General features: G+C 58.9%; 51 protein-coding genes and 1 pseudogene (2 of these 52 only partly in view). 22 read left to right on the top strand and 30 right to left on the bottom strand.

The genetic code is table 11. The features are described 5' to 3' along the window. Positions 1–888, top strand: the 3' portion of a protein-coding gene (locus AC07UI_RS10590) for an ammonium transporter (RefSeq protein ID WP_494992443.1). 321 nt of this gene lie to the left of the window's left edge; the window shows 888 of its 1,209 coding nt (coding positions 322–1,209); the start codon falls outside the window, past its left edge; it ends in the stop codon at positions 886–888. A gap of 145 nt (positions 889–1,033) precedes the next feature. Here the strand turns inward: AC07UI_RS10590 and AC07UI_RS10585 are convergent, their stop codons facing one another. Further along, positions 1,034–2,989, bottom strand: coding sequence for a monovalent cation:proton antiporter family protein (locus tag AC07UI_RS10585; RefSeq protein WP_494992442.1), 1,956 nt, complete (start codon positions 2,987–2,989; stop codon positions 1,034–1,036). 220 nt (positions 2,990–3,209) lie between these two features. Here AC07UI_RS10585 and AC07UI_RS10580 point away from each other — a divergent pair, with 220 nt between their 5' ends. The 3 genes from AC07UI_RS10580 to AC07UI_RS10570 all read left to right on the top strand — a co-directional run bounded on the left by AC07UI_RS10580 (position 3,210) and on the right by AC07UI_RS10570 (position 4,890). Then, on the top strand, positions 3,210–3,446 hold the full coding sequence (locus AC07UI_RS10580; RefSeq protein WP_494992441.1) for a glutaredoxin family protein: 237 nt from the start codon (positions 3,210–3,212) through the stop codon (positions 3,444–3,446). A gap of 141 nt (positions 3,447–3,587) precedes the next feature. After that, a complete protein-coding gene (locus AC07UI_RS10575; protein WP_494992440.1) occupies positions 3,588–3,908 on the top strand; it encodes a transcriptional regulator in 321 nt (106 codons plus the stop codon). A gap of 91 nt (positions 3,909–3,999) precedes the next feature. After that, positions 4,000–4,890, top strand: a complete 891-nt coding sequence (locus AC07UI_RS10570) for a pseudouridine synthase (RefSeq protein ID WP_494992439.1) — start codon at positions 4,000–4,002, stop codon at positions 4,888–4,890. 116 nt (positions 4,891–5,006) lie between these two features. On the opposite strand, the gene AC07UI_RS10565 is transcribed toward AC07UI_RS10570, so the two are convergent. Both AC07UI_RS10565 and mobA read right to left on the bottom strand, forming a co-directional pair. Next, entirely contained in the window at positions 5,007–5,228 is a 222-nt protein-coding gene (locus tag AC07UI_RS10565; protein ID WP_494992438.1) for a YgdI/YgdR family lipoprotein, read from the bottom strand. 75 nt (positions 5,229–5,303) lie between these two features. Continuing rightward, the gene (gene mobA, locus AC07UI_RS10560) at positions 5,304–5,906 is read right to left on the bottom strand and encodes a molybdenum cofactor guanylyltransferase MobA (protein WP_494992437.1); all 603 of its coding nucleotides are present in this window, start codon (positions 5,904–5,906) and stop codon (positions 5,304–5,306) included. 79 nt (positions 5,907–5,985) lie between these two features. Between mobA and moaB the strand changes: the two genes are divergently transcribed. Both moaB and AC07UI_RS10550 read left to right on the top strand, forming a co-directional pair. After that, on the top strand, positions 5,986–6,525 hold the full coding sequence (gene moaB, locus AC07UI_RS10555) for a molybdenum cofactor biosynthesis protein B (protein ID WP_494992436.1): 540 nt from the start codon (positions 5,986–5,988) through the stop codon (positions 6,523–6,525). 22 nt (positions 6,526–6,547) lie between these two features. Next, positions 6,548–7,735 (top strand): molybdopterin molybdotransferase MoeA, encoded by a 1,188-nt coding sequence (locus AC07UI_RS10550; RefSeq protein ID WP_494992435.1) that lies wholly within the window; start codon positions 6,548–6,550, stop codon positions 7,733–7,735. Between the two features lie 63 nt (positions 7,736–7,798). Here the strand turns inward: AC07UI_RS10550 and AC07UI_RS10545 are convergent, their stop codons facing one another. The 3 genes and pseudogenes from AC07UI_RS10545 to AC07UI_RS10535 form a co-directional block, all read right to left on the bottom strand. Further along, on the bottom strand, positions 7,799–8,074 hold the full coding sequence (locus AC07UI_RS10545; protein WP_494992434.1) for a hypothetical protein: 276 nt from the start codon (positions 8,072–8,074) through the stop codon (positions 7,799–7,801). Positions 8,075–8,366: 292 nt separating this feature from the next. Beyond that, positions 8,367–8,486 (bottom strand): annotated as a pseudogene (locus AC07UI_RS10540) (sensor histidine kinase); the annotation flags it as partial. A gap of 113 nt (positions 8,487–8,599) precedes the next feature. Next, the gene (locus tag AC07UI_RS10535; RefSeq protein ID WP_494992433.1) at positions 8,600–10,276 is read right to left on the bottom strand and encodes a multiheme c-type cytochrome; all 1,677 of its coding nucleotides are present in this window, start codon (positions 10,274–10,276) and stop codon (positions 8,600–8,602) included. A gap of 651 nt (positions 10,277–10,927) precedes the next feature. Here AC07UI_RS10535 and AC07UI_RS10530 point away from each other — a divergent pair. Beyond that, the gene (locus tag AC07UI_RS10530; protein ID WP_494992432.1) at positions 10,928–13,087 is read left to right on the top strand and encodes a cytochrome-c peroxidase; all 2,160 of its coding nucleotides are present in this window, start codon (positions 10,928–10,930) and stop codon (positions 13,085–13,087) included. Positions 13,088–13,470: 383 nt separating this feature from the next. Here the strand turns inward: AC07UI_RS10530 and AC07UI_RS10525 are convergent, their stop codons facing one another. Then, positions 13,471–13,941 (bottom strand): hypothetical protein, encoded by a 471-nt coding sequence (locus tag AC07UI_RS10525; RefSeq protein ID WP_494992431.1) that lies wholly within the window; start codon positions 13,939–13,941, stop codon positions 13,471–13,473. Positions 13,942–14,487: 546 nt separating this feature from the next. On the opposite strand from AC07UI_RS10525, the gene AC07UI_RS10520 reads away from it, so the two are divergent. Together AC07UI_RS10520 and AC07UI_RS10515 are read left to right on the top strand one after the other, a co-directional pair. Next, complete coding sequence (locus AC07UI_RS10520) at positions 14,488–15,423, top strand: chemotaxis protein CheV (RefSeq protein WP_494992430.1); 936 nt, start codon at positions 14,488–14,490, stop codon at positions 15,421–15,423. 225 nt (positions 15,424–15,648) lie between these two features. Next, entirely contained in the window at positions 15,649–16,455 is an 807-nt protein-coding gene (locus tag AC07UI_RS10515; RefSeq protein WP_494992429.1) for an MOSC domain-containing protein, read from the top strand. Between the two features lie 86 nt (positions 16,456–16,541). Here the strand turns inward: AC07UI_RS10515 and ppnP are convergent, their stop codons facing one another. From ppnP to AC07UI_RS10475, 8 genes are all read right to left on the bottom strand, one after another. Next, positions 16,542–16,826, bottom strand: coding sequence for a pyrimidine/purine nucleoside phosphorylase (gene ppnP / locus AC07UI_RS10510; protein WP_258699842.1), 285 nt, complete (start codon positions 16,824–16,826; stop codon positions 16,542–16,544). A 293-nt stretch (positions 16,827–17,119) separates the two neighbouring features. Then, positions 17,120–17,662 carry a 3'-5' exonuclease gene (locus AC07UI_RS10505; RefSeq protein ID WP_494992428.1) on the bottom strand — a complete coding sequence of 181 codons (543 nt, stop codon included), beginning with the start codon at positions 17,660–17,662 and terminating at the stop codon, positions 17,120–17,122. A gap of 223 nt (positions 17,663–17,885) precedes the next feature. Continuing rightward, the gene (locus tag AC07UI_RS10500) at positions 17,886–19,847 is read right to left on the bottom strand and encodes an acetyl/propionyl/methylcrotonyl-CoA carboxylase subunit alpha (protein ID WP_494992427.1); all 1,962 of its coding nucleotides are present in this window, start codon (positions 19,845–19,847) and stop codon (positions 17,886–17,888) included. Positions 19,848–19,929: 82 nt separating this feature from the next. Continuing rightward, on the bottom strand, positions 19,930–20,727 hold the full coding sequence (locus AC07UI_RS10495; protein WP_494992426.1) for an enoyl-CoA hydratase/isomerase family protein: 798 nt from the start codon (positions 20,725–20,727) through the stop codon (positions 19,930–19,932). Then, positions 20,724–21,881 carry a citronellyl-CoA dehydrogenase gene (atuD, locus tag AC07UI_RS10490; protein WP_494992425.1) on the bottom strand — a complete coding sequence of 386 codons (1,158 nt, stop codon included), beginning with the start codon at positions 21,879–21,881 and terminating at the stop codon, positions 20,724–20,726. The genes AC07UI_RS10495 and atuD overlap by 4 nt, the downstream gene beginning before the upstream one ends. A 146-nt stretch (positions 21,882–22,027) precedes the next feature. Then, positions 22,028–23,644 carry a geranyl-CoA carboxylase subunit beta gene (atuC, locus tag AC07UI_RS10485; RefSeq protein WP_494992424.1) on the bottom strand — a complete coding sequence of 539 codons (1,617 nt, stop codon included), beginning with the start codon at positions 23,642–23,644 and terminating at the stop codon, positions 22,028–22,030. A gap of 3 nt (positions 23,645–23,647) precedes the next feature. Further along, the gene (locus tag AC07UI_RS10480) at positions 23,648–24,517 is read right to left on the bottom strand and encodes an SDR family oxidoreductase (RefSeq protein WP_494992423.1); all 870 of its coding nucleotides are present in this window, start codon (positions 24,515–24,517) and stop codon (positions 23,648–23,650) included. A 12-nt stretch (positions 24,518–24,529) separates the two neighbouring features. Then, on the bottom strand, positions 24,530–26,320 hold the full coding sequence (locus tag AC07UI_RS10475) for an acyclic terpene utilization AtuA family protein (protein ID WP_494992422.1): 1,791 nt from the start codon (positions 26,318–26,320) through the stop codon (positions 24,530–24,532). Positions 26,321–26,498: 178 nt separating this feature from the next. Here AC07UI_RS10475 and AC07UI_RS10470 point away from each other — a divergent pair, with 178 nt between their 5' ends. Beyond that, entirely contained in the window at positions 26,499–27,131 is a 633-nt protein-coding gene (locus AC07UI_RS10470; RefSeq protein WP_494992421.1) for a TetR/AcrR family transcriptional regulator, read from the top strand. Between the two features lie 96 nt (positions 27,132–27,227). Then, positions 27,228–28,028, top strand: a complete 801-nt coding sequence (locus tag AC07UI_RS10465; protein ID WP_494992420.1) for a substrate-binding periplasmic protein — start codon at positions 27,228–27,230, stop codon at positions 28,026–28,028. 133 nt (positions 28,029–28,161) lie between these two features. Here the strand turns inward: AC07UI_RS10465 and AC07UI_RS10460 are convergent, their stop codons facing one another. The 4 genes from AC07UI_RS10460 to dsbD form a co-directional block, all read right to left on the bottom strand. Next, entirely contained in the window at positions 28,162–28,710 is a 549-nt protein-coding gene (locus AC07UI_RS10460) for an RNA polymerase factor sigma-70 (protein WP_494992419.1), read from the bottom strand. 380 nt (positions 28,711–29,090) lie between these two features. Further along, positions 29,091–29,858: a thiol:disulfide interchange protein DsbG gene (gene dsbG, locus AC07UI_RS10455; RefSeq protein WP_494992418.1), complete on the bottom strand. Its 768-nt coding sequence runs from the start codon at positions 29,856–29,858 to the stop codon at positions 29,091–29,093. Next, the gene (locus tag AC07UI_RS10450; protein WP_494992417.1) at positions 29,834–30,706 is read right to left on the bottom strand and encodes a TlpA family protein disulfide reductase; all 873 of its coding nucleotides are present in this window, start codon (positions 30,704–30,706) and stop codon (positions 29,834–29,836) included. Before AC07UI_RS10450 ends, dsbG begins: the two co-directional genes overlap by 25 nt. Then, on the bottom strand, positions 30,706–32,442 hold the full coding sequence (gene dsbD / locus AC07UI_RS10445) for a protein-disulfide reductase DsbD (protein ID WP_494992416.1): 1,737 nt from the start codon (positions 32,440–32,442) through the stop codon (positions 30,706–30,708). The genes AC07UI_RS10450 and dsbD overlap by 1 nt, the downstream gene beginning before the upstream one ends. A 175-nt stretch (positions 32,443–32,617) precedes the next feature. Here dsbD and AC07UI_RS10440 point away from each other — a divergent pair, with 175 nt between their 5' ends. Both AC07UI_RS10440 and AC07UI_RS10435 read left to right on the top strand, forming a co-directional pair. Further along, entirely contained in the window at positions 32,618–33,292 is a 675-nt protein-coding gene (locus tag AC07UI_RS10440) for a response regulator (RefSeq protein WP_494992415.1), read from the top strand. Between the two features lie 2 nt (positions 33,293–33,294). Further along, positions 33,295–34,620 (top strand): ATP-binding protein, encoded by a 1,326-nt coding sequence (locus AC07UI_RS10435; protein ID WP_494992414.1) that lies wholly within the window; start codon positions 33,295–33,297, stop codon positions 34,618–34,620. A 69-nt stretch (positions 34,621–34,689) separates the two neighbouring features. On the opposite strand, the gene AC07UI_RS10430 is transcribed toward AC07UI_RS10435, so the two are convergent. Beyond that, a complete protein-coding gene (locus AC07UI_RS10430) occupies positions 34,690–35,016 on the bottom strand; it encodes a helix-turn-helix domain-containing protein (protein WP_494992413.1) in 327 nt (108 codons plus the stop codon). Further along, positions 34,997–35,251 (bottom strand): type II toxin-antitoxin system RelE family toxin, encoded by a 255-nt coding sequence (locus AC07UI_RS10425; protein ID WP_494992412.1) that lies wholly within the window; start codon positions 35,249–35,251, stop codon positions 34,997–34,999. The genes AC07UI_RS10430 and AC07UI_RS10425 overlap by 20 nt, the downstream gene beginning before the upstream one ends. 245 nt (positions 35,252–35,496) lie before the next feature. Between AC07UI_RS10425 and AC07UI_RS10420 the strand changes: the two genes are divergently transcribed. Next, the gene (locus tag AC07UI_RS10420; protein WP_494992411.1) at positions 35,497–36,192 is read left to right on the top strand and encodes an HAD-IA family hydrolase; all 696 of its coding nucleotides are present in this window, start codon (positions 35,497–35,499) and stop codon (positions 36,190–36,192) included. A 112-nt stretch (positions 36,193–36,304) separates the two neighbouring features. Here the strand turns inward: AC07UI_RS10420 and AC07UI_RS10415 are convergent, their stop codons facing one another. Continuing rightward, positions 36,305–37,051, bottom strand: a complete 747-nt coding sequence (locus AC07UI_RS10415; protein ID WP_494992410.1) for a 3-oxoacyl-ACP reductase family protein — start codon at positions 37,049–37,051, stop codon at positions 36,305–36,307. Between the two features lie 124 nt (positions 37,052–37,175). Between AC07UI_RS10415 and AC07UI_RS10410 the strand changes: the two genes are divergently transcribed. Beyond that, a complete protein-coding gene (locus AC07UI_RS10410; protein ID WP_494992409.1) occupies positions 37,176–38,099 on the top strand; it encodes a LysR family transcriptional regulator in 924 nt (307 codons plus the stop codon). Between the two features lie 158 nt (positions 38,100–38,257). Here AC07UI_RS10410 and AC07UI_RS10405 read toward each other — a convergent pair whose 3' ends face one another. The 3 genes from AC07UI_RS10405 to AC07UI_RS10395 all read right to left on the bottom strand — a co-directional run bounded on the left by AC07UI_RS10405 (position 38,258) and on the right by AC07UI_RS10395 (position 41,890). Further along, positions 38,258–38,986: an aspartate/glutamate racemase family protein gene (locus tag AC07UI_RS10405; protein WP_494992408.1), complete on the bottom strand. Its 729-nt coding sequence runs from the start codon at positions 38,984–38,986 to the stop codon at positions 38,258–38,260. 57 nt (positions 38,987–39,043) lie between these two features. Beyond that, positions 39,044–40,594, bottom strand: coding sequence for an NCS1 family nucleobase:cation symporter-1 (locus AC07UI_RS10400; protein ID WP_494992407.1), 1,551 nt, complete (start codon positions 40,592–40,594; stop codon positions 39,044–39,046). 561 nt (positions 40,595–41,155) lie between these two features. Then, positions 41,156–41,890, bottom strand: a complete 735-nt coding sequence (locus AC07UI_RS10395; RefSeq protein WP_494992406.1) for a phosphoadenylyl-sulfate reductase — start codon at positions 41,888–41,890, stop codon at positions 41,156–41,158. A 175-nt stretch (positions 41,891–42,065) separates the two neighbouring features. On the opposite strand from AC07UI_RS10395, the gene thrH reads away from it, so the two are divergent. Next, complete coding sequence (gene thrH, locus AC07UI_RS10390; RefSeq protein WP_494992405.1) at positions 42,066–42,683, top strand: bifunctional phosphoserine phosphatase/homoserine phosphotransferase ThrH; 618 nt, start codon at positions 42,066–42,068, stop codon at positions 42,681–42,683. Positions 42,684–42,822: 139 nt separating this feature from the next. Here the strand turns inward: thrH and pabB are convergent, their stop codons facing one another. The 4 genes from pabB to rloA form a co-directional block, all read right to left on the bottom strand. Further along, entirely contained in the window at positions 42,823–44,166 is a 1,344-nt protein-coding gene (pabB, locus tag AC07UI_RS10385; protein WP_494992478.1) for an aminodeoxychorismate synthase component I, read from the bottom strand. Between the two features lie 144 nt (positions 44,167–44,310). Beyond that, complete coding sequence (locus tag AC07UI_RS10380) at positions 44,311–45,339, bottom strand: alpha-L-glutamate ligase-like protein (RefSeq protein ID WP_494992404.1); 1,029 nt, start codon at positions 45,337–45,339, stop codon at positions 44,311–44,313. Further along, positions 45,339–46,871 carry an osmotic stress tolerance membrane protein RloB gene (gene rloB, locus AC07UI_RS10375; RefSeq protein ID WP_494992403.1) on the bottom strand — a complete coding sequence of 511 codons (1,533 nt, stop codon included), beginning with the start codon at positions 46,869–46,871 and terminating at the stop codon, positions 45,339–45,341. Before rloB ends, AC07UI_RS10380 begins: the two co-directional genes overlap by 1 nt. A gap of 5 nt (positions 46,872–46,876) precedes the next feature. Further along, positions 46,877–47,413, bottom strand: a complete 537-nt coding sequence (gene rloA, locus AC07UI_RS10370; RefSeq protein WP_494992402.1) for a retropepsin-like aspartic peptidase RloA — start codon at positions 47,411–47,413, stop codon at positions 46,877–46,879. 278 nt (positions 47,414–47,691) lie between these two features. Here rloA and AC07UI_RS10365 point away from each other — a divergent pair, with 278 nt between their 5' ends. From AC07UI_RS10365 to prpD, 6 genes are all read left to right on the top strand, one after another. Then, positions 47,692–48,414, top strand: coding sequence for a GntR family transcriptional regulator (locus AC07UI_RS10365; protein ID WP_494992401.1), 723 nt, complete (start codon positions 47,692–47,694; stop codon positions 48,412–48,414). Next, positions 48,411–49,301, top strand: coding sequence for a methylisocitrate lyase (gene prpB / locus AC07UI_RS10360; protein WP_494992400.1), 891 nt, complete (start codon positions 48,411–48,413; stop codon positions 49,299–49,301). Before AC07UI_RS10365 ends, prpB begins: the two co-directional genes overlap by 4 nt. 215 nt (positions 49,302–49,516) lie before the next feature. After that, a complete protein-coding gene (prpC, locus tag AC07UI_RS10355; RefSeq protein ID WP_494992399.1) occupies positions 49,517–50,644 on the top strand; it encodes a bifunctional 2-methylcitrate synthase/citrate synthase in 1,128 nt (375 codons plus the stop codon). Between the two features lie 210 nt (positions 50,645–50,854). After that, entirely contained in the window at positions 50,855–53,449 is a 2,595-nt protein-coding gene (acnD, locus tag AC07UI_RS10350) for a Fe/S-dependent 2-methylisocitrate dehydratase AcnD (RefSeq protein ID WP_494992398.1), read from the top strand. 54 nt (positions 53,450–53,503) lie between these two features. After that, the gene (prpF, locus tag AC07UI_RS10345; RefSeq protein ID WP_494992397.1) at positions 53,504–54,694 is read left to right on the top strand and encodes a 2-methylaconitate cis-trans isomerase PrpF; all 1,191 of its coding nucleotides are present in this window, start codon (positions 53,504–53,506) and stop codon (positions 54,692–54,694) included. A 103-nt stretch (positions 54,695–54,797) separates the two neighbouring features. Then, positions 54,798–56,282, top strand: a complete 1,485-nt coding sequence (gene prpD, locus AC07UI_RS10340) for a 2-methylcitrate dehydratase (protein WP_494992396.1) — start codon at positions 54,798–54,800, stop codon at positions 56,280–56,282. A gap of 208 nt (positions 56,283–56,490) precedes the next feature. On the opposite strand, the gene ppsR is transcribed toward prpD, so the two are convergent. Continuing rightward, on the bottom strand, positions 56,491–57,058 hold the 3' portion of the coding sequence (gene ppsR, locus AC07UI_RS10335) for a posphoenolpyruvate synthetase regulatory kinase/phosphorylase PpsR (RefSeq protein WP_494992395.1). It continues 251 nt past the right edge of the window; only the last 568 of its 819 coding nucleotides appear in the window; its start codon lies beyond the right edge, outside the window — the gene reads right to left on this strand; its stop codon occupies positions 56,491–56,493.

Raw genomic sequence — 57,058 nt, 5'->3', positions numbered from 1 at the left:
GCGATCATCTCCGGGGGGATTGCCGAGCGAGCCAGATTTGCCCCGCAGCTCTGTGCGACGGCGCTGATCGTGGCGTTCATTTATCCTTTCTTTGAAGGCTTGGTGTGGAACGGCAATTTTGGTCTGCAAGCCTGGTTGCTGGCGCGCTTTGGCGCGAGTTTCCATGACTTCGCAGGATCGGTGGTGGTGCACGCCATGGGCGGTTGGCTGGCGCTTGCGGCGGTACTGTTGCTGGGGCCGCGGCAGGGCCGTTACCGCGATGGACGATTGGTGGCCTTCGCACCGTCGAGCATTCCGTTTCTGGCGTTGGGGTCGTGGATCCTGATTGTCGGCTGGTTCGGCTTCAACGTGATGAGTGCGCAAACGCTGCAAGGGCTCAGTGGCCTGGTCGCGGTCAACTCGTTGATGGCGATGGTCGGCGGCACCGTGGCGGCTCTGATCGTCGGTCGCAATGACCCGGGCTTCCTGCATAACGGCCCATTGGCTGGGCTGGTGGCGATTTGCGCAGGTTCCGACTTGATGCACCCGGTCGGCGCACTGGTAACCGGCGCCATTGCCGGGGCTTTGTTCGTGTGGTGCTTCACCGCCGCGCAAGGGAAATGGAAGATTGATGATGTGTTGGGTGTCTGGCCGTTGCATGGGCTTTGCGGCGTCTGGGGCGGGATTGCTTGCGGAATTTTCGGTCAGAGCGCTTTGGGAGGTCTGGGCGGAGTCAGTTTGATCAGCCAGTTGATTGGAACCTCTGTGGGTATCGTCATCGCCTTTGCCGGGGGCTTTGCGGTGTATGGCGCGATCAAGTATTTCCATGGTCTGCGGTTGAGCCAGGAAGAGGAGTATTACGGGGCTGATTTGTCCGTGCACAAGATCGGCGCAGTGAGCCTGGATTGATTGTGCGAATCTGAAATTGCTTTACCTGCAGGAGCCGAGCTTGCTCGCGATAAACGATGGCGAGGCTTGCCTGATGCACCGCGCCGCCTGCATCGCGAGCAAGCTCGGCTCCTACAGGCCTTGTGCTTCCCTTCCATCCGCTTTATTACCCGCCCAGCAATCGCGCTTCACAGGCCTCGAGGGCTGACAAGGTGCCGGACATCAGTACTGTGTCACCTGCCTGCAGGTGGGTGACAGCGTCAGTTGCCAGTTCGTTGCCACCGCGCTGCACGGCCTGCACGTCCACGCCCAGCTGCTCCAGCGCCAGATCGTTCAGCGGCAAGCCGCAGGCATGGGCGCCGGTACCGAGATTGACTGCATGCATCAACACCTTGGGCTGCCCCCGGTTGTCCAGCAGGTTGCTCTGCGCACCGTGATAAAAACCATGCAGAAGGCGATAGCGGTTGTGCCGGACTTCGTCGACGTTGGCCTGGACCTGTTGTTCGGGTAATCCGAGCATGATCAGCGCATGAGAGGCCAGCATCAGGCTTGACTCGAGCAACTCCGGGACAACCTCGTTGGCGCCTGCGGCTTTCAACTCAGCCAATTGGCTGTCATCCCGGGTTCGAACCAGAATCGGGACGTCAGCGTTGATTCGGCGGGCTTCCTTGAGCACGATCAAGGCGATGTCAGTCTTGTCCACGGCAATCACCAGCAACCGTGCCCGCTCGAGTCCGACGGCCGCGAGCAACTCGCCGCGACGTGAGTCGCCATAGTGCACGCAACTTTCACCGGCCGCGGCTTCCTGGACTCGCACCGGGTCGTCATCGAGCGCGATGAATCGCTGTTGTTCGCGCCGCAGAAAACGGCCGATGGACTGGCCCACACGACCATAACCGCAGATCACCACATGCCCGTGCAATTCGGCATTCAGCTCGGTGATTTCTTCCAGTTTCGCCTCCTCATTGGGTTTGCGATGCAAGCGGGCGGCGATGCCTGGGGCTGCGCGCAATAGCAGCGGCGTCAACAGCATCGAACAGAAGGTTGCCGCCAGCAGACGGCCGCTCATGTCGGTGGGCATCAAATTGCTCTGTTGCATCTGCGCCATTAGCGCAAAACAGAATTCGCCTCCTTGAGCCAGTGCCAGTCCGCTACGCCAGGCTGTTTCGCCGTCGCTACCACGCCATTTGACCAGAGCCGCCACCGCGGCGCCCTTGATCAGCAACAGCGCCAGCGTCAGACCCAGGATATATACACCGTGGCTGGCGAATAACTGCAGGTCGATCAACATGCCGATACTGACGAAGAACAACCCCAGCAAAATATCGCGGAACGGCCGGATATCGGCTTCGATCTGATGCCGGTAATGGCTTTCCCCCAGCAGCATGCCGGCTAGAAAGGCACCCAGGGCAGGAGAGAGCCCCAGCAGATGAGTCAACCAGGCGGTCAGTAGCACGATGACCAATGCCAGCAGCACGAACAACTCGGCGGAATGGGACGCGGCGACTTCATGGAACAGTCGTGGCAGCAACCAGCGACTGGCCAAAAGCAGGCCGACAAACAGCACGACAGTTTTCCCCAGGGTGGTCGGCAGCGCCCAATACCAGGCCTGATCACTGCTGCCGGCAAACACTGGAACCAGTGTCAGCAAGAGCACCGCGACCACATCCTGGAACAACAGCACGCCGATTGCATTCTGGCCGTGGCTGCTGAAGATCTCGCCCAGACCGGTCAATTCTTTGCTGACGATGGCGGTCGAAGACAGTGCCAGGCCGGCCCCGAGTAACAAGGCTGAGGTAGTCGGCACTCCGGACAGCAACAACACGCCGCCCAGCAGTACACCTGTAACCAGCACCTGCAGGCTGCCCAGACCGAAGACCACGTGACGTAACGCGAGCATTTTAGACAGGGAGAATTCAAGCCCCAGTGAAAAAAGCAGGAAGACCACGCCCAGCTCGGCCAGGTCCGGTAACTCTTCGCTGTCATTCACCCAGCCGAATGCAGTTGGCCCCACCAGCAGGCCGACGCACAGATAGCCCAACACCAGTGGCAGTTGCAGGCGCCGGAACAGTGCAATCACCACCAGTGACGAGGCGAGGATGATCAACAGGTTTGCGAACACAGAAGTCTCCGGTCAGGGGCGTTGACTGGCAGAGCGTAGAGGCAAAGAAGCCGCGAGCATCGCGCAATCGGCTCTGAGGGAGAATGATCTGCGTCATTCTTGTGTGGAGCTACCTGATGTCGGCGGCTGATGGTTATGTCCGGTCAGGTAAATCCCTTGGCTCGACGTGTTTTCCCGTCGGGCCTAGAATGAATGCCTATTCCTTGGTGGTCTGTTTGTCATGCCTTCTGAATGCCAGCTATTCGGCACCCTTGGTTGCCATCTCTGTGAACTTGCCGAAGCCGAAGTGATGCCCTTGGTCGAGCGCGGTTTGTTGGTGGAACTGGTCGACATTGCCGAAAACGAAGCATGGGTCGAAGACTACGGCTTGCGTATCCCGGTCCTGCGACGTATCGATACCGGTGCCGAACTGGATTGGCCGTTCGATGCCGAGCAGGTCGTAGCTTTTTTGCGTTGATCAATACTGGCTCTGCGCTTGTCGATCCTTCTGTAATCCGTTGGCGAGAGACGTAATATTCGGTTACTGTATGTCTATACAGCTATCGAGTGTTCTGCCATGTCTCTCAGCTGGCGAATCAAGAAAACAGAGGGAAATCCCATGGTCAATGTCGAACAATTGAAGAGCAGCGTGAACCGGATGTCCGCTGACGTCGTCCGCGAGGCCGTGCTCGAATTGCGTCTGGATGGTCTGGTCACGGAAGGGAAAACTCCCTTCAACAAGCTGCACTTCAATACTTGCTTCGCTGAAATCGAAGCCTTGTTTCAGCGTGCGGGTTACCACCGGCAGCTGGATGTGGTGGGTTATCAGGGGGTGTTGTATGCGCTTTATGATCCAGGACGCTGGGAGGCTGTTGATGTACTGCGCTGGCTCAAAGAGTTTACCGAAGCCGCGGCGCAGCCCGGGATGACTCATGCCTGAGGCCGTGAGTTGCCTGTGCCCGAAACTCTCCTAGGTTCACTTGCGCCCTTGCTGGATAATGCCTGCCTGCACTAATGCCCAGAGCCCTTGTATGTCTACGCCATCTTTTAACGCTGCACAGAATCAAGCGAGTACGTTGTATCTGCCTCCGGGCTCATGGCCGACCGTGCTCGAGTGCCTGTGTGAACACTTTCGTGCTATCAGCCGCGAGCAATGGCTGGACCGGATCGCTCGTGGGCGCGTTCTGGACGGCAATGGTGTAGCGATTACCGTTGGCTTGCCATACAGGGAAGGTCTGCGGATACATTATTTTCGTGAGGTGCCTGACGAAAAGCCGATCCCGGTGCTGGAGTCGATTCTCTATGCCGATGAGCATCTGGTCGTTGCGGATAAACCGCACTTTCTACCGGTCACCCCGGCGGGTGAGTATGTTGAACAGACCTTGCTGCGACGTCTGATCCGTCGTCTGGATAACCCGCATTTGGTGCCGTTGCATCGAATCGACCGGCATACGGCGGGGCTTGTGTTGTTTTCGGCCAATCCCGAGAGCCGTTCGGCTTATCAGTCGTTGTTTCCTACCCGCAAAATCGAGAAACGCTACGAGGCTATTGCCCGAGCTTTGCCGGAGTTGTCATTCCCATTGGTTCACAAAAGCCGATTGGTCGATGGCGAACCCTTCTTCCGCATGCAGGAAGGCCCTGGGGTCAGCAACACCGAAACGGCTGTCGCGGTCAGCGAGAAAAATGGTGAGCTTTGGCGTTACGCGTTGTCTCCCGTCACAGGTAAAAAACACCAGTTGCGGGTGCACATGAGTGCGTTGGGGGCGGGTATTTGTAATGACCCGTTCTATCCCGATGTTCTCAAGGATGCCGAAGATGACTATGCGAACCCGCTGAAGCTGCTGGCTCAAGGTTTGCGCTTTATCGACCCGCTGACGGGGCAGGGGCGTCATTTTGAAAGCGAAATCACCTTGCAGTGGTGATTCCCGGTAACGGTTGCGTCAGGTTATTGAGGCGCTGATCGGGACTTTTTTCCCCGTAAAAACGATAAAACCCGCACAAGGCGGGTTTTATCTATATCTGACTGTAGCCGTTGGGCTTACAGGTCTTTAACGGTACGAACCTGATTTTTGTTGATGCGGGTGCGTTTGCCGTCAAGCTGTTCGAACTCGTAGAAACCCGAATCCTTATCAAATCTGGGTGTGTCGACAGACTGGATTTCACGGCCGTCATTCAGAGTGATCACAGCGGGCGATGCGCAACCGGCGAGCGTGGCGAGACCCAGTGCAAGCATCAGGGTGGCGAGTGTCCGTTGAATCATTTGGTGTCTCCGAATTGAATATTTTTGATTACTGATTTGAGAGGTATACAACGCGCGCAAGCTCCTTGGCTAGCGTCAATCCGACACGCTGTTGTGCTGGCGTAACAGCTCAGGGGTATTCAAATTGGCCAGGCGGTGATCGTTTTCGGGGCACTGCAAGGCGTTGGCACCCAGCCTGCGCATGAGTCTGCCCGGGCTGCGTTCACCGTCATCCCAAGCGCTTTGGAAAGCAGCCGCGAGCGCCGTCGGGATAATGCACAGCAGTGGTTCCCAGTGCTCCCCATGGCGCAGCATCAGCGGTTTGTCCGGATGCTGACTGGCGGTTTCGCGCATTGCGTTCAGCAGACTGGCATCAATTTGCGGTACGTCGCAGGGCAATACCAGCAGATGAGTATGTCGAGCAACCGCCAGCCCTGCGCGAATACCGGCCAGTGGGCCAGGGAACTCGTCGCTGTCGTCCTGGACCAATTGGTCGGCAAAGGGCGCGTATTTATCCTGGTTGCGGTTGCAGGAGATGATCAGATCATCACTCAACCCGCGCGTCTTGCGGTGCAGATGAGCAATCAATGGCTGGCCCTGCCACTCCAGCAAACCCTTGTCCTGACCGCCCATGCGTTGCCCGCGCCCGCCCGCCAGGAGGAGAATGGAGCAGGGCGGCAGTTGAGTATTCGAATTCATGAAGCGTCTCCGCAGGGGCAGCGAAACAGGACGCTGTGATATAACACCGGGCTGTTTCTCCTACAACTGGATCGAGCCTATGAAAGCCAAGGCTGATGTACCTTTTGCACCGTTGAACATCGCGGTGTTGACTGTCAGCGACACCCGCACCCTGGAAACCGATACTTCCGGACAGGTCTTCGTCGACCGTCTGAGCGCCGCTGGCCATAACCTGGCCGCGCGGGTTCTGCTTAAAGATGATCTCTACAAAATCCGCGCGCAAGTCGCGACCTGGATAGCCGAAGACGTCGTGCAGGTGGTGTTGATTACCGGCGGTACCGGGTTTACTGGCCGCGATAGCACGCCGGAAGCGGTCAGTTGCCTGCTCGATAAACAGGTCGATGGTTTCGGCGAGTTGTTCCGGCAGATTTCGGTCGCGGACATTGGCACTTCAACCGTGCAATCGCGGGCCTTGGCCGGATTGGCCAATGGCACGCTGGTGTGTTGCCTGCCAGGCTCGACCAATGCAGTTCGCACCGGATGGGACGGGATCCTCGCAGAGCAACTGGACTCGCGGCATCGGCCGTGCAACTTTGTCCCGCATCTGAAACAGTCCGCACCCTGTGAATCCCGTGGATAAGCCGGGCAAGACCGGAGCCTTGATGCCGGTCGAAGACGCGTTGGCCCGCTTGCTGGCCATGGCTCAAGCCTCGCCGATTCGCGAGTGCGAGCAGCTGCCATTGGCACAGGTTCAAGGCCGGGTTTTGGCTGACGATTTGATTTCGACCCTGGATCTACCGCCCTGGCCTAACAGCGCGATGGATGGCTATGCGTTGCGCCTTGCCGACTGGAACGGAGACGCGCTGGCGGTCAGCCAGCGGATATTCGCAGGTCAGGCACCAGAGCCGTTGGCACCGGGCACCTGTGCGAGGATCTTCACCGGCGCTCCCGTGCCCGCAGGGGCCGACTGCGTCGAGATGCAGGAAAATGCTGAAGTGTTGGCCGATGGATGTGTGCGCTTCACCGAAACACTGCGCGCGGGACAGAATATTCGTCCACAAGGCCAGGAAACTACTGTCGGTGAACAGGTGTTGTCGGCGGGCACTCGCCTGGGACCGATCGAGCAAGGTTTGGCTGCTTCCCTGGGCTGCGCGCAGCTGAATGTGATTCGCCGGGTGCGGGTGGCCGTGCTGTCTACTGGTGACGAGCTGATCGAACCAGGACAACCGCTTGGGCCAGGGCAGATCTACAACAGTAATCGCGTGCTGCTGTGCAGCTGGTTGCAGCGCCTGGGTTGCGAAGTGGTTGATGCCGGAATCTTGCCTGATGATCTACCGACCACCCGTAATCGACTCGCTGAGTTGGCAGATGTTGACCTGATCCTTTCCACGGGTGGTGTATCGGTGGGAGAAGCGGATTTCCTCGGTGTCGCCCTGCGTGAAGAAGGTGAGCTGGCGCTGTGGAAACTGGCTATCAAACCCGGAAAACCGCTGACTTTTGGACACTTTAGAGGCGTGCCGGTGATCGGTTTGCCGGGCAATCCTGCGTCGACCCTGGTGACGTTTGCGTTGTTGGCCCGGCCTTATCTGTTGCGCCGACAGGGGGTGGTGGAGGTGCAGCCGTTGCAGTTCCAGGTGCCAGCAGGGTTTGTCTGGCCCAAGCCGGGCAACCGTCGAGAGTACCTGCGAGGGCGCCTGGAACATGGGCGAGCAATCATCTATAAAAATCAGAGCTCCGGGGTATTACGCAGTGCGGCCTGGGCCGAGGGATTGGTTGAAGTGCTGGAGGGGCGCACGCTGGCTGAGGACGACTGGGTGAACTTCATTCCGTTGAGTGAAGTGCTGGGGTGAGCCTTGGCGGCTCAACCGGGCCCGGCCTGAACAGGGCCGGGCGCAGTAATAGTCTGGAGTGGGCTAGCGGATCAGCGCTTGCAGAAGTTGACCGAAACGGCTGTTGGAAATCCAGGCCAGAAGAGTAATCAGCATCAGCAGCGCTGCTGCTACAGCCGAGCAGGCGAGCATGCCCTTGATGGATTTAGCGTTGCCAGGCGATTTATCGAGACCGTTGTGCATATATTCCGGGCGAGCAACCATGCGGCGGGCGTTTACATCGCTGGGTAACGCGCTCCTCTGCAGCTGATCGATACTCGGGTTTGAGCCCCTTGAGAGCCTCTCATTGTTCATGTCCATGCACTTCCTTGTGTGAGGCGTCGTTCGCGCGAAAAACAATGGCTCACGAACGTTCTTCGATTACCTCATTCAGGTCAATTAAGCCGATTCGCAGTGTGCTGTCAGAAAATTTACCGGAGGATGGGCGGCTTGATTCGATAGCTGTCGGGATGATCAATAATCGGTTAGTCATCGAGGCTGATGATCGATCCGCTCCGACCTGCCAGCCATTGCGCGCTGCCCTTCCTGGCCTGGATTCAGTGCCGGAGAAAGGCCCCGTCCGTCGTCGCTGATGAACAGTGCCAGGCCCTGAGTTTTCCTTAACTTCCAACAGACGGTCGACCAGTTCCTGGGGCTGAAACTTGATCGATTTCAGCGAGTGACGATGCTGGACCCAGACGCTGGTCAACACGGCCAGATTCAGCGCCACCAGGCGAAGGGTGCTGGCTGCGCAGCAAGCCTTCGTCGAACGTCCCGCGCGCGCCCCGGTAAGGCGTAAATAGACGAAGCACGCGCAGTGATCGGGGCCAGGTCGACACTGCACAGCTAAAAGTGCGCAGTTTCTGGCCCGACGGCTGGCAGGCTTGTCGACAGGGGTACGCTCTGCGTGACTTTGGCCATCTGGGTGATTTCCACCTGCAACTTATCCTTGCCGACCAGGTCGTCGGCCAGCTTCTGCGAAAACGGCCAGTAGTTCAGTTCGGCAGTCAAGGTGAGCGGCCCGACTGCGTCGGTCGGCACCATGAAGGAGAACGCCCGAATATCGTAGCCCTTGGGCAGAATGCGGTTATCCGAGAGAATTTGCGTGGCATTCCAGACATCGACGTCCAATTCTTTGCCGTCCTTGTCGCCCAGGTGCACTTTGAAGTTTCGCGTGTCGTCCTCGGTCTTACCGTCCTTGATCGAACCCAGCCGATAGAGCTCGCGACCACTGGCATCGAGCACCCGGAAATCAATCCACATCTCCCGTCCCTCCGGAAAGCCGGTCGGCAGCTTGTGCCCGGCGCCGACATTGGCAACTTTGACAGCTACCGAGGTGTATTGCCCGGGAATGATGGCTGCCGGCAGTTGCTGGAACTTTATTTCCCCTGCGCGCGCGAGCATGTCGCGCGAGTGTTGCGCGCCCTCTTCCTGACCGAGATGCTTGAGCACCATAGAGTTGGCTCCGCTGAACCAATGCGAGGCGACCTTTTCGCGGTCTGGCCCCATGATCGCGGCCTTACCCGCAAAACTCGACATATGGCAGCTCTGGCAGGTTTTATCGTCAAGGCTGTAGGAGCTCTCCTGCCATTCGTCATAGGTGCGCTCGACCGCCACACTGCTGAACGGGTGCGTGACGTTGTGGCAGGTGGCGCAAAAGTCCGAGCGCGTGTGCAGAGGGGAATACACGGTGTCGTGATAGGGCGAAACGGCGTCTTTACGCGGGCCGAACTTAGTCGGTTTACCGTGCGCTCGAGGGCTCAAGACATAGGCGCCGTTATCGAGGCCCGTGCGGGCACTGATGTTGTGGCAGGTCTCGCAATCGACCCCAGGCATCGGATGATTCTTCGCGCTGTCTTCAATCGAGGAGCGGTTGAGTTCCGAATTGATCTGCCCGGTCGTGAGACCGATCGGGGTATGGCAGCCGGTGCAGAAGTTATCGACCTTGCCCTCGGTGGCCGAGCTCGCACGCTTGAGCAAGGCCCGATAGATGGGTTCATCCCAGGCTTGGGACATCATCGACGAGCGCCACTGCTTGTAGATCTCAGTATGGCAAGCGCCACATATCTGGGCATTGTCGAAGTCCTTCACATTCAAAACCAGGTTGCCGGTGGTATTGGCCCGATGCGGAAAGAACGGCATACCGCCATTCACATGCATGAGCTTGGAGCGTGCCGGCTCCAGCCATTTTTCATTACCTTGATTGTCATTGCCCTGAGGTTCGTCTGCCGCAACCAGCGTTACCGTCAGCAGGCCGGCTAGAAAGCACAAAAAACGGCGAACTAAAGGTCTGTGCCTGGGCGAGTGTTTGCGTATAGGGTTAAAGCGCAAACCTGCACGCACCACAAAAAACGGCATGAACAATACCGTCAGCGAAATATTCAAGTCGATAATGCTTGGCCTGACATTCTCCGGTACCTTGAATAAGGCCGCGAAAGAGCCGGCGCACATCATCCATAGAATAATAAAAGCTAATAACAAGTGCAGCGCTACCTGCAATAACGTGTGTTTATGGTGGTTCATGAAAGTTTCCCCAAGACGATTGCAGAGGGTGACCGCAACACGTCTATTGAGTTGACAGAGGTACTTCATGATTCATGCCGATGGTTATATGTAATCACTCAATGGGGCACTTACAACTCCCCGACTCTCCACCTTTCATGAACGGGACAAACTCACTCAGCAATTACTCTGCCAGCATTCTGACAAAATATGCGTGACAGCCTGAAAGCCCCGTAAACACTGGCTTGAGCCTGAAGTGAAGGGTTCATCAAAACGCGAATACTGCTGGGTAATGGCACCCATTAGTGGGGGGGGTATACCGAAGTTGGGGGAGTGTGTGACCGCTCTTTCTGCCCGTCGCTGCTCATCTCCGCCCGGCAGGCTTTTAAACTAACGAATGACTCGCTCGACACACAAGATTTTAAAAAAATGACTACTAAAATTTTCCATTGCAGCTAGAGTGAATCTAGGTAGCCGCCACACTGTGACAGGAGGGCATTTCAATTCAGCATATAAAATAGCGCTTCGCCTAATTTGACTACGCTTCACGCCAGCCAACTTCGAGTCGACGTGATAACTCGCGCGAACAGAAATATTTCTGGCCAGGAATTCATCTCGCAAAAGGAAAGTCCCCGAACTCGGCAACCCCAAACTGAATCGAGTAATGTCATCATGAAGAAACACTTGAGCATCCTTCGAACTATCAGCTTGACCTGCGCGGTCGCAGGCGGACTGGTTGCAGTCAGTCCGCCCTACAAGATTGCCCTCGCCGCTAAAGCGCCAGCGCCAGTTACAGCGCCACAGCCAGCAACCGAGCTGCAATTAAACAAACTGCAGTCGCTACGCGGCATGACGCCGCCCGACCCGTCGGGAACCGAGGGCGGACGCAAGGTCGATCTGATGACTGACTACGTGCAAAATCGCGCAGCGGCGATCCAATTGGGCAAGGCCCTTTTCTGGGACATGAACATCGGCAGTGATGGCTCCACCGCTTGCGCGACTTGCCACTTTCACGCCGGGGTCGATCACCGGATCACCAACCAGCTCAATCCCGGCCTGAGTAACACCGATGCGAACGTCGCGTCGCTCTTCAACAAGCCGTTCGCAGCGTCCAGCATTCCTGGCGACGTGGCCTCATTCACGACCAAATCCGGTGGCAAGGGCGGCCCGAACTACACGCTCAAGAAAGCCGACTTCCCGACCCATGTGCTGGCTAATCCGCTCGATCACAATTCGACGATCCTCTACTCGACCGACGATGTGACCGGCTCACAAGGTGTGTTCGACGCCAAGTTCATCATGGCGTCTCAATCGCGTTTCGACAATTGCACGCAGCTGCCGGACGGCATTTTCCATGTGGGTGCCATCAATGTCCGTCGTACTACCGGGCGCAACGCACCTACAGTGATCAACGCCGCCTTCAACGTGCGCAATTTCTGGGATGGTCGGGCCAACAACGTCTTCAATGGCTTCTCGCCGTTCGGCAATCGCGATCCTGATGCTGGCATCTTCGTCACCAACGATGCCAGCGGGATTGCGGCCAAGGTGCGGCTAGCACTCAACGATGCCTCTGCCGCCTCGCAGGCCGTAGGACCTCCCGGCAGCGCAGTCGAAATGTCCTGCGGCGGGCGCACCTTCGCGGACATCGGCCGACGCATGCTCGACAGGCAGTTGCTCACCCAACAGAAGATCGCACCAACCGATTCGGTACTGGGCGCTTTCTCCGGCGCAAACCGACCCACCTACCGTGACATGGTCCAGAAGGTCTTCCAGCCAAGGCTGTGGAACGCGACTCAGCAGGTTTCGCTAGGCAGCACGCCGTATAGCCAGATAGAGGCCAATTTCCCACTCTTCTTCGGGCTCGCGATCCAGATGTACGAATCCACCCTGGTCTCTGATCAGGCGCCGCTGGATGACTACTTGAACGGTAATCGTCAGGCATTGAATGCCCAGCAAGTCACTGGCATGGGTATTTTCACTGGCAAGGGCAAGTGCGTTAAATGCCATGCTGGACCGGAATTGACGAACGCAGCCAGCAGTTTGCGGCTCCTGGCCGGTGGGCGCGTCAACCGTATTACGATGGCTGACAACCTGACGACGCTCCTTGACAGAGGCTTCTTCAACACAGGTGTGCGCTCGACTTCGGAGGACCTGGGGGCCGGCGGTACGGACCCATTTGGTAACCCGCTGTCTTTCACCCGCGAATACAACACCATGCTGCAAGGCGGAAAAGTGCCTGACCCTTTTACTGTCAACGTTTGCACATTCGACGTGCCATTGAGCTCGGCGATACCCTGTGACCCGACGCTCACGCCCAAAGTCGGCTTCCGCGATTCTGTCGATGGGACCTTCAAGACACCGACGCTGCGCAACATCGCTTTGACCGGGCCGTATTTCCACAATGGCAGCCGGGCGACCCTGCAACAGGTCGTGGAGTTCTACAACCGAGGCGGCGACCAGCGCGGCCAGGATGCGAACAACACCAGCGGATTCGACCATCCCAGCGTAAATCAGCACAACGCCTCGAACCTCAGTCCGGATATAAAACCCCTGAGCCTGTCCTCCACTGACATTGACGCACTGGTCAAATTCATGGAAGTCGGGTTGACCGACCCGCGGGTCGCATGGGAACGAGCTCCATTCGATCATCCGGAGCTGTTCATTCCGCAAGGCGCAGTGGGTGACGAAAACAGCGTGACCGCACAGGCGGCTGATCTCACGGCAACGACCCAGCGGGCGGCAGATGCGCTAGTGGTGATTAAACCCGTCGGCGCAGAAGGTCGCACACTCAGTCAGGGACCTTTGCAACCGTTCAACAACGACCTTCCTTGATTTGGATGCAGGGTCCGAACGACTGCAACTCCCAAAGCTAGTTATGTCAGCCAACAAAAAAACCCGCCAAGTGGACCTTGAGCGGGTTTGGCCATTAAGTGAGTCAACTAAGGACATGAGTCATCCAAGGGGCGGCATAATACCACCTGAAATACCGTTGGCCGCGTTCTGGATACAGGTCCAAAGCGTCAGGATTTCAAGATTCTTTGGACGTTGGTAGCCGTTCTTGTCGGGCATTCACCAAAGACTCGGCTGAGAAAGTGAGTAGCCAGTCAGTTGTGTTTGTCGGTCATGGATATGAAGTCTTTAATGGCGATATTGCCGGGTAATGCTCAAGTTGCAGGGCGATCCCTTGACACTGAATATCCGGATCTTTTACGCACTCACACTTGGCGCTCTGCGAGAGAAACCAGCGTAAACGGCTTGGGATGATATGACGGGCCAGACTGACTCTGCCCCACCTGGAAGGCAAATGCATTGATCAGAGAGACTTGTTCACTGTCATCCAGACCGAGCTTGCCGGTATTAAGATCGATGAGTTCGAGTTGCCAGGCCATCAAGGTAAAGCAGTCTTTCAAGGCATCCAGAGCCTGATCGTGCAGGTCCATATGGTTTCGCGCGTGGGTTAGCAAACCATGAATATGCCGCGAGAATTCGGAAACTGCCTGGATTGCCAGTGCATCAGCCTTGTTGGCAAGCCTGAGCAGAGTACTCAGCATGCAGTCGATGGCGTCCTTGTCATTGCTGATCAGTTGCAGATGACTCAGGCATTCCTCTGACTTGGCCAATAGCGATTCAGCTTCGAGGAGAAACTCGGGAAGTCTTTGAGGCCACTCTTTTCCGCCGTTCAGCATGCTTTTCTCCACAACATCATGTCAGGTGGGGCGAATGACCATAATCTAATGCAGACTTTTGAGCGGTGTCTGTAGTCTATTTCTGATTGTTGCTGGTCTGAGATAAGCAGTGTGTTTGTTCTCGGCGAATCATTCAACAAGCCTGAAGAGGCAATCTTTAACTGGCTGGAGATAGCCAGCCGTAGGGGCCGAATGGCACAGGCAAGTAAACGGGAAATGGCGCCTGGCCGCGGTCCTGTAATCACTGACAAAAGCCTGACTCCATTCATGCTACGAGAATGACATCACATTAATGGCTATTTGATACTGCGAGTATCAGGTCGGACCTGATTGTCAGTAGGGGATTCCCTTAGATAAGGGGACCTTGTGTAGACACCGAGGTCACGTGATGGGAAATGCAGCTGATTGAATGACGAAGCCAGTAGAGCATGATGTCAGTATGATATCGGTGTTGTTGCATGTCATTTTGTTTGAGGGTCAAGGTCCGGCGCAATCCGCCGATAACTCTCTTTAGTGAATTCATCAGAACACGCCCAGGAGTCATTAATGGCTGGCATTCTCGACACGGTAGATCAACGCACGCAGCTGGTGGGTGAGAATCGCCTGGAAATTCTCATGTTCCGTCTGGCCGGTCGGCAGCTTTTTGCGATCAACGTCTTCAAGGTGCAGGAAGTGTTGCAGTTGCCCAAGTTGACGCTGATGCCTCAGCGCCATCCGTTTGTTTGCGGCGTGGTCAATCTGCGCGGCCAGACACTGCCGGTAATTGATCTGTCCCAGGCGATCGGCATGCGACCTCTGGTGCCAGGACCTGATAGCACGATCATCGTGACCGAGTACAACCGTTCTGTGCAGGCGTTCCTGGTGGGTGGGGTCGATCGCATCGTCAACATGAACTGGGAAGCGATTCTGCCACCGCCGACCAGCGCCGGTCGCCAGCATTACCTGACCGCCATCAGCAAGGTCGACGATCAACTGGTCGAGATCATTGATGTGGAAAAAGTACTGGCCGAAATCGTGCCGTACAACGCCAAGGTGTCTCGCGACAAGCTCGATCACCCAGTGCTGGCGCGTGCCCGCGGTCGCGAAATGTTGTTGGTCGATGATTCCAAGGTGGCCTTGTCGCAATTGCGCGATACCCTGGGCCAGCTTGGGGTGAAGATGCACATCGCCAGCGACGGTCTCAAGGCGCTGAACATGCTCAAGGCCTGGGCCGACACCGGTGTGGTCATGACTGACAAGCTGCTGATGATCTTCACTGATGCGGAAATGCCAGAGATGGATGGCTACCGTCTGACCACTGAAATCCGTAACGACCCGCGCCTGCGCGGTTTGTATGTGGTACTTCACACCTCGTTATCCGGCAGCTTCAACGATTCGATGGTGAAAAAGGTTGGTTGCGACAACTTCTTGTCCAAATTCCAGCCGGACAAACTGGTCGACGTGGTCCGTCAGCGTTTGATGCTGGACGAAGTCCCCGCCTGAGAACCTCTAAAACAGACCTGTAGGAGCCGAGCTTGCTCGCGATGGAAGTTAACGATAACGCGCGCTTGCTGAATAAACGCGCCGCCCTTGAGTCCATCGTCGGAACGCCGCCCGGACCAATCGAGCGTCGATCGGCTGCTCCTACAGGGGCACAGCGCAGTCTGCCTTTGATTCAGCGATCGAGCTCGTATAGGGTGGCGTTTTGGCCCAACAGGGAGCTGGCTCATGCTGCGTCTCAGCGCGCTTTATCGTTACCCACTCAAGTCCGGCAAGGGCGAACCGTTGCAACAGATCACCCTGGATAAACTGGGGCTGGACGGGGATCGACGCTGGATGTTGGTGGATGAGGCCAGTGGACATTTCCTGACCCAGCGTGCGGTACCGCAAATGAGCCAGCTCTCGGCCTTGTGGAATGCGGCTGGCGGCCTGACCCTCAGTGCTCCAGGCCGTTCCCCCATCGACGTCTCTTTACCCGACGACCACGCTGAACTGCGCGGTGTGACCATCTGGCGCGACACCTTGCGGGTTCCGGATGCGGGCGATCAGGCGGGTGCCTGGCTGAGTGAGTTCATTGGCAAACCTACACGGCTGGTGCAGGTGCCGCTCGAGCGCGCGCGCACCACTCAGGCTGGCTATGGTAGAGACGACGATCAAGTCGCGTTTGCCGATGGCTTTCCGCTGTTGCTGATCGGTCAGGCTTCGCTTGACGACTTGTCGAGCCGCGTCGGCCGCCCGCTGGAAATGCTGCGTTTTCGCCCCAACCTGGTGATCGAAGGCAGTGAAGCCTTTGCCGAGGATGGCTGGAAGCGGATTCGCATCGGCGACGTCGAGTTCCGGGTGGTCAAGCCTTGCTCGCGCTGCATCCTGACCACCATCGACCCGCAGACGGGTGCGCGCAGTGAGGATCGTGAACCCTTGGCCACGCTTCAAAAATACCGGGCGCAAGAAGGTGGCGCAATGTTCGGCCAGAACCTGGTCAACGACGGCAATGGCCGGCTTGAAGTCGGTATGCCGGTGACGATTGTCGAATAATGAACGGTCCTGAATGAAAAATGCCCGTATCGCTTGATACGGGCATTTTTGTATTCGCCGCAAAAAAACCGGGTTTCAGATCGGTTTTAGCCGCGGTATTCGCACAGGTAAGCAGTGTCGACTGCGACTTTCAGTTGGAACTTGCTGTTGGCCGGGACATTGAACTGGCTGCCAGCGGCGAAGGTTTCCCAGTCACTGCTCTCAGGCAGTTTGACGGTCAGTGCGCCGGAGACCACGTGCATGATTTCCCGCTGGCTGGTGCCGAATTCGTATTCGCCCGGTGCCATGACGCCGATAGTTGCCGGACCTTCGGCGGTTCCGAAGGCAATCGACTTGACGGTGCCGTCGAAGTACTCGTTGACTTTAAACATGGGAGATTCCTCGAAATGGGCTAAAAAGGCTGGCCAGTATGCACAAGCCTAAATAGCTCGTCACCCCTCTAGACCGGAAGAATCAGCGGTAATAAGCGTGCTGTGTTACGCGCATCGTAGCAACTGCCGAGCCTGCGAGGCTGCGTTCGAGCCGGGGTCGCGCTCGACCGAAGTCCTCGCCAATCCGCTGTACGCGGTTTGCTTGAAAGAACCCATTGCCTGATTTAACGACCGCTTCGCAGTCGAACGCAGCCTCGCAGGCTCGGCAGCTGCTACGGCGCGGTATTTCAGCTTTAGATCGGAAGACTCAGCGGTAACAGGCGTGCGGTATTGCGTGCATCCTCCAGTGCCCGATGCTGTTGACCACTGAACTGCATCCCGGCCAATTGCAGCGCACCATTAAGCCCCAGCGGGCGCTCCAGTCGACGGGCCTTGGCAAAGCGCTGCTTGAGGTTAATGTGGGGCACCTGGCTCAGCGCACTGTGCAACTGCAGTCGCTGCCATTCCTGTTCCAGTTGCTTGCGATCGTAATCCCCCCAACTGGCCCAGCCGTCGAGACGCGATTGATGCTGGCCGAGCCAGCGCTCAAACAGCGGCCAGACCTCGGTCAAGGGCTGGGCGGCGTCGATATTGGCCTGGGTGATATGCGTCAACTCGCGACAGAAGGGCGTCAGCAGTGGCCGACGCAACGGGCGCACGAATCGCTGAAAGCTATCCAGCTCCCGGCCTTCGCGGTTCACCAGTGTGGCGCCGATTTCGATGATTTCCATCTCGGCCACAGGCCAGCCTCCTTCATCTGTTGTCGCTTCAAGGTCTATTACCAGCCAGTGAGGCATCGCAGGCTTCCTGATATCCGCATCCTTATGAGGCTTGAGCGTAGCCAAACCCGACGGATCCGCCTAGTGGCCTGTGTGGTTGGTTCTGTTAGTCAACTTCGGCGCCACAAGCCCCTATCCTGCGTTGCTGTTCCTCGCCATAGCGGGCTATGACTCGTCACAGCGCCTTGGCCAGGGACTTCCGGCATCCGAATTTGAACTGACGAACTAACCGTACAGGCCACTAGATGACCTCGAGTAGTATTTGTCGGTTTTTTACTTGATCGCCCAGGCTGACTTGTATTCGTTTGATCACCCCGTCGATCCCTGCTTTGAGCGGATGCTCCATCTTCATCGCTTCGAGCACCAGCAATAGCTGGCCTTTAGTGACCTGGCTGCCTTCTCTGACCAGGACGTCGACGATGGCGCCATCCATTGGTGCTTTCAGGGTGCCGGAGCTGACGCAGGCCTGACTGCCGACCAGCGCCCGGGTTTGATCGCGCAAGTGCAGGCTGCCGGGACGGGTGAACAACCACAAGTGCCCGGCGTCGAGCCGATAGGCGTAACGGCGGCGGATGCCATTGATTTCAAGATTGACCCAGCGGTCGTCGCCATCGAGCAACTTCAGTTCGAGTGTTTTCCCTGCTTGCTGAACCTGAAACTGTCTGGACGCCAAAGCGGTCAGTTCCAGCGACCACTGCACATCATCCAGGCCGATCCGGTAATGCTGCGCAACACTGGCGCTGTTGCGCCAACCCGCCAGCTCGGTTGAATGGAGACTGGCCGACTGTTGATAGAACAACGCGGCGGCGATGGCCAGTTCCTCAAAGGTTGGTGTGTGCGGGCGCAAGCTGGGGTCGTCGGCGAAGTGCTGGGCAATGAATGCCGTACTGAACTCGCCGGCAATGAACTGCGGGTGTTCAAGCAGATTGGCCAGCAAGCGTTGATTGCTCTGCAGGCCCAGTAACACGCAGTCCTCGACCGCTCGCAGTAACTTGCGTCGCGCCTCTTCCCGAGTGTCGCCATGGGCGATGATCTTGCCCAGCAGCGGGTCATAGAACGGGCTGATAGTCTGGCCCTCGAGCAGGCCATGGTCGAAGCGCACGCGGTCCTGCAGTGCCGGTTCCCAGCGCGCGACCTGACCTGCCTGTGGCAGAAAATCCTCTGCCGGGTCTTCGGCGTACAGCCGCACTTCAATGGCATGGCCCTTGAGTTCGACCTGCTCCTGACGCAATGGCAGCGGCAGTCCGGCGGCGACGTTCAGTTGCCAGGCCACCAGGTCCAGGCCGGTAATCAGTTCAGTCACCGGATGCTCGACCTGCAAGCGGGTGTTCATCTCCAGAAAGTAAAACTGCCCGCGCTGATCCAGCAGAAACTCCACCGTACCGGCACCGACGTAGTTCACCGCGCGACCGGCCTTGAGTGCTGCTTCGCCCATGGCCTGGCGCAACTCGGCGGTCATCACCGGGCAGGGCGCTTCTTCGATGACTTTCTGATGACGGCGCTGGATCGAGCAATCGCGCTCGCCAAGGTAGATCAGGTTGCCGTACTGGTCGCCGAACAGTTGGATTTCCACGTGTCGCGGTTCGATCAGTGCGTGTTCCAGAATCAGCTCGTCGCTGCCAAATGCGTGCAGGGCTTCGGAGCGCGCGGTGCGGATTTGCGCCAGCAATTCGCGGGCCTCATGCACCAGGCGCATGCCGCGCCCGCCACCACCGGCACTGGCCTTGATCATCAATGGATAACCGATGCGTTCGGCTTCGCGACTCAGGGTGGCATCGTCCTGTTCCTTGCCTTGATAACCGCCGATGCACGGCACGCCCGCGGCGAGCATGGCGACTTTGGACAGCCGTTTGCTGCCCATCAGCTCAATGGCTTCGGGGCCGGGACCGATAAAGGTGATCCCGGCACGTTTGCAGGCCGTGGCGAATGCGGCGTTTTCCGATAAAAAACCGTAACCGGGATGGATCGCATCGGCGCCGCTGCGCTGTGCCGCGTCGATGATGGCAGCGATGTTCAAGTAGGACTGCTGCACGGGTGGTGGGCCAATGTTCACCGCTTCGTCGGCCAGGCGAACATGGCGTGCGTCGGCATCGGCGTCACTGAATACCGCGACTGTGCGGTAACCCAGCGCCTGGGCCGTGCTCTGGATGCGACAGGCGATTTCACCGCGATTGGCGATCAGGATTTTGCGCAAGGCGGGCATGGGGCGGTTCCTTGGGATCTGTGTTGTTTGTGCTGCCGTCATCGCTGTAGGAGCAGCCGGTCGACGCTCCTACAAGGCCGTTTTAGGGCGCCCAGACCGGTGGGCGTTTCTGTAGGAAAGCGGTGGTCCCCTCGATACCTTCCGGCCCGGTCACGGCAGCGCTGAACCAATCGGCAGCCTGATCCAGCAATGCCCCCTGAGGTTGTTCGGAACTGGCCAGCAGCAGGGCTTTGGTTGCGGCATTGGCACCCGGTGCGCAACACAAGACATGCGCAAGCACCTCGTCGAGACGTTCGGCCAGGGCTTGCGGATCGTTTTCGACAAAATGCACCAGACCCAGACGCTCAGCTTCGTTGCCGTCAAAGCGTGCCGCGGTCAGGGCCAGCCGGCGAGCCTGGGTCAAACCGATGCGCTTGACCACGAACGGCGCGATTTGCGCCGGCAGCAAACCAAGGCTGGTTTCCGGCATGCCGAATTGCGCTTGATGATCGGCTATCGCGATATCGCTGACACAGGCCAGACCGAAACCACCGCCCAGAACCGCGCCTTGTAACAGGGCGATCACCACTTGCGGCGCTTGTTCAGTCTCTTCCAGCAGGGCGCCGAAGGCGCGGTTCAGCTCACGATAAGCCGTCGGCCCTTGGGCGCGGGCGTTGGCCATGTCTTTCAAATCACCACCGGCCGAGAAGTGGCCGTCGGCGCCGCCAATGACCAGCGCACGGATCTGCCGGTCATCATGCACCGCCGCCAGCACTGCGCGCAGCTCCGCGACCATTTGTAAACTCATGGCGTTGCGGCTTTCAGGTCGGTTCAAGGTGATATGCAACACGCCGCTGTGGGGCTCCAGCAGCAGCGTTTCGCAGGCGGGTAGCGGGCTCATGGTTTTTTCCCGGGCAGGATGCCCATCAGTTTGCAGATGATGCCCAGCATGATTTCGTCGGCGCCTCCGCCAATCGAGACCAGCCGCACATCGCGATAGGCACGGGCTACCGGGTTGTCCCACATGAAGCCCATGCCGCCCCAATATTGCAGGCAGCTGTCGCTGACTTCCCGGCCCAGACGCCCGGCCTTGAGCTTGGCCATGGAGGCGAGGCGCGTGACGTCCTGACCTTTGATGTATTGCTCGGTGGCCTGATAGACCAGCGCGCGCAGGCATTCGATTTCGGTTTGCAACTCGGCCAGACGGAAATGAATCACCTGGTTGTCGATCAGTGCGTTGCCGAACGTCTTGCGCTCCTTGCAGTACTCGATGGTGCTGTCGACGCAGTATTCCAGGCCCTTGAGCATGTTCGCAGCACCGAACAGGCGTTCTTCCTGAAACTGCAGCATCTGCATCATGAACCCTGCGCCTTCATGGCCGATACGGTAACGCTTCGGCACGCGCACGTTGTCGAAAAACACCTGGGCGGTTTCCGAACTGCGCATGCCGAGCTTGTCCAGATGCGGGCCGAGGCTGACGCCGGGGCTGTTCATCGGCACGATGATCAGCGATTTGTTGACGTGGGGTTTGTCGTCCGAGGTGTTGGCCAGCAGGCAGATGAAATCGGCGCTTGGCGAGTTGGTGATCCACATCTTGCTGCCGTTGATCACATAGTCGTCGCCGTCTTTGCGGGCGGTGGTTTTCAGCCCGGCGACGTCGGAGCCGGCGCCGACTTCGGAGACGCCGATGCAGCCGACGTATTCGCCGCTGATGGCAGGGCGCAGAAATTCTTCGCGCAGTTCATCAGAGCCGAAGCGCGCCAGCGCAGGCGTGCACATGTCGGTCTGCACACCGATGGACATCGGTATACCGCCGCAATGAATGGTGCCGAACTCTTCGGCGGCGACGATCGAGTAGCCGTAGTCCAGCCCCATGCCGCCAAATTTTTCCGGCTTGGAAATACCTAACAGCCCCAACTCGCCGGCCTTGCGGAAAATCTCATGAATGGGAAAGCGCCCGGCCTTTTCCCATTCTTCGACGTGAGGATTGATCTGGCGATCGACAAAATTACGTATCGTGCGACGCAGTTCTTCGTGTTCCCGGGTGAAGATCATTTTTATTGTTCTCCTCAAGCTCCGATCGTTCCCACGTCGAGGCGTCGAACCGTCTGCGTGGTAACGCCTCTCTGGACGCTCTGCGTCCGCTTTTGTGACGCAGAGCGTCACGGGCTGCATTCCCACGCGGAGCGTGGGAACGATCATCAAAAGCGCGCGACCCCAAAACTATTGGGTTGTAGATGACGCACTTGCGCTTCGTGGCAAATATCCAACAAGTAACCCAACAAAATTCGTGTATCCCGTGGATCGATAAGGCCGTCGTCCCACAAGTTGGCGCTGCCGTACAGCGCGGTGGACTGGCTGTCGAGTTTCTGCGCGGCGGCCTGTTCGAGCATGTCGAGCATCTTCGGGTCGGTGATCGAGCCATCCTTGACCTGCCTGGCTTCGGTGACGATGCGCAGCACCTTGCCGGCCTGGGCGCCGCCCATCACTGCGGTACGGCTGTTAGGCCAGGCAAAGATGAAGCGCGGGTCCAGGCCGCGGCCACACATCGCGTAATTGCCGGCGCCGTAGGAGCCGCCGACGACGATGGTCAGTTTAGCTACGCGGGCATTGGCCACTGCCTGGATCATCTTCGCGCCGTGTTTGATCACGCCGTGTTGTTCTGACTCGGTGCCGACCATGAATCCTGTGGTGTTGTGGAAGAACAGCAGCGGCGTCTGGCTCTGATCGCAGAGTTGAATAAACTGCGCGGCCTTGCTCGCACCTTTAGGCGTGATTGGGCCGTTGTTGCCGATAAAACCGCAGGGTCGGCCCTGGATCTGCACGTGTCCGCAAATGGTTTGGTGATCGAATTCACCCTTGAACTCCAGAAAGCTCGAACCGTCCGCCACCCGGGCGATGATCTCCCGAACGTCGTAGGGTTTTTTCGGATCGTCGGGGATCAAGCCGAGTAACTCATCGATCGGGTACAGCGGCTCGGCCCAGGTCCTGGCCGACTGCCCAGGCAACTGCGCATTCCACGCCAGCAGGCTGACAATCTCACGGGCGATGCGCAGACCGTCGGCATCGCTCTCGGCCAGGTACTCGGCGGTGCCGGCGATTTGCGCGTGCATCTGGGCGCCACCCAGTTCTTCGTCGGTGGCCACTTCGCCGGTGGCCGCCTTGAGCAGCGGGGGGCCTGCGAGAAACAGCTTGGCCTTGCCGCGCACCACCACCACGTAGTCCGACAGCCCTGGTTGATAAGCGCCGCCAGCTGTCGCCGAGCCGTGCACCACCGTGATCTGTGGCAGGCCCATGGCCGACATCCGCGCCTGGTTGGCAAAGCTGCGGGCGCCCTCGACGAAAATCTCCGCTGCGTAATTAAGGTTGGCACCGCCGCTTTCCGCCAGCGTCACGATCGGCAGTTTGTTTTCCATCGCAACCTGCTGCAGACGCAGGGACTTTTTCAGACCGCTGGGGGAGATGGTCCCGCCCTTGATCGCGCTGTTGTTGACGACCACCAACACCCGCACCCCGGCTACATAACCAATCCCGGCGATCAGTCCGCCACCGGCCTGGCTGCCGTCCTTGTCGTCGTGCAACTTGTAACCGGCCAGGCTCGCCAGTTCGAGAAACGGCGCGCCGGGGTCAAGCAGCAGGTTCAGACGTTCGCGGGGTAACAGTTGCCCGCGTTTGTCGAACTTCGGTTTGGCCTCGGCTGCCTTGGCCAACAGGTTTTGCTCCAGCTGGCGAACCTGGGCGACACCGACCAGCATCGCCTCGCGGTTCTGCGCGAACTGCGCGCTGTGCGGGTCGAGCCGAGATTGAATCACCGGCATGGGTTATTCCTTATCCTTGAGCACTTCCGGCAAATGAGAACGGTGAAATCCATTGAAGGATTCACTGTTTTTCGCCTTGTGTATTGGCCATGCACGTCCGCCGAGGCTGGCCGCACCGTCGATGCGTAATGTGCTGCCGCTGATGAAGGCCGCCGCCGGACTGAGCAGGAAGACAATCGCCGCGCTGACCTCCGACTCTGTGCCGATGCGCTTGAGCGGCACATGTTCGCGCAAGGTCGGAATCACTGCTCTGTATGCGCCTTCATAGGTGTCCATACTGCTTGAGGCGACCCAGCCCGGTGCCACGGCATTGACCCGCACCCCGGCATAACCCCACTCAAAGGCGGCGGTCTTGGTCAGGTTGTCCATGCCTGAACGCGCGGCCCCGGAGTGGCCCATGCCGGGCATGCCGCCCCACATGTCGGCGATCATATTGACGATGGCGCCTCCGTGTTGGCTCATGGACTGATTGAACACTTCCCGGGCCATCAGAAAACCGCCCACCAGATTGGTCCGCAGTATGGTTTCGAAGCCCTTCTGATTGATCGATGCCAGCGGTGACGGGTACTGGCCGCCGGCATTGTTGACCAGCCCGTGAATCGGTCCGTGCTTGCTGATAAGTTGCCTGATCAGAATGGTGACCGCGTCTTCGTCACGGATATCGCAGGTCTGGTAACTGGCTTTACCGCCGTCTTCGAGAATTTCCGCCGCGACGGTTTTCAGCTTGTCTGCCTTGCGTCCGACCAACAGTACAAGAGCGCCAAGGGCTGCCAGTTCGTGGGCGGTGCAACGGCCGATACCGCTACCGCCGCCGGTGACAATGATGGTTTGTCCGGCGAACAAATCGGGTTTGAAAATGGAGTCATAGGCCATGGCGACAGTCCTCTAGTTGACAAGGTCCGCGATGTTCTGCGGCACCGGAATCTGGATTTCCAGCAGTTGCTGGGCGAAGGCCTTGCCTTGCGGATCGATCCGCAAGCTGGCGACACCGCCGCCGCCGAGGGCGTTTTCCAGTAAAAAATTCAGGCTGTGAGTCCCTGGTAAATACCAGCGCTCGACACGTCCGTGTACCGGGTCGAGGACGTGACTCATCCAGTCGACGATCACTTCCGGGGTCAGCGCTTCGGCGATCCAGGGCAGGTATTCCTGCTTGCGCGCCATAACCCCGATATTGCTGTGATTGCCCTTGTCGCCGGAGCGTGCGACCGCCAGCTTGACCAACGCCACGCTGGCGTCGGCGCGACCCTCGGCTTTGGGGGGCTCGAAGGGGACGGGGAGGTCGGCAAAGTCGAGGTGGGCGAGCTCAGGCAGGGCGCCGACATGATGTTGCCCGGATACCTTGATTTTGAGCTCGCAGGCGGATTTGTCGATCAGGAACGAGAACAGCCGGATCAGCGGATACACCGTTGGCCGCCCGCCGACTATCCCGGTCAACCCCGGCGCCATGCCGGTGGCGGCCTGGGCGATCTCTCGCGAGAACAGGATCAGTGCCTGTTTACTCGGATGACGCACCGCCAGTTTGATCACCACTTCTCGACTGTCCTGGCGTTGGCCATGAGGACCGTAGGTTGCCTCGCTGCCTAGCAGTTCGATATTTACTTCACTGTAAGGTGCCCACCCGCGCTGGCTGAACATTTCCGAGGTTTTGTCGATGATCGCCTGGCTGACCCGCCGCGCCTTGGCGACCGCATCGATCCCGGCAATCAGGCAACTGGCGGTACAGCGAAAGCCATCCGGATACGTGGCGCTGACTTTGTACTGGTCGGTGGGCGGCAAGCCTTTTGCGCCGTGAACCTGCACGACGTTTTTGCCTTGTTGCTGGAGTTTGACCTGGGTGAAATCGCAGACCACATCGGGCAACAGATAGGCTCGTGGGTCACCGATTTCGTAGAGCAATTGTTCGCCTACAGTCAGCGGCGTGACCAGCCCGCCGGAGCCTTCGGGTTTGCTGACGATGAACTGGCTGTTGGCGCTGACTTCGACGATAGGGAAGCCGATGTGCTCGTAGTCCGGTACATCGCGCCAGTCGGTGAAGTTGCCGCCGGTGCAGTGGGCGCCGCATTCGATGATATGCCCGGCCAGTGCGGCTTGGGCCAACTTGTCGTAGTCCAGCCAGGACCAGCCGAACTCATGCACCAGCGCAGCGCTGACCACGGCGCTGTCGACCACCCGCCCGGTGATGACGATATCCGCCCCCAGACGTAACGCTTCGACAATACCCGGAGCGCCGAGATAGGCATTGGTCGAGACGCACATCGAAGGCAATGGTGCACCATTGAACATTTCATGAATACCGCGACTGCTCAGCTGTTTGAACTGCGGTTGCAGGTCGTCACCGAGCAGTACGGCAATCTTCAGTTGGACTCCGGCTTTATCGCAGGCCGTTTGCAAGGCTGCGGCGCAGGCGCACGGATTGATCCCGCCGGCATTACTGATGACGCGGATATTTTGCCGGGAAATGTCTGCCAGTAACGGGCTGAGGACTTCGACGAAATCGGTGGCGTAACCGGCCTGGGGATCTTTCATTCGCGCTGCGGCCAATAGCGACATGGTGATTTCAGCCAAATAGTCGAACACCAGATAGTCCAGGCGGCCACCTTCCACCAACTGCCCGGCGGCGCTAGAAGTGTCGCCCCAGAACGCGCTGGCGCAACCGATGCGAACCGTTTTACTCATGGCAGCCTCCGACAGAAGTGAATCGAGACTACCAAGCAAGCGCTTGGTTTGTAAATGCCGAGACTATCTTCTCCCCAAGCGCTTGCTTGGTGTTCCTCGCCAGCTTAAATTGCCCGCGCAACCTCCGATTTACCGGTTTGGCAGCACACTTGATTAAAGCGAATTCAGGAGAGAACGCGTGGACGAGCAAAAAGCCCTGCTGGTAATGCGCGAGCTGGTCGACAGCGGTCAACTGACCGACCCGGACAGTGCCCGCGGCAAACTGCTGCAAATGGCCGCTCACCTGTTTCGCAACAAGGGCTATGAGCGCACCACCGTGCGTGATCTGGCCAGTGCCGTGGGCATTCAGTCCGGAAGTATTTTTCATCACTTCAAGAGCAAGGATGAGATTCTGCGCGCGGTCATGGAGGAAACCATCCGCTACAACACCGCGTTGATGAGCGCGGCGCTGGCTGAGGCGTCCGGCGTGCGCGAGCGGGTGCTGGCGCTGATCCGTTGTGAACTGCAATCGATCATGGGCGGCAGCGGCGAGGCCATGGCGGTGCTGGTGTATGAGTGGCGCTCGTTGTCCGAAGAAGGCCAGGCTCAGGTGCTGGCGCTGCGCGATATCTATGAGCAGATCTGGCTGCAAGTGTTGGGTGAGGCCAAGGATGCCGGCTATATCAGGGGCGATGTCTTTATCACCCGGCGCTTCTTGACCGGAGCTTTGTCCTGGACCACCACCTGGTTTCGCGCCGAGGGCACCATGAGCCTCGATCAATTGGCGGATGAGGCGCTGATTCTGGTGCTTGAAGACCATCAGCGGCTTTAACGCAACTAATTTAATTACGCTGCACAACATTGTCTAAGTGGGCGAAACCGCCTAGCTTGGTTGTATTAATTGTATTTGCAGAGGTGTGTTGCCTTGATGTCCTCGCCAATGCGGAAGGCTTCGCGGATGTTACTGGTGGCGCTCGGTGCGCTTTTCGTTCTGCCGACCTGGGCTGCGGACCCGCTCGAGGTCAAGGTGGGTGCCGCGCATTTTCCACCGTACACCGTCCGCCCGGAGAAGGGCGACGATACAGGCTTGCTGCCGCAATTGGTGGAGGCCCTGAACAAACTGCAAAGTGACTATCGATTCTCTCTGGTGCCCACTTCGGTTCCTCGACGTTTCGCTGACTTCAAAGAAGGCCGGACCGATATGGCGATTTTCGAGAACCCGGACTGGGGCTGGAAGGATATCGCTCATACCAGCGTCGACATGGGCCTGGAAGACGCCGAGGTTTTTGTCGCACAACGCGAACCCGATCGTCAGCAGAACTATTTCACCGATTTGAAGGGCAAGCGCCTGGCACTGTTCAGCGCTTATCACTACGCCTTTGCCAACTTCAATGCCGATCCCAAGTTCCTCGCCGACAACTACAACGCCACGCTGACCTACTCCCATGACAGCAATCTGCTGATGGTGCTTCGCGGCAGGGCGGACATTGCGCTGGTGACTCGTTCATATTTGAGCGACTACCTGCTGCGCAATAAAAAGGTGGCGGATCAGTTGCTGGTCTCCGAGCGTATTGATCAGGTTTATCACCACTACGCGCTGATTCGTCCGACGGCGCCGATTTCCGGTGAGGCGTTCGGCAAGCTGCTTCAGCGTCTGCGGGAAAACGGCGAGATGCTGAAGATTTTCGATCCGTACAAGATCGCCGTCCTGCCAGTGCCGAAAACCTGAAATAGAGTCTCAAACCCGCTTTTTGGCTTGCATCTGTCCCGTCCCGAATAAGGTTCAGGGGGGCGAGAAGTGTTGAAGTGAAGGCGTTCTGTGGCGAGGGCAAGCCTCTTCGCCACAGCTAACCTCTTGGCAATCAATGTCGGGTAAACGTATCGCTACGGCGGCCCGAAACCTTGCGGCAATGCACCAGGGCATCGCGAATCATGAAGTTCACCAGGGTTGGCGAGACGCCAAGATCCTTGGCGATGTCCTTTTGCGGCACGCCGTGCAGGCGATACATTTCAAAGGCATAGCGGGTACGGTCAGGGAGTTCGGTCAGCGCGACAGCGATGTTTTCCAGCGTTGAAAAATTGATGTGCGATGTTTCTGGTGAAGCGCCGTGAATGACCACATTCAAGCCTTCCTCTTCTGTACCCGAGTACCTCTGCTCCAGAGCCTGCTTGCGGTAGTGATCAATCGCCAGGTTGCGCACGATCTGGAACAGATAGCTGAGCCGGGCCTTGAATGACGATGTGATCTGCGGTGCCGACTGCAGTCGGAAAAACGCGTCCTGCACTACGTCTTCAGCGCGCGATCGGCAGCCAGTTATACGGGCCGCGATCTTGACCAGGATCAGACGGTTATCGACGAATGCCTGAAGTAACGGTGAATCGCACTTGCCTGTGGATACTTTTTCCGTCATGGAAATCACCTTGCTGCGAAGAAGTTAATGGGCGGCCAGGGGTCAGAGCTGCCCTACACATCGAGTGACAAACTAAGTTTAATGATAATGATTGTCAAATGACAGGTAGAATTAATAACCGTCTGTGCAGCGTGGGGCGGGGCTTGCTGACGGGCATTGGCCCGAGGCTTTTGTCGGGGGATGAGGACTAATTATTGCCAGCTGGATTCAGGCTGGCTTCAAGGCACGCTATGACGCGCTTCGTGAACGAGGCAAGAGCGCGGAAGTCGCGCTCATCACCTGTATGCGGGTACTGCTGATCAGGTGTGTGGGAGGGGCGGGGCGACGTTCGCTTGCTCACGATAGCGCCCGCTCAGGCGATGACTATTTTGATCTGTATTTCATTTAGGCCCAAGAATCTTCAGCAGCTTGTCCGGCGACGGCGCTCCTTGTTGCTGTTGCAATTCGCCCTTGTCGTCCATGTAAAAAATCGCCGGCGTTGCAGACAGCTCAAGATCTTCCATCAATTGCATGTTGGCGGCGAGCTTGGCCTGGATTGCAGCAGGGACGGTAGTCAGCGGTTTCAGCGCACTCTCTTTGCCGGCTTTCTCGTGGTCTTCCAGGGCTTTGCGCGGGTCTTTACTGGCCAACAGGGCGGCGGATTTTCCCGGGCTGTCTTCGCGGATGATGCCAACCATGATGTGTCGCAGCTGGACCTTGCCGGCTTTCACCCAAGGCCTGGCCTGTTCCCAGAACATGTTGCAGTAAGGGCAGTTCGGGTCGCTGAACAGGTAGACGATGCGCGGTGCATCCTTGCTGCCGTCGGCGATCCAGTTGCTGGCTTCCATCCTGGCCCAGACTTCTTTGGCCATCGGCGCGTAGACCAGCTTTTGCAGCGGCGCCAGGCTCAAGTCTTTGCCGTCGGCGTCGTACAGATTGCCGACCACCACATGCTTGCCATCCGGGGTCAGGTACAACGCCATGCCACGGTTCTGGTATTGCGCGGCATAACCACGCAAGCCATCGGGGGCGTCGAAGCTGCCGATGATCTTTGCGCCTTTTTCTTCGATCTTGCGGATTGCTGCCGGCAGCTCCTCGGCCTGAAGCAGCGGGATTTGCAGCAGGGCTGCGCCCAGCGTCAGGGTCAGCAGGTTGCGGATGCGGGGCATGGCAGTTTCCTTGAGGGGGTGGCCTGCGTGGCCGAGGTCAAATTCGGGGTATCAAAACTTTCCAGCGCGCGAGCCAGGCTGGCTTCCGACAACTCGCCCAAATGGCTAGCGAGCAGGCGACCGTCGGCGCTGTAGAACAGCGTCGTCGGCAACGCCATGGAGCCAACGGCCTGGCCTAGTCGGCCGCCGCCATCGAACAGTACGTTAGTCAGGCTCAGGCCTTGGGTCGCCAGGAAGGTGCTGACGCTTTGTATGCTTTCCGCCTGGTTGACGAACAGAAAGGTCAGGTCCGGGCGTTGCTGCTGTGCGCGCTCCAGCACCGGCATTTCCCGTCGGCAGGGCGGGCACCAGGTGGCCCAAAGGTTGATCACCAATGGCCCACCGTGATAGTCGGTGAGTTGCACGGTTGCCCCAGCGGCATTGCGCAGGGCGACGTCGGGCAACCGGGTGCCTTGCTCGTAGAGGCTCAGGGACAGGCTTGCCAGCAGCCAGAACAGCAGGCCGGTGCCGACACTTGCGCCCAGTGGACGCCGAAGTGCTGGCCGTCGCCAGCACCAAGCCACTGCGCTGAGCAGCAGGACGATAACGCCAGGCCAGGCCAGGAAACCACCGTCGCGAAGATCGATGATCTGCCACGGGTCATCGCGGTAGTGGGTCCAGTAGACGAGAACAAACCCCACCCGGGCCGCCAACATCCCCAACAGAAACAGGCTGAACAGCACTGACTCGGGATTTTCACCACCACGCCTGGCGACTCGCCAACCGACCAGCATGGCCAGTGCCAGGGCACTGATCAGCAGCAGGTGATTGAGCGCGATAGCAAAAGTGCCGATAGTAAAAGTCAGCATCAACGGGTATCCCGGGTGATATTCCAGCGTTGCACAAAGCCAGCGGCATCGACTTCGCCAGTAATGCGCTGGCTGCGGCGTTCTTCGCCATCCGGGCCGATCCATAACAGGCTCGGTGGCCCCGGCACTTTATAACGGCTGAGCAGTTCGCGGCTGGCGGCGGTGTCGGCGGTGACGTCCAGGCGCAGTAGACGGACATCTTTCAGCGCTTGCAACACATGAGTCTTGGCAAATACCTGTTTTTCCATGATTTTGCACGACACACACCAGTCCGCGTAGTAATCGAGCAACACCCATTGGCCTTGCGCCTTGGCGGTGTTCAGTTCGTCTTGCAGGGCTGCGGGATTTTTGACGGTGATAAAGGCCTCATGTGGCGTCAGACCGGCGACACTGACAGAACGCGAAGGGCTATAGACCTGCAACGGTTTCCACAGGTCTTCGCTGCCGCCAGCGGCACCGATCAACAATACGCTGCCCCACAGCCCAAACAGCACCGAACTTGCGCCAAACACATGGGCTGCGCGGCCGTAGCCGCCGGTTTGCCGCCAGCCGGCATAGGCCATGACCAGCAACAACGCGCCCCACAAACCGATCCACAGCGACTCATCGAGCACCGGGCGAATCATCAGGATGGCGGTGCCAAGAAACAGGAAGCCGAAGATGCCCTTGAGCAGGTTCATCCAGGTTCCGGGCTTGGGCAGGAAGCGATTGCCGACGGTGACCAGCAGCAACAGTGGCACACCGATGCCCATGCCCATGGCGAACAGGATCAACCCGCCATGCAGCGCATTGCCGCTCTGGGCGATGTACAGCAAGGCACCGGCCAGTGGCGCGGTCATGCACGGCCCCACCAGCAGCCCGGACAAGGCACCCAGCACCCCGGCACCGACCAGGCTGCCACCGCGGCGCGTGCGCCCGACGTTCTCCAGACGATCACGCACCGCAACAGGCAATTGCAGTTCAAAGAAACCGAACATCGGCAAGGACAGCAGCACGAACACCGCGGCGAAACCGCCCAGCAACCACGGTTGCTGCAACAGCGCCGGCAGGTTTGCGCCAAGCATCGCTGCGAGAACACCCATCGCGGCGTACACCAGCGCCATGCTGACCACGTAACTGCCGGCAAGGGCAAAACCGCGTTTGGGACTGGCGCCACTGCCGACAATCAAACCGGCGAGAATCGGCAACATTGGCAGAGAACACGGGGTGAACGCCAGCAGCAGGCCCAGGCCGACGAACACCAGCAAACTCCAGCCCAGCGCCCGTTGTTGCAGGCCGCTGGCAAGCGCTTGATCCGCTGCTTGCGTAGTGTTTGCCAGCGTCGTGCTGTTACCCAGATCGACGATCCCGGTTTGCGGCGGATAACACAAGCCGGCATCGGCGCAGCCCTGAAAACCGACCTTGATCTGGCCACTGGCTCTGGCCGGGATCCGCAGTTCCAGGCCCTGGCGATAGACCTGTTGTTCGCCGAAGAACTCATCGCTGTGGGCTTCGCCCTCAGGCATCGGCGGCTTTTGCGCGTCGGGTAGACCATCGAACTTCATGCGTTGCCGGTACAGGTAATAGCCGTCGGCAATTTGCCAAAAAAGTTGGGTTTCACCCGAAGCAAGTTTTTCAGAGGTGAATACGAAGGCTTTTCCAACTGGCAGAAAATCGGGTTTGGTCTCGAACGGATTCGGTCCCGCTTGAGCCAGGCCCGAGATAAGCATAAAAAAGAAAACAAACAATCGACGCATGAAATAAAGCCTTGGATCGGTGCAGTTGATGAGCACAATGGATGTTGGCGATTAACCGGTGATTAACCCGTCTATCGTCGGGCTGTAGGACTGTTCCTGATGCTTGCCGGGCTCAGGGCATAATGTCCGCTTAATCCGGTACCGTCTTAATCAGCGCTTTTCTACAGGTCTCACCATGCACGTACTTGTCTGTGAAGATGATGAACTGATCGCCAGCGGTATTGTCGCCGGTCTCACGGCCCAGGGCCTGACGGTAGAACACGTCGCCACGGCGTCAGCTGCCCGGGCAATGCTGAAGGTAGCCGAGTTCGACGTCATGGTGCTTGACCTCGGCTTGCCGGACGAGGACGGCCTGAGGCTGTTGCAGCAGTTGCGCCATCAAGGGCTGGAGCTGCCGGTGCTGATCCTGACCGCACGCGACTCGGTGACTGACCGCGTCGACGGTTTACAGGCTGGCGCCGATGACTACCTGCTCAAACCGTTCGATCTGCGTGAGCTGGCCGCTCGCCTGCACACTCTGCTGCGTCGGGTGGCCGGGCGCAGCGTCAATCTGATCGAACATGGGCGCCTGACTTACAATCCCAGCAGCCGGGAGACCTTTCTGGCCGGCCAGCCGGTGGACCTGTCGCGGCGTGAACAATCGCTGTTGCAGGCGTTATTGCACAATCGTGGTCGGGTACTGTCCAGCGAGCAGTTGAAAGACAGCGTCTACGGCTTCAACGATGAATTGGAAAGCAACGCCCTTAACGTGCATATCCACCACCTGCGGCGCAAACTCGGCAATGGTATCGTCGAAACGGTACGCGGTCTGGGCTATCGCCTTGGGCCGGCGGACGGCGAGGAGCAATAGCCGTGATGAGTTTGCGTTTGCGCTTGAGCCTGACCCTCGGGGTAGCCTTCGCCCTGATCTGGGCCCTGGCTGCCGCCTGGATGCTCAGTGATCTGCGCAATCAGATGATGTTTTCCCTCGATCAGCGTCTGGTGGCCTCGGCACGTATGGTCGCCGGGCTGCTGGAACAACTGCCGGCGTTGCCGAGCAAAGGCGAGGGCACGCATTTCAGTGCTGAACAACTTAATATCCCTGGGGGCATGGCCTGCCAGGTCAGCTCTTTGCGCGGCGAAATTCTCGCCCGCAGCCACAGTACCCCGGACCAAAAGCTGGAAGCCGAGAAGATGGGTTTCCATGACCAGATGATCGACGGCGCACGCTGGCGCAGTTTCACCCTGGCCAGAGGCGACTTGCGTATCACCACTGCGGACCGCCAGGTCGAGCGAGAGGCACTGAACCTCTCGGTGCTGCTGGCGGCGTCGGTACCAGTGGGCGTGGCGTTGATGGGCTGCCTGTGCCTGCTCTGGCTGGGCATCGGTCAGGGCCTGGCGCCGCTGAACCGCATGCGCGATGCCTTGATGCGGCGCAGTGCCGACTCCCTCGAACCCTTGCAGATCCAGCCGTTGCCCAGCGAGCTGCAACCCTTGCTCGATACCCAGAATCAGCTGTTGAAGCGGATCGGCAAAACCATCGAACGCGAGCGTCGCCTGACCGGCGATGCTGCCCACGAACTGCGCAGCCCGCTGACGGCGATCAAGACCCACCTGCAAGTGGCAAGAATGACCGAAGGCGCAGCACGGGAGCAGTCTTTGGTGCGGGCCGAAGAAGGTGCTGACCGTTTGCATCGAACCCTTGAGCAACTGTTGCTGCTGGCTCGGGTCGAAGGCCGCCTGTCGTTCGATGACGGGGTGCAGTGCAACGCCGAGCAGGTGGCGCGTCTGGCCATTCAGGATGCGGCCAGTGGCGATCGCCAGCGCATCCAGTTGCGTTTGCCGGATGATTTTTCTTCGGCACCGGTCCAAATGCCGTCCGTGCTGTCGATTGCCGCTTTGCGCAACCTGTTGGACAACGCTCTGCGGCACACCCCGGGCGATACTTCGGTCGAGCTGACGCTGGAAACCATCGGCAATCGCGTGCGTTTCCAGGTGCGCGACCATGGCCCGGGTATTGCGCAAGGAGACCTGCAACACCTGACCCAAAGGTTCTGGCGCAATAGCAAGAGCACCGGTTGCGGTCTTGGCCTTGCGATTGTTCAGGCGATTGTTCAGCGCTGCGGCTGCGTCCTGCATTTCGACAGCCGACCCGACGGCCTGCGGGTCGAACTGACCATGCCATTGCAGCCTGTTTAAGTGACACTGGCCTGTGTGGCTGATTCTGTTAGTCATTGATCTGTGCAGTACAGGGATCGCCTACCCGGATTACAGCTCCAGCTGATCTGCCTTGATCCCGAATGCCTGGGCAATTTTCTCCCGCGTGGCCCGGCGTGGTTTGTTCACTGCTTCCTGTTGCGCAAACGCCGGCTGTGAAATCCCCATGCGTTTTGCAACTTCTTCCTGGGTGAGGTTCAAGTGTTCACGCCAGGCGCGGATCGGGGTGGCGCCATCGACAATGCGGCTGACCACTTCGTGCGGGATCAGATCGGCTTCGACTTGTTGAGCCTTGTATTGCTCATAGGGAATGACGACAAAGGCCGGTTTACCGTCCGGGCCGTTGATGATTTGTACGTCAGTAGGTGCGTTCGTCACGTTTTTTTACCTCTTGAATGCTGACGACCTGGATCATGCCGTCCCAGTCGAAAAGGACTCTGTAATTGCCCACTCGCTGACGGTATCCACGAGCGTGATTCGCTAGCGCCTTGACGTTGGTCACGTCGGGCATGCGTTTTAGCTCGGTGACAGCATCGCGGATGTGAACCTGGTGCTGGGTATGCAACCTCAGCAACTGCTTCACGGCTTTTCTGGTCCAGTTGATTTGATTCATGGGATGGTAATAAGTCTTTTATAAGGTTTGCAATGGGTTTTTATTTTTCTATAAGTGATCGGAACGAAAACGCTTGGCTTTCGCTGCACTCATGACAAACCCTAGGCGACTCCCGAAACTCGGCCGTCTCAAACTGTTGCTGCATGTGGACCGGGCTCGCTATCCTGCTGAGCCCGTTAATCGATCAACACACCGGCCGTACCTGAGCCGCCCCTGGGATGTATTTTGCTAACGGATCAGATGCGATGAATGCACAGTTGGATGAGTTCGGCCCGATCAAGGCCGTGATTTTCGATATGGACGGTTTGTTGCTGGACACCGAGGGGATCTACACCGAGGTCACGCAGATCATTGCCGACCGTTATGGCCGGACCTTCGACTGGAGCATCAAGCAAAACATCATCGGCCGTGGGGCAGGTGATCTGGCGCGGTATGTTGTCGAGGCGCTGGACTTGCCGATCACCGCCGAGGAGTTTCTGCGGGTGCGCGAGCCGTTGATGCGTGAGCGTTTTCCGCGTGCATTGGCGATGCCGGGCGCGCAGGAGCTGGTCCGACATTTGAAAGCCAATAACGTCCCGATTGCGGTGGGGACCAGCTCTTCGCGGCAATCTTTTGGACAGAAAACCACGTTGCACGGCGACTGGTTCGCGCTGTTCGACACCATCGTCACGGCGGACGATCCGCAAGTGGGCGCCGCCAAGCCGGCACCGGACATCTTCCTGACGGCTGCGCAACGGTTGGGGGTTGCACCGAAGGATTGCCTGGTGTTCGAAGATTCGCCATTTGGTGTCACGGCAGCAAAAGCTGCTGGCATGACGGCGATTGCAGTACCTGATGCGGCGATGGCGGACGCAAAGTTTGCCCATGCAGATGGGATTATTCGAACCTTGAAGGCGTTTCAGCCGGGGGCGTGTGGGTTGCCGGTGCTCGAATGGGCATGAGTTCTCGGTAGCCGCAGCCTGCGGCAGCGGCTACCGAAGAGCCGGTAACATCTACATGGCAAAACGCCGGGCAACGTTACTACCGTTGCCCGGCGTTTTTTATGGCCGCGAATCAGGCGCCGAAGCCGCCGTCGATGGTCAGGCTGGCACCGGTGATGTAGCCGGCTTCCGGACTTGCCAGGTAGGCAACGAAGCTGGCGATTTCCTCGACCTTGCCGTAACGACCTACCGCCATCAGCGGGATCAGGCTATCGGCGAAATCACCGTGAGCGGGGTTCATGTCGGTGTCGACCGGGCCGGGCTGCACGTTGTTGATGGTGATACCCCGTGGGCCAAGGTCGCGGGCCAGGCCTTTGACCAGGCCGACCAGTGCAGCTTTGCTCATGGCATACGGGCCACCACCGGCGAAGGGCATGCGATCAGCGTTGGTACTGCCAATGTTGATGATGCGACCGCCTTCGGTCATGTGTCTGGCGGCTTCCTGAGTGGCGATGAACACGCTGCGCACGTTGATGGCCAGGGTTTGATCGAAGTCTTCCAGTTTGAAGTCCTCCAGCGGCGCGATAGCCAGCACGCCGGCATTGTTGACCAGGATGTCCAGCCTGCCGAAGGTTTCGACGGTACTGTTGACGGCGTTGCGGATGGCGACGGCGTCGGCGCTGTCAGCCTTGATGGCCAGGGCTTTGCCACCGGTGGAGGTGATGCTGTTCTGTAATTCTTCAGCCTTGGCAGCCGAGCTGACATAGGTGAAGGCAACGGCTGCGCCTTGAGCCGCCAGGCGTTTGACGATGGCGGCACCGATGCCGCGAGAGCCGCCCTGGATCAGGGCTACTTTACCGCTGAGGTTTTGAGTGGTCATGTCGTTCTCCAAAAGTTCAAGGCGGGCTGCCTTGTTGTTGGAGTCGAGTATCGACCTCGGATTACCGGCTGAGTAGAGGGTGATTACTATAGTCTGTGTAAACCAAAAGTTTATAGTGGCGACCATGGAAACCTTCAGCAGTATCGAATGCTTCGTCCGTAGCGCAGAGGTCGGCAGCTTTGCCGAGGCTGCGCGGCGCTTGAGTCTGACCCCGGCTGCGGTGGGTAAAAGTGTCGCCAAGCTCGAGGCCCGGCTCGGTGTGCGATTGTTTCAGCGCAGTACCCGCAACCTGACTTTGACCGAGGCCGGCCAGCTGTTCCTCGGTGAGGTCAGTACCAGTCTTCAGACCATTCAAAACGCCGTGGCTAATCTGGCCAGCGCGCAAGGACGCCCGGCGGGGACACTGAAAGTCAGCATGGGCACGGCGTTCGGGCGGTTGTACATCGTGCCGTTGCTGGGGGAGTTTCTACGGCGCTTTCCGGCGATCAACCCGGACTGGCATTTTGATAACCGCCAGGTCGACCTGATCGGCCAAGGTTTCGATGCTGCGATTGGCGGTGGCTTTGAACTGCCGCAAGGGGTGGTAGCGCGCAAACTGACGCCGGCCCATAGGGTGCTGGTGGCCTCCGAGGATTATCTGAAGCGGCGCGAGGCGATTGTCGAACCAGATGACTTGCGCCATTGCGACGGAATTCTGATTCGCTCACCGCAAACCGGGCGCGTGCGCTCTTGGCAACTGACCAGTCGCACCCGGCAACACAGCCCATTGGCGCTTGCGGCGCGGATGACCATGAGCGATTCAGAAGCCGCCTGCGTCAGTGCCACGCAGGGATTGGGTATCGCCTTGGTCAGCCTGCCGTTCGCCGTGAACTACTTGAGCGCGGGTACCTTGCAGCGGGTGTTGCCAGATTGGTATGTCGACGACGGCAATATTTCGATCTATTACGCCGAGCATAAGTTGTTGCCGGGCAAGACCCGGGCGTTTGTCGACTTCATCATCGAGCAGTTTGCCGAGCAGCAATTGGCGCAACGGTTCAGTGCGCTATGAGTTTGGCAATGAACCGAGGTGCTGCCATCGCGGGCAAGCCTCGCTCCTACGCAAATGCTGCCTTGTAGGAGCGAGCTTGCTCGCGATGAACTACGCAAATGCTGCCTTGTAGGAGCGAGGCTTGCCCGCGATGAACGATAATGCGGTCTCTTGCTAACTCAGCGCCCAAACCGCCCTGGCCAACCAATAATGGTCTTCGGCCGAGGCGTGGCATAGGTCCGCACCTTGGACGTGGAAAGCCCCAATCGCACCAGCGATTCAGCAATGGTCACCGCCGCGCTCACCCCATCCACCACTGGCACGCCGGTACGCCGACGAATGTGTTCATCCAGCCCGGCCATACCGCCACAACCCAGACAGATCACTTCAGCCTTGTCCTCACTCACCGCCAACTCCGCCTGGCGGACGATGGCCTCCATAGCGCGCTCTGGGTCTTCTTCCAGTTCCAGCACCGCCAGGCCACTGGCTCGAACCGACGCGCAGCGTTCATAAAGGCCGGAAAGCTTGAGGCGGTCCTCGATCAGCGGCACGGTGCGGTCCAGTGTGGTGACCACCGAATAGGCGTGGCCAAGAAACATTGCGGTGCTCGCGCCTGCATCGGTGATGTCCACCACTGGCACGTTGAGCAACTCCTGCAGACCTTCACGGCCATGCTCCCCGTAGCCGGCCTGGATCACCGCGTCATAGGGTTGGTCATATGACAGCACGCGGTCCATGACGGCGATCGCGGCCAGATAGCTTTCGAAATTGCCTTCGATGGACTCTGCGCCGAAAAAGGGCGTCAGACCGATGATTTCAGTGCCGGGCGAGGCCACAGCTTGCGCCTGTCTGGCGATGGCCTGGGTGATGGACTCGGTGGTGTTGACGTTGACCACAAGAATTCGCATGGGTTGTCCTTATAGCAGAGTCATTTGACGGCCCGGGTTGAACGGGCCGCACTGGAGTTAGTGGCTGACGTTTTCAACCGCAATGGCTTCACCGCTGACATCCGCGTAGTGCGGTTGCCGCTTGGCGATGATCAGATAAAGAAGACCTGCGATACCGGCGCCAAACAGCCAGGAGAACGGCGATACGCTGGCAAAGCCCGGAACCAGTGCCAGGGTGATGGCAATCAGCGCCGCAGGAACAAAGGCTGCAACGGCCCGCAAATTCACACCGGCGCTGTAGTAATAAGCGCCCTTTGGATCTTCGCTGTAGAGCTCGGGCACATTGACCTGGCCTTTGCGCACCAGCCAGTAGTCGACCATGATCACCCCGTACAGCGGTCCCAATAGCGCGCCGAGCCCGGACAGGAAGTACACGATCACCAGCGGGCTGTTATAGAGATTCCACGGCAGGATCAGCACCGCAATGGTCGCGCTGATCAACCCGGCGCGGCGAAAGTTCAGGTACTTGGGCGCCAGGTTGCTGAGGACGAAGGCGGGGGCGACGAAGTTGGCCATGATGTTCACTGCCACGGTGACGATCAGGAATGCCAGGCAGCCGAGTACCAGAAAAAACGTATTGGGAATCGAGGCGATGATTTCGGTCGGGCTTTCGATGATCCGTCCGTTGATCTGGAACTGCGCACCGCAAAGCAGCACGGTGATGCTGGCGAACACCAGAATATTCACCGGAAGGCCCCAGAAGTTGCCGACCTTGATGGTCTTGCGGCACGGTGAAGAGCGGGCGAAATCGCAGAAGTTGAGGATCAGCGTGCCGTAGATCGACAGCCACAAGGCGCCGCCGGCGAAAATGTTGCGCCACATCTGGGCCCCGGTCAGTGGTTCGCGGATCGACCAGGCGATGGTCGCATTGGCCTGGGTGTACATCCACGTCGCCAGGGCGGCGACGGTCAGCAGAATCACCGGCCCGGCAAACGCTTCATAGCGCCGAACCATCTCCATGCCGTAGGCGAGAATCGCCAGTTGCACGAACCAGATCGCCACGAAACATACCCAGCCCAGGCTCGACAACCCGAGGATCGAGTTGTGATCGTACTCGGCAAAGCCTGGGTGGACTGCGGTCAGCAGCACGCGAAACACCACGGAGGCGAGGTACGTCTGGATACCGAACCAGGCAATGGCGATGACGGCGCGGATCAGTGCCGGAATTTGTGCGCCATGGATACCGAAACTGATCCGGCTGATGACCGGGAATGGCACGCCGGTCTTCTGGCCCATGTAGCCGGACAGGTTCATGAAGAAGTACACCAGCGCCGCGCCAATTCCCAGCGACAGCAGAATTTGCCAACCGCCCAGGCCCAGGGCGTACAGGCCGATGGCGAAGGAGTAGTTGGCGATGTTGTGCACGTCATTGGTCCACAACGCAAAGATGCTGTAACGACCCCAGCGTCGGCCTTCGATTTTGGTGGGTGCCAGGTCCTTGTTGTGCAGTCGTGGGCTTAGGCTCAGCGGTGGCGTCGCTCCAAGTATTTGACTGGTGTTGGATTGAGAGTGGTTGTGGGTGGAGGAGGGCAAATCCAGTGCGATGTTATTAGAGAGGCTTGTACGCATTCCGGCAGGCTCCTGATCCCGGGTTGACGGTGACTGTGCATGAGCGCAAGGCTCGGCAATCTTCGCCGACGGTTCCGGGAATCACTGGGTTCTAGGCATCTGCAGCCTGACGGAGAATTAACCGTGGCAGGTGTGCGGATATAAAGTGTGTGTATGTTTTTAAATTATTGTATACAAAACACAAGTCTGCTTAAGCCACTTCTATGCCAGATTTCTGTCTATGAATTCTGTGTTTAATTTCGTTTTTATATATTTTGAAGGTAAGTAACTGAAATAAAATCAATATTAATTGACTGATTGAACAGGTATTTATTTTTTGAGGGTGTCCAGGCTTGCACAGGCGAGCAGTAGCTCAGAAGGGAGGATGTAACTTTTTGGGGCGCTGACAGGTAAAGTGCACACGGAAATGGCACCTATGGTGACATTCTTGTACACATGTTTTTCGCGGGACAGGTCTTGACTGGCTGGACATCAAAAGATCGACCGAACGCGGCCCGAGCTTTCGCCAGCTCCTGCACTGGATGTGTGTACATCACCAGGAGCTGCCGCAGGTTGCGATCTTTACGCTTTGCTGATGATATTCCCGGCGTGCAGCCCGCATTCTTTCTGCGTGGCTTCTTCCCACCACCAGCGGCCTTCGCGCTCGTGTTGGTTCGGCAGGACAGGGCGGGTGCACGGCTCGCAGCCGATGCTGATAAAACCGCGTTCGTGCAGGCTGTTGTAAGGCAGCTCAAGCATGCGGATGTAACCCCAGATCTCTTCACTGGTCATTTGTGCCAGCGGGTTGAATTTGTAGAGGGTACGTTCAGGAGTGGAGAAGGCACTGTCGATTTCCAGCACGGCAACCTGGCTGCGGGTGCCGGGGCTCTGGTCGCGGCGTTGGCCGGTAGCCCAGGCGCTGACGGTGGAAAGTTTGCGGCGCAGTGGTTCGATCTTGCGGATGCCGCAGCATTCGCCATGACCATCCTTGTAGAAGCTGAACAGGCCTTTTTCCTTCACGAAGGGTTCAAGCTTGCTTTGATCCGGCGATACCAGCTCGATCTGGATCTTGTAGTGCTCGCGAACCTGCTCGATGAACCGGTAGGTTTCCGGATGCAGACGGCCGGTGTCCAGGCTGAAGACCTTGACGTTTTTGTTCAGCTTCCAGGCCATGTCCACCAGCACCACGTCTTCCGCGCCGCTGAAGGAAATCCACAAGTCGTCGCCGAACTGGGCGAAGGCCAGTTTAAGAATGTCCTGGGCGGACTTGTTGGCATAGGTTGCAGCGAGTTCAGCGACGTCGAATGATTGGCTCATCAGGGTGGTTTCCTACAGGTCGGTGGCGCTAAGCGCTCTATATACTGGCGATGGTAACAAAAACCTGTGGTGGCTGGCTCGCTCCTCTGCGTTGCGTCGGTCAGAGCGAGTCGCTAGAGTTCGGCTGTCCTTTTACTCGCCTCGACTCAATAAACAATACAAATGGGAGTGTCTTGTGGAAATTGCCTGTCTCGACCTGGAAGGTGTGCTGGTCCCGGAAATCTGGATCGCCTTTGCCGAAAAAACCGGTATTGAATCCCTCAAGGCAACCACTCGGGATATTCCCGATTACGACGTGCTGATGAAGCAGCGCCTGCGGATTCTTGATGAGCACGGCTTGAAGCTGTCCGATATCCAGGAAGTGATCGCGACCCTCAAGCCGCTGGACGGTGCCATTGAGTTCGTCAACTGGCTGCGCGAGCGGTTTCAGGTGGTGATTCTTTCGGACACTTTCTATGAGTTCTCCCAGCCGCTGATGCGTCAACTGGGTTTCCCGACGCTGCTTTGCCATCGGTTGATCACTGACGAAACGGATCGGGTGATCGGCTATCAACTGCGCCAGAAAGACCCCAAGCGCCAGTCGGTGCTGGCGTTCAAGAGCCTGTACTACCGAGTGATCGCGGCCGGTGATTCATACAACGACACCACGATGCTGGGCGAGGCCGACGCGGGGATTCTGTTTCATGCGCCGGAAAACGTGATTCGCGAGTTCCCGCAGTTTCCGGCAGTGCACGCCTTTGCCGAGCTCAAGCAGGAGTTCTTGAAAGCTTCGAATCGGGAGTTGAGCCTGTAATCGGATGGCAGGTGTTGAGTGTTGATCGTTCCCACGCTCCGCGTGGGAATGCCTCACTGGACGCTCTGCATCCGCTTCGACAGTGACGCAGAGCAGTCACGGACTGCATTCCCACGCAGAGCATGGGAACGATCGACTGTCACAATCCCTGCAAGGTTTCCAGCAGCACCTTCACCTTGGTGATGGACTCCTGATATTCGGCCTGCCAGTCCGAGTCCGCGACGATTCCGCCACCGCCCCAGCAGCAGACTTGCTCATCCTTGACCAGCAAGCTGCGGATGGCGATAGAACTGTCCATTTCCCCGCGTACATCCAGATACAGCAACGAGCCGCAATATAACCCGCGTCGGGTCGGTTCCAGCTCGTCGATGATTTGCATCGCCCGGATTTTCGGTGCGCCGGTGATCGAGCCGCCGGGGAAACTGCCGGCGATCAGGTCCAGGGCATCTTTATCATCCGCCAACTCGCCGGTGACGCTGCTGACCAGGTGATGCACGTTCGGGTAGCTTTCCAGGCTGAACAACTCCGGCACCCGCACCGAGCCGATACGGCAGGTGCGGCCCAGATCGTTGCGCAGCAGGTCGACGATCATCAGGTTTTCCGCACGATCCTTGGCGCTGGCCAGCAGCTCGGTGGCATTGGCCGCGTCTTCAAAAGCGTCCTTGCCGCGCGGCCGGGTGCCTTTGATCGGACGGGTTTCCACGTGGCCGTCACTGACTTTCACGAAGCGTTCCGGAGACAGGCTCAGCACCGCGCCGCCGTCGGGCAGGCTCTGGAAACCGGAGAAGGGCGTCGGGCACGCAGCCCGCAGCGCGCAGTACGCCGTCCACGGGTCGCCCTGGCATCGCGCGCGGAAGCGTTGGGCAAAGTTGACCTGATAACAGTCGCCGGCCTGAATGTAATGCTGGATGCGCAGGAAAGCTTGCTGATAGTCGCCGGGACTGAGGTCAGGGCTCATCGGACCGTTTAGCGTGAAGGCTTCGGGTGTCGAGTGCGCTGGCTGGCTGAACAGCTCGATCAGGCGCTGACGTTCGGTATCGGCCAGGCTTGGGTGAAACACCAGTTGGCTGGTGCCCGACAAGTGATCGCTGATCAACGCCCAGTTGTACAGACCCAGGTGCGCATCGGGTAACCGCAAGTCATCGCGGGCCTGGTTCGGCAGGGTTTCCAGATGGCGGCCAAAGTCGTAGCTGAGGTAGCCGATCAGGCCGCCGACGAAGGGCAGTTGATACGGTTGCGGCAGCGCAGCGTTGCCAAGGCGGGTCAGGTTGTTTCGTAGCCGTTGCAGGAAATGGGCACCGCTTTCGTCCGGTAATACCGTTAGCTGCTCCAGCGGCCAGGCACTGAGCAGGTCATAGCGTCCACGTTCGGCGCTCGGGCGACCGCTGTCGAGCAGCACGGCGCCGGGGGCATGCCGAATCGCCGCGAAATACTCGGCGGGGTTGGCGCGATAAGGGAGCGGGTGTACGGAGCAGGTCAACATGCGGGGCAGATCAGTCATCGGTACGCGGCTGGCGATTGTAGTCCCCTGCAGGATTTGCTCCTAGAGGGGATGTCGGGGGATGGCACTTTTTACGTCGCAAGAACGCTGTAGCCGCGTCCTTCGGCAGCGCCTACAGGTTTGCGGTCACGGGGTGTATTCCCTGACCTTGTGTGAGGAGTGCTCGTTGTGCGCTTCAACCGCTGGTACATGTCCGAACAGTTGTTGAGCAAAGCGCACACGTTCCTCCGGCGTTTCCTTGATGCCTCTGGCCTTGAGTTCTTCCAGGCGCGCTTCCACGGCATGGGTGCGCAGGGTCAGGCCGCAATCGTTGGCAATCTGGATGTTCAGGCCGGGGCGGGCGTTGAGTTCGAGAATCAACGGGCCTTTTTCCTGGTCCAGCACCATATCGACGCCGATATAGCCCAGTCCGCAGAGTTCATGGCAACCGGCCGCCAGCTTCATGAAACCGTCCCAATAAGGCAGCTGCACGCCGTCCACCGCATTGTTGGTGTCCGGGTGTTTGGCGATGATGCTGTTCAGCCAGGTACCGCGCAGGGTCAGGCCGGTGGCCATGTCGACACCGACGCCGATGGCGCCCTGGTGCAGGTTGGCCTTGCCATTCGACTGACGGGTTGGCAGGCGCAACATGGCCATCACCGGATAGCCCATCAGTACGATGACGCGGATATCGGGCACGCCTTCGTAGCTGATACTTTTGAAGATCTGGTCCGGGGTTACGCGGTATTCGATCAATGCCCGATCACGATGACCGCCCAGGGAATACAGGCCAGTCAGAATGCTGGAAATCTGATGTTCGATTTCCTCATGGGTGATGATTTTCCCGGACACCGTGCGATAGCGGCCCTCGAAGCGGTCGGCGATCACCAGGATGCCGTCACCGCCAGCCCCCTGGGCTGGCTTGATGACGAAGTCGCTGCGCCCGCCGATGATCTCGTCGAGCTTGTCGATTTCCTTTTCGGTGGAGATCACTCCGTACATTTCCGGCACCTGAATGCCGGCCTTGATCGCACGTTCCTTGGTGATGATTTTGTCATCGACAATCGGGTACAGGCTGCGCTTGTTGTACTTGAGCACGTAGTCTGCGTTACGCCGATTGATCCCCATGACACCCCGGGCTTGCAGGGCCTTCCAGGTCTTCCAGAGGCCAAACATTACGAATCAGCCTTGAGGAAGGCTTTGAACCGCACCAGTTCGGTGAGGCGGTAGCCACGATAGCGCCCCATGGCCAGCATGAAGCCCACCATAATGAACAGTATCGCCGGGAAGGTGAACACGAAGTAGATCAGCTCCGGCACGCTCATGATCAGGTGTGCCAGGGAGGCGGCGAACAGCGTACCAATGGCGACTTTCATCGCATGGCCGGCACCACGCTCTTCCCAGGTGATCGACAGGCGTTCGATGGTCATGGTCAGAATCACCATCGGGAACAGCGCTACCGACAGGCCGCGTTCCAGGCCCAGTTTGTGGCTGAAGAGGCTGATCGCAGCGATCAGCACCACGACAAAGGTCAGTACCACCGACAGCCTGGGCAGCATTTGCAGTTTCAAGTGCTCAAGGTACGAGCGTAGCGACAAGCCCAGCGCGGTGATGATGGTGAACAGCACGATACCGAAGCCCAGCTGCGTCTCGCGAAAGGCCAGGGCAATCAGTACCGGGGTGAATGTGCCCAGGGTCTGCAGGCCGATCAGGTTGCGCAGGATCAGAATTACCAGCACGCCGATCGGGATCATCACCATGACCATGAACGTCTGCTGGGTTTGCAGCGGCAGACCGTAGAGCGAATATCCGAGGAAGTTGGCGTCGGAGTTTTCGTCGGTCAGCTTGGCCAGGCGTATGGCGTTCATTTCGCTGTTGTTCATGCTGAAGGTGACGGTGGCTTTCTTGCCGCCATCGACGGTAATCAGGTTGTCATCACCGGTCCACCACAGCAGGCGGTCGGTGGGCAGGCCTTGCTCGCCGGTATCCGGGTTGAAGTACAGCCAGTCGGTGCCGTTGAAGCTGCGCAGCCACAGTTCCGGAGTTTGCGGCTGGTCCGCCACCAGGCGAATGGTGTGGACTTTTTCCATCGGTACATGGGCGATAGACAGCAACAGCTCGACGATCTTTGCCTTGTGTGGCGTCGACGGATCGCCACCCAGCAGCAGTTTGACGTTGTCGTCATTGAGGTTGTTGACACGTTTGATGGCTTCGCCGATGAAGGTTTCGACGTCCGCCGAGTGCTGACGAATCGGGGCGAGCAGGGCTTCAGCAGCGATTTTTTCCGGGCCTTCGACCGGGATACTGTCGCGGAAAGTCGGGCCTTTGATCTTGGATTTTTCACCGCTGTAGCGCTTGGTCAGCACCAGACGGTAGTAGAGGGTCTGATTGCCCTTGGCGCGACGGGCGGACCAGGTGACCTTGCGGTTGCCGTCGACGCGGTTGACGGCCACGCCGTAGTTATTGGAGATAAAGCTCTCGTTGAGGCTGACGTAGTCGCGGCTCAGTGGTGGCACGAACATCTGAATCTTGATCGGGTCCTTGGCACTGGCGACGAACTGAACCTTGGCATCGATGTTCCACAAGTCGTCGGTGGCGTCTTCGGTCACGGGAATGCCGAGCACGAAAATCTGGTAGGCCGTGACTGAAATACCCAGCACCACCAGGATGGCGATCAGGATTTTCAGATGGAGGGTAAGAGCGCGCATTGAAATTACTCTGCGGTATGAGCGTCGGCGGCGCAGGCGGGTTTGCCAGCAGCGTATTTGAGACTGGGGTCGACCAGCGCATCAAAGCGCTTGAGCGCTTCGGATCCGATCAAAAGCGGGTATTGGAATGCACTTCGGTCGGTCAGGTTGACTTCAATACTGCGCAAAGCGCTGCCCATGCAGATATCCAGGGCAATCACCGGGCGGGCGGTGTAGGTCTTGTCTTCATAGGGATCGTAGTCGCCCGCGCGGCGCTTGATCTTGCTGACCCGCGCCAGTGGACGTTCAATCGGGTGTGAGTGGGCGGTGTCAATGGCCAGGTAGAAGCGTACCCAGGACTCGCCGTTACGTTTGAAACGTTTGATATCGCGAGCACTGAGGGAGGCGGTTTTGGCGCCTGTGTCGAGTTTGGCCGCGACTTCCAGATCGATCCCGGCAAGCTTTGCGTATTCATTCAGGCCATAAACGGTCTTCTCGGCGGCAGCGCTCACACCGGGCAGGCAGAGTAGGCAAAGCAATGTAGGGAAGGGCTTGAGTCTCATAAATCCTGGAGCGTCGCAATGCGATCTTCGGTTCAAGGCGACTGGCATTGCTGCGCAACCTCGTGTGCCTGCCATAAACAGATGACAGGCAAATGCGGGCGGCATTCTAGCATGCTGGTTTTATGGCGCCAGCGCTCCAGGTTGGCTATAAGCAGGGGTTCTGCATCGTTATGGTGCAGATGGTTATTAGACGATTGTCGACAATACCTATTTTTCCTTTGACTGTTTGTTGGTAATTAGCTAGTTTTTGTCGCATTGGATTTAAAGGTGTCGACAATATGCTGGATCAACTCGATCCCCCAGTTCTGATGCAGGATGATTCGGAGACCCTCTCCGAGAATGTCTTCCGGCGTATCCAGGCGGCCATCGTCAAAGGCGATATCGCCCCGGGCAGCAAGATTTCCGAGCCGGAGCTGGCGCGTACCTATGGCATCAGCCGCGGGCCATTGCGTGAGGCGATCCACCGTCTGGAAGGGCAGCGGCTGCTGGTGCGTATTCCCCATGTCGGCGCGCGGGTGGTTTCCCTCAGCCATGCCGAGTTGATCGAACTCTATGAAATCCGCGAATCCCTGGAAGGCATGGCTTGTCGTCTGGCCGCCGAGCGCATGAGCGTCGAAGAAATCGACGAGCTGCGCCGGGTTCTCGAGACCCATGAGCGCGATGCGGCGTTCCAGGCCGGTGTCGGCTATTACCAGCAGGAAGGCGATTTCGACTTTCACTACCGAATCATTCAGGGCGCGGGCAACCGCACCCTGACCCAGATGCTCTGCGGAGAGCTGTACCAGTTGGTTCGCATGTACCGCATACAGTTTTCCGCTACGCCTAACCGCCCGCGCCAGGCGTTCGCCGAACATCACCGGATTCTCGACGCGATTGCTGATCGCGACGGTGAACTGGCCGAGTTGTTGATGCGCCGCCACATCGGCGCTTCCAAACGCAATATCGCGCGTCATTACCAGGACAGCGCCAACCAGACAGCCACTCCACGAGGTGAGTCATGAGTTCCAACAAGAGCACTCCAGGCCAGCGTTTCCGCGATGCGGTCGCCAGTGAACAGCCGCTGCAAGTGGTCGGCGCGATCAACGCCAACCACGCCTTGCTGGCCAAGCGCGCCGGTTTCAAGGCGATCTACCTGTCCGGTGGCGGGGTGGCTGCCGGCTCTCTCGGTGTGCCGGACCTGGGCATTACCGGTCTGGATGACGTGTTGACCGACGTACGCCGGATCACTGACGTCTGCGACCTGCCGCTGCTGGTGGACGTGGACACCGGTTTCGGCTCCTCGGCGTTCAACGTGGCGCGTACCGTCAAGTCGATGATCAAGTTCGGCGCCGCGGCGATTCACATCGAAGACCAGGTCGGCGCCAAGCGCTGCGGCCACCGTCCGAACAAGGAAATCGTTTCCCAGCAGGAAATGGTCGACCGCATCAAGGCCGCCGTCGATGCGCGCACCGATGACAGCTTCGTCATCATGGCGCGTACCGATGCACTGGCGGTGGAAGGCCTGGAGTCGGCGCTCGATCGCGCTGCAGCCTGCATTGAGGCCGGCGCCGATATGGTTTTCCCGGAAGCCATTACCGAACTTGAAATGTACAAGCTGTTTGCCAGCCGCGTGAAAGCGCCGATTCTGGCCAATATCACGGAATTCGGCGCGACGCCGCTGTACACCGTCGAGCAATTGAAAGCCGCCGATGTTTCGCTGGTGCTGTACCCGCTGTCGGCATTCCGTGCCATGAACAAGGCGGCAGAAAACGTCTACACCGCCATTCGCCGCGACGGCACGCAGCAGAACGTCATCGACACTATGCAAACCCGTATGGAGCTGTACGACGCCATCGATTACCACGTTTTCGAGCAGAAGCTTGATGCGTTGTTTGCGTCGAAGAAATAGTAGGACCCGTAGCAGCTGCCGAGCCCGCGAGGCTGCGTTCGAGGCCGAAGGACTCGCCAGTCAGACGACGCAGTTTTCCAGATGAACCGCGTCGTCGGGGTTTACGACTGCTGCGCAGCCGGACGCAGCCTCGCAGGCTCGACAGCTGCAACGAAAGTGAGATAGCCGTTTAGAAACGTGCCGATTCCCTAACAAATTCAAGATTGGAGAAAGCAATGGCCGAAGCAAAAGTATTGAGTGGCGCCGGGCTACGGGGCCAGGTGGCCGGGCAAACCGCATTGTCCACCGTGGGACTGGAGGGCGCGGGCCTGACCTATCGCGGCTATGACGTTCGCGAACTGGCCGCCGACGCACAGTTCGAAGAAGTGGCCTACCTGCTGCTGTACGGCGAGCTGCCGACCAAGGCGCAGCTGGCGGCCTACATCAGCAAACTGAGCAAGCTGCGTGACCTGCCGCAAGCACTGAAAGAAGTGCTCGAGCGCATTCCGGCAGACGCTCATCCGATGGACGTGATGCGCACCGGATGCTCGTTCCTGGGCAACATCGAACCGGAGAAAGACTTCTCTGAACAACACGATGCCACCGACCGGCTGCTGGCCGCGTTCCCGGCGATCATGTGCTACTGGTATCGCTTCAGCCACGACGGCAAACGCATTAACTGCGTGACCGATGAAGAATCCATCGGCGGGCATTTCCTGCACTTGCTGCACGATAAGAAGCCGAGCGAGTTGCACGTCAAGGTCATGAACGTTTCGCTGATCCTTTACGCGGAACACGAGTTCAACGCATCGACCTTTACCGCTCGAGTCTGCGCGTCGACCTTGTCCGACCTGTATTCCTGCATCACCGCGGCCATCGGCTCCTTGCGCGGCCCGCTGCACGGCGGCGCCAACGAAGCGGCAATGGAAATGATCGAGCGCTTCAAGTCCCCCGAAGAGGCGATCAAGGGGACCCTCGGCATGCTCGAGCGCAAAGACAAGATCATGGGTTTTGGTCACGCGATCTATAAAGACAACGACCCGCGTAATGAAGTGATCAAGGGCTGGTCGAAAAAGCTCGCCGACGAAGTGGGAGACAAGGTGTTGTTCCCGGTCTCTGAAGCCATCGACAAGACCATGTGGGAGCAAAAGAAACTGTTCCCCAACGCCGACTTCTACCATGCCTCGACGTACCACTTCATGGGCATTCCGACCAAGCTGTTCACGCCGATTTTTGTCTGCTCACGCCTGACCGGCTGGGCCGCTCACGTGTTCGAGCAGCGCGCCCACAACCGCATCATCCGCCCGAGTGCCGAGTACGTCGGCGTTGAACAGCGCAAGTTCGTGCCAATCGAGCAACGCTGACCGGTGGGCATCGGCGTCGGTTGCTGAATGAAACGAAGAGCCCTGTGTAGGAGCCGAGCTTGCTCGCGATGACGGACTGACATTCAATATTGATGTCGACAGTTACACCGCTATCGCGAGCAAGCTCGGCTCCTACAGGGGTTCGGTTTCAGTTCAGTGCCGGTGCCAGGCGCCTCCCTCTGAAACTACCGTGATCGAGTCCTGACGCCCATGAACACTGAATTTCGCAAACCGCTGCCCGGCAGCCATCTGGATTACTTCGACGTCCGCGCGGCTGTCGACGGCATCCAGCCCGGTGCCTACGACACACTGCCTTACACCTCCCGTGTGCTGGCCGAGAACCTGGTGCGTCGCTGCGATCCTGCGACCCTCACCGACTCCCTGAAGCAGCTCATCGAACGCAAGCGCGATCTGGACTTCCCGTGGTTCCCGGCCCGTGTGGTGTGTCATGACATTCTCGGCCAGACCGCGCTGGTCGACCTCGCCGGCTTGCGTGATGCCATCGCCCTGCAAGGTGGCGACCCGGCCTTGGTCAACCCGGTGGTGCCGACCCAACTGATCGTCGATCACTCGCTGGCTGTGGAGTGCGGCGGCTTCGACCCGGACGCGTTCACCAAGAACCGTGCGATCGAAGATCGACGCAACGAAGACCGTTTCCACTTCATCAACTGGACCAAGAAGGCGTTCAAGAACGTCGACGTGATTCCGCCGGGCAACGGGATCATGCACCAGATCAATCTGGAGAAAATGTCTCCGGTGATTCAGGTGCGCGACGGCGTGGCGTTCCCGGATACCTGCGTCGGCACCGACAGCCACACCCCGCACGTGGATGCCCTTGGCGTGATCGCCATCGGCGTCGGTGGCCTGGAAGCCGAGAGCGTGATGCTCGGCCGCGCCTCGTGGATGCGCCTGCCGGAAAGTGTCGGCGTCGAGCTGACGGGCAAGCTGCAACCGGGCATCACCGCCACCGACATGGTGCTGGCGCTGACCGAGTTCTTGCGTAAACAAAAAGTCGTCGGTGCATGGCTGGAATTCTTCGGCGAAGGCGCTTCGGCGCTGACCTTGGGCGACCGCGCGACCATTTCCAACATGGCCCCGGAATACGGTGCCACCGCGGCGATGTTCTACATCGACCAGCAAACCATCGACTACCTGAAACTCACCGGCCGTGAAGACCAGCAGGTGCAACTGGTAGAGCTCTACGCCAAACAGACCGGTCTTTGGGCCGACAGCCTGAAGCAGGCGCAATATGAGCGTGGTCTGCGCTTCGATCTGTCTTCGGTGGTGCGCAATATGGCCGGTCCGAGCAATCCCCATGCGCGGGTGGCCACCACGGACCTCGCGGCCAAGGGCATTGCCGGTCAGTGGGACGATGTGCCGGGGCAGATGCCCGATGGCGCGGTGATCATTGCCGCCATCACCAGCTGCACCAACACCAGCAACCCGCGCAACGTCATCGCCGCCGGCCTGATGGCGCGTAACGCCAACAAGCTGGGGCTGACCCGCAAGCCGTGGGTCAAGTCGTCTCTGGCCCCGGGTTCCAAGACCGTTGCGCTGTACCTGGACGAAGCCGGCCTGACTCAAGAGCTGGAGCAACTGGGATTCGGCGTGGTGGCGTTCGCCTGCACTACCTGCAATGGCATGTCTGGCGCGCTGGACCCGGTGATCCAGCAAGAGATCATCGACCGCGATCTGTACGCCACCGCCGTGTTGTCGGGTAACCGCAACTTCGACGGGCGTATTCACCCCTACGCCAAGCAGGCGTTCCTCGCTTCGCCTCCGCTGGTGGTGGCTTACGCCATTGCCGGGACCATCCGTTTCGACATCGAAAAAGACGTGCTGGGCCTGACCGCCGATGGCAAGGAAATCCGCCTCAAAGACATCTGGCCCAGCGACGAAGAGATCGATGCAGTGGTCAAGGCGTCGGTCAAGCCGGAGCAGTTCCGCAAGGTGTATATCCCGATGTTCGCGATTCACGAAGACACAGGTCCCAAGGTCGAGCCGCTGTACGACTGGCGCGAGATGAGCACCTACATCCGCCGTCCGCCGTACTGGGAAGGTGCGCTGGCCGGTGAGCGTCCGCTCAAGGGCATGCGTCCATTGGCCGTGCTGCCGGATAACATCACTACCGATCACCTGTCGCCGTCCAACGCGATCATGCTCGACAGCGCCGCCGGTGAGTACCTGGCGAAAATGGGCCTGCCGGAGGAGGACTTCAACTCCTACGCCACCCACCGTGGCGATCACTTGACCGCGCAACGCGCAACCTTCGCCAATCCGAAACTGTTCAACGAAATGGTGAAGGAAAACGGAGCGGTCAAACAGGGTTCCCTGGCTCGCGTCGAACCGGAAGGCAAGGTCATGCGCATGTGGGAAGCCATCGAGACCTACATGGAGCGCAAGCAGCCGCTGATCATCATCGCCGGCGCCGATTACGGTCAGGGTTCTTCCCGTGACTGGGCGGCCAAGGGCGTGCGTCTGGCCGGCGTGGAAGCCATCGCCGCCGAAGGTTTCGAGCGCATCCACCGTACCAACCTGGTCGGCATGGGTGTGCTGCCGCTGGAATTCAAACCGGGCGTAGATCGCAAGACGCTGGGTATCGACGGCAGCGAAACCTTCGACGTGATCGGCGAGCGTACCCCACGTGCCACGCTAACCCTGCTGATTAACCGCAAGAACGGTGAGTGTCTCGAGGTGCCGGTCACCTGTCGCCTCGATACCGCCGAAGAAGTCTCGATCTACGAGGCCGGTGGTGTGCTGCAACGTTTCGCCCGGGACTTCCTCGAGTCGGCGGTTGCCGTCTAATACGACGAGCTGGAGCGGGACGTCGAAGTCCCGCCCCGGCCTATAAGGAAAAACATGGCTCACGTACCGCAAATCAAGATTCCCGCCACCTACATGCGAGGCGGCACCAGCAAAGGCGTGTTCTTCAGCCTGCAAGACCTTCCCGAATCTGCCCAGGTCCCGGGCGCTGCACGCGATGCACTGTTGCTACGGGTGATTGGTAGCCCGGATCCGTATGACAAGCAGATCGATGGCATGGGGGCTGCGACCTCGAGCACCAGCAAGACGGTCATCCTGTCCAGGAGCACAAGGCCCGACCACGACGTCGATTACCTGTTCGGTCAGGTCTCCATCGACAAGCCCTTCGTCGACTGGAGCGGCAACTGCGGCAACCTCTCTGCGGCGGTCGGCGCATTTGCCATCAGCAGCGGCCTGGTGGACGCCAGCCGCATCCCCCAAAACGGTGTGGCGACGGTGCGCATCTGGCAGGCCAATATCGGCAAGACCATCATCGCCCATGTGCCCATCACTGACGGCGCGGTGCAGGAAACCGGTGATTTCGAGCTCGACGGCGTGACCTTTCCTGCCGCCGAAGTCCAGCTCGAGTTCATGGACCCGGCCGCCGAGGAGGAGGGTGCGGGCGGCTCGATGTTCCCCACCGGCAATCTGGTCGATGACCTGCAGGTGCCAGGCCTTGGCACGCTCAAGGTGACGATGATCAATGCCGGGATCCCGACCATCTTCGTCAACGCGGATGCCATCGGCTACACTGGCACCGAGTTGCAGGGCGACATCAACGGTGACGCGAAGGCGCTGGCGATGTTCGAGACGATTCGTGCACACGGCGCACTGCGCATGGGCCTCATCCAGCACATTGATGAAGCCGCCAAGCGTCAGCACACGCCCAAGGTTGCCTTCGTCGCCAGGCCGGCCGATTACCTTGCCTCCAGCGGCAAGTTGGTTTGCGCGGGTGACGTGGACCTGCTCGTACGCGCGCTGTCCATGGGCAAGCTGCACCACGCCATGATGGGCACAGCCGCTGTGGCCATCGGCACCGCCGCGGCAATTCCGGGCACACTGGTGAGCCTCGCTGCCGGCGGCAGTGCGCACAGTGCGGTGCGCTTCGGTCATCCCTCGGGCACCCTGCGCGTAGGCGCGGAGGCCAGCCAGGTCAACGGCGAGTGGACTGTGAACAAGGCCATCATGAGCCGCAGCGCCCGTGTGCTGATGGAAGGCTGGGTGCGCGTACCGGGTGATGCTTTCTGATATAGGTGAAACCTGTGGGAGCAGGCTTGCTCGCGATGGCGGCGACCCGTTCTTTCAGGTGGACCAAGACAGGTGTTCCCACACTTAACAGAGGGAATCAAACATGAGCGCCAATGTCGACCTGAACTATCGCCCCGACTACGACACCGTCCTGCAGGACATTGCCGACTACGTCCTTAGCTTCAAGATCAAGTCCAAAGAGGCGCTGGACACTGCCCGCAACTGCCTGATGGACACCCTCGGCTGCGGCCTGCTGGCCCTGCGTTTTCCGGAGTGCACCAAGCACCTGGGGCCGATCGTGGAGGGCACTGTCGTACCGTTTGGCGCTCGGGTACCAGGCACCAGTTTTCGCCTTGATCCGGTCAAGGCTGCCTGGGACATTGGCTGCATCGTTCGTTGGCTCGACTACAACGACACCTGGCTGGCCGCCGAGTGGGGTCATCCATCCGACAACCTCGGCGGCATCCTGGCCGTGGCTGACTACCTGTCGCAGAAGCGTGTGGCCAATGGCGACGCGCCCCTGACCATTCGCGCCGTGCTGGAAGCGATGATCATGGCCCACGAGATACAGGGCGTGATCGCACTGGAAAACTCCTTCAATCGCGTAGGTCTGGACCACGTAATCCTGGTAAAAGTGGCCTCGACCGCTGTCACCGCGAAACTGATGGGCGCCAACCGCGAGCAACTGTTGTCCGCGTTGTCCCACGCGTTCGCCGATGGTCAGGCGCTGCGCACCTACCGTCACGCGCCGAACGCCGGTTCGCGTAAATCCTGGGCGGCGGGCGATGCGTCCAGCCGTGGCGTGCGTCTGGCGGACATTGCCATGCGCGGCGAAATGGGCATTCCGGGTGTGCTGACAGCAAAACAGTGGGGGTTCTACGACGTGCTGTTCAGCCATACCAACAAGGATCTGGCGCTCAAACCTGAAGACAAGCGTTGCTTCTGCTTCTCGCAGAAATTCGGCACCTACGTGATGGAGAACGTGCTGTTCAAAATCAGCTTCCCGGCCGAGTTTCACGCGCAAACTGCCTGTGAAGCTGCCGTGACCCTGCACGCTCAGGTCAAGGATCGCCTGCACGACATCGACAAGATCGTCATCACCACTCACGAGTCGGCGATCCGCATCATTTCCAAGGTCGGCAAGCTGGCCAACGCCGCTGACCGCGACCACTGCATTCAGTACATGACTGCCGTACCGTTGGCCTTTGGTAACCTGGTGGCCGAGCAATACGAAGACGATTTTCACGCCGGCCATCCGATTATCGATGAACTGCGCGAGAAGATGGTCGTCGTCGAAGACCCGCGTTACACCCGCGAATACCTGGAAGCCGACAAGCGTTCCATCGCCAACGCCCTGCAAGTGTTCTTCAAGGACGGCTCGAAAACCGAACAGTTCGTGGTTGAGTACCCGATTGGCCACCGCCGTCGCCGCGCCGACGGCATTCCATTGCTGGAGGACAAGTTCAAGACCAACCTGGCAACCCGGTTCACCGCGCAACGCACCGCTGAAATCTTTGCCCTGTGCAAGGACCAGGCTGCACTTGAAGCGACCCCGGTCAACCGCTTTGTTGATATGTTCGTGGTCTGACGCCTGCACGCCCCGGAACGCACGATCTTGATCAGCAGTTTGAGCAAGGCACTGGCGACGGCTTCAGGGCTGGGGAATGAGTGGGCTAAGCGCTTGAAATAACACCGCGTTATCGTTCATCGCGAGCAAGCTCGCTCCTACAGGAAGTACACGATCTAGTGTGGGAGCGGGCTTGCTCGCGATAGCGGTCTGACAGGCGATACAACAATTACTTGAACCGCCGCTCCACGCCTTTCTCCACCAGAATCTTCGCCGAAATCTCTTCCACCGAAAAATGTGTGGAGTTGATATGCGCGATGTTCTCGCGGCGGAACAGATTCTCCACTTCCCGTACTTCGAATTCGCACTGGGCATAACTCGAATAGCGGCTGTTAGGCTTGCGCTCGTTGCGGATCGCAGTGAGGCGGTCCGGGTCGATGGTCAGGCCGAACAGTTTGTGCTGATGGGCGCGTAGGGCTGCGGGCAGTTGCAGACGCTCCATGTCGTCTTCGGTCAGCGGGTAGTTGGCCGCGCGGATGCCGAATTGCATGGCCATGTACAGGCAGGTCGGGGTTTTGCCGCAGCGCGAGACACCCACCAGGATCAGATCGGCCTTGTCGTAATAGTGGGTTCGGGCGCCGTCGTCGTTGTCGAGGGCGAAGTTCACCGCCTCGATGCGTTCCATATAGTTGGAGTTGTGGCCAATGGAATGAGACTTGCCGACCGAATACGACGAATGCTCGCTCAACTCCTGCTCCAGTGGCGCGAGGAAGGTCGAGAAAATGTCAATCATGAAA

The organism is Pseudomonas sp. GW821-FHT04C07, from assembly GCF_059420325.1.
Note: the sequence above shows the minus strand (reverse complement) of the source record. Positions and strands in the feature narration are given on the sequence as shown.

Excerpts from the sequence above, each read along its gene's own strand:
- AC07UI_RS10580 (WP_494992441.1), top strand. The coding sequence starts at position 3,210 with ATGCCTTCTGAATGCCAGCTATTCGGCACCCTTGGTTGCCATCTCTGT.
- AC07UI_RS10575 (WP_494992440.1), top strand. The coding sequence starts at position 3,588 with ATGGTCAATGTCGAACAATTGAAGAGCAGCGTGAACCGGATGTCCGCT.
- AC07UI_RS10570 (WP_494992439.1), top strand. The coding sequence starts at position 4,000 with ATGTCTACGCCATCTTTTAACGCTGCACAGAATCAAGCGAGTACGTTG.
- AC07UI_RS10565 (WP_494992438.1), bottom strand. The coding sequence starts at position 5,228 with ATGATTCAACGGACACTCGCCACCCTGATGCTTGCACTGGGTCTCGCC.
- mobA (WP_494992437.1), bottom strand. The coding sequence starts at position 5,906 with ATGAATTCGAATACTCAACTGCCGCCCTGCTCCATTCTCCTCCTGGCG.
- moaB (WP_494992436.1), top strand. The coding sequence starts at position 5,986 with ATGAAAGCCAAGGCTGATGTACCTTTTGCACCGTTGAACATCGCGGTG.
- AC07UI_RS10550 (WP_494992435.1), top strand. The coding sequence starts at position 6,548 with ATGCCGGTCGAAGACGCGTTGGCCCGCTTGCTGGCCATGGCTCAAGCC.
- AC07UI_RS10545 (WP_494992434.1), bottom strand. The coding sequence starts at position 8,074 with ATGGACATGAACAATGAGAGGCTCTCAAGGGGCTCAAACCCGAGTATC.
- AC07UI_RS10535 (WP_494992433.1), bottom strand. The coding sequence starts at position 10,276 with ATGAACCACCATAAACACACGTTATTGCAGGTAGCGCTGCACTTGTTA.
- AC07UI_RS10530 (WP_494992432.1), top strand. The coding sequence starts at position 10,928 with ATGAAGAAACACTTGAGCATCCTTCGAACTATCAGCTTGACCTGCGCG.
- AC07UI_RS10525 (WP_494992431.1), bottom strand. The coding sequence starts at position 13,941 with ATGCTGAACGGCGGAAAAGAGTGGCCTCAAAGACTTCCCGAGTTTCTC.
- AC07UI_RS10520 (WP_494992430.1), top strand. The coding sequence starts at position 14,488 with ATGGCTGGCATTCTCGACACGGTAGATCAACGCACGCAGCTGGTGGGT.
- AC07UI_RS10515 (WP_494992429.1), top strand. The coding sequence starts at position 15,649 with ATGCTGCGTCTCAGCGCGCTTTATCGTTACCCACTCAAGTCCGGCAAG.
- ppnP (WP_258699842.1), bottom strand. The coding sequence starts at position 16,826 with ATGTTTAAAGTCAACGAGTACTTCGACGGCACCGTCAAGTCGATTGCC.
- AC07UI_RS10505 (WP_494992428.1), bottom strand. The coding sequence starts at position 17,662 with ATGCCTCACTGGCTGGTAATAGACCTTGAAGCGACAACAGATGAAGGA.
- AC07UI_RS10500 (WP_494992427.1), bottom strand. The coding sequence starts at position 19,847 with ATGCCCGCCTTGCGCAAAATCCTGATCGCCAATCGCGGTGAAATCGCC.
- AC07UI_RS10495 (WP_494992426.1), bottom strand. The coding sequence starts at position 20,727 with ATGAGCCCGCTACCCGCCTGCGAAACGCTGCTGCTGGAGCCCCACAGC.
- atuD (WP_494992425.1), bottom strand. The coding sequence starts at position 21,881 with ATGATCTTCACCCGGGAACACGAAGAACTGCGTCGCACGATACGTAAT.
- atuC (WP_494992424.1), bottom strand. The coding sequence starts at position 23,644 with ATGCCGGTGATTCAATCTCGGCTCGACCCGCACAGCGCGCAGTTCGCG.
- AC07UI_RS10480 (WP_494992423.1), bottom strand. The coding sequence starts at position 24,517 with ATGGCCTATGACTCCATTTTCAAACCCGATTTGTTCGCCGGACAAACC.
- AC07UI_RS10475 (WP_494992422.1), bottom strand. The coding sequence starts at position 26,320 with ATGAGTAAAACGGTTCGCATCGGTTGCGCCAGCGCGTTCTGGGGCGAC.
- AC07UI_RS10465 (WP_494992420.1), top strand. The coding sequence starts at position 27,228 with ATGTCCTCGCCAATGCGGAAGGCTTCGCGGATGTTACTGGTGGCGCTC.
- AC07UI_RS10460 (WP_494992419.1), bottom strand. The coding sequence starts at position 28,710 with ATGACGGAAAAAGTATCCACAGGCAAGTGCGATTCACCGTTACTTCAG.
- dsbG (WP_494992418.1), bottom strand. The coding sequence starts at position 29,858 with ATGCCCCGCATCCGCAACCTGCTGACCCTGACGCTGGGCGCAGCCCTG.
- AC07UI_RS10450 (WP_494992417.1), bottom strand. The coding sequence starts at position 30,706 with ATGCTGACTTTTACTATCGGCACTTTTGCTATCGCGCTCAATCACCTG.
- dsbD (WP_494992416.1), bottom strand. The coding sequence starts at position 32,442 with ATGCGTCGATTGTTTGTTTTCTTTTTTATGCTTATCTCGGGCCTGGCT.
- AC07UI_RS10440 (WP_494992415.1), top strand. The coding sequence starts at position 32,618 with ATGCACGTACTTGTCTGTGAAGATGATGAACTGATCGCCAGCGGTATT.
- AC07UI_RS10425 (WP_494992412.1), bottom strand. The coding sequence starts at position 35,251 with ATGAATCAAATCAACTGGACCAGAAAAGCCGTGAAGCAGTTGCTGAGG.
- AC07UI_RS10420 (WP_494992411.1), top strand. The coding sequence starts at position 35,497 with ATGAATGCACAGTTGGATGAGTTCGGCCCGATCAAGGCCGTGATTTTC.
- AC07UI_RS10415 (WP_494992410.1), bottom strand. The coding sequence starts at position 37,051 with ATGACCACTCAAAACCTCAGCGGTAAAGTAGCCCTGATCCAGGGCGGC.
- AC07UI_RS10410 (WP_494992409.1), top strand. The coding sequence starts at position 37,176 with ATGGAAACCTTCAGCAGTATCGAATGCTTCGTCCGTAGCGCAGAGGTC.
- AC07UI_RS10405 (WP_494992408.1), bottom strand. The coding sequence starts at position 38,986 with ATGCGAATTCTTGTGGTCAACGTCAACACCACCGAGTCCATCACCCAG.
- AC07UI_RS10400 (WP_494992407.1), bottom strand. The coding sequence starts at position 40,594 with ATGCGTACAAGCCTCTCTAATAACATCGCACTGGATTTGCCCTCCTCC.
- AC07UI_RS10395 (WP_494992406.1), bottom strand. The coding sequence starts at position 41,890 with ATGAGCCAATCATTCGACGTCGCTGAACTCGCTGCAACCTATGCCAAC.
- pabB (WP_494992478.1), bottom strand. The coding sequence starts at position 44,166 with ATGTTGACCTGCTCCGTACACCCGCTCCCTTATCGCGCCAACCCCGCC.
- AC07UI_RS10380 (WP_494992404.1), bottom strand. The coding sequence starts at position 45,339 with ATGTTTGGCCTCTGGAAGACCTGGAAGGCCCTGCAAGCCCGGGGTGTC.
- rloB (WP_494992403.1), bottom strand. The coding sequence starts at position 46,871 with ATGCGCGCTCTTACCCTCCATCTGAAAATCCTGATCGCCATCCTGGTG.
- rloA (WP_494992402.1), bottom strand. The coding sequence starts at position 47,413 with ATGAGACTCAAGCCCTTCCCTACATTGCTTTGCCTACTCTGCCTGCCC.
- AC07UI_RS10365 (WP_494992401.1), top strand. The coding sequence starts at position 47,692 with ATGCTGGATCAACTCGATCCCCCAGTTCTGATGCAGGATGATTCGGAG.
- prpB (WP_494992400.1), top strand. The coding sequence starts at position 48,411 with ATGAGTTCCAACAAGAGCACTCCAGGCCAGCGTTTCCGCGATGCGGTC.
- prpC (WP_494992399.1), top strand. The coding sequence starts at position 49,517 with ATGGCCGAAGCAAAAGTATTGAGTGGCGCCGGGCTACGGGGCCAGGTG.
- acnD (WP_494992398.1), top strand. The coding sequence starts at position 50,855 with ATGAACACTGAATTTCGCAAACCGCTGCCCGGCAGCCATCTGGATTAC.
- prpF (WP_494992397.1), top strand. The coding sequence starts at position 53,504 with ATGGCTCACGTACCGCAAATCAAGATTCCCGCCACCTACATGCGAGGC.
- prpD (WP_494992396.1), top strand. The coding sequence starts at position 54,798 with ATGAGCGCCAATGTCGACCTGAACTATCGCCCCGACTACGACACCGTC.